Here is a 55,574-nt window from a genome sequence, read left to right on the forward strand (position 1 = left end):
AGCCAAGGAGTTTAAGCTAGGCGAAGCAACCATCTACCGTGTTTTGAACACATTTAAGCACGTTGATAACTCGTAGCTCTCACAAAGTTTACAGATCTGGGGGTTCTTCCACAAAACCCGAACCACTGACAGGCAAATTCATAAAGGGGACTGAGTTGCTTTACCCAGGTGGATTCTCTGACAATTTCGGTATAACTAAAGTCCCTTAGTGCCTTTTTTAGTTGGGTTATCCAGTGCAGACCCCCTGATTCTTCAGATAATAAATTTGTGAGTGCCTCTTCCACATCAGGATTAAGATCTGATTTTAATTGCTCACAGATACGCCTCCTCTCATCCGATAAACATCGTCCAATCAAATCCTGAAAAGTACTGTACACAGGGGGAATGATCTGATTTTTATTGAGGTGACTTAACAATGCCCGCAAGATAAACACAGGCTTAGCTGATCTTTTAACAACCCGTGCGGCCAGTTCAGCTAATTGTTCTGCCATGACACTGCCATAGCGTTGATAATTCAGATGCTGGCAAATAAGTCTTTGCAGTTGTATCCGGGTCGTCTTGCCTGGAACTTTTATATTGGCGGCAGAATGATCAGGGAAATGGCAAGCCAGAATATAAGAGATATCCGTGATGACATCTTCCAGCGTGTAGGTAAAGAATATTTTCCTGGATTTAAAATACCCAAGCATAAGAATAAAGTTCACCCTGGAGTTAACAGACCAACCTTGCGGTATTATCTGATGCTCCGTATCGGATAAGGTGAAATAGTATTCTCGTTCCTCCAAAGTAAATCGAGGCAGGCCAAAATAGTCCTGAATTTCAGGTTGAGTCAGTATAGTCAGGCGCTTTTTATTGGTATTCATTTTTTAATTCTTAATATGGCAGGGTGACATTGAGTATGTCACTTTATCTTTTCCTTACCACCTTTAATAGACATAGATTTATATACAGTTTATATTACATCTTTCCATCCGTATTTAGGCTAAAACAAGGCTGTCATTTAAACCTTCGTTTAACTGACACACCAAAAGCGAGAAAAAAGGTTTATGGCGCAAAAAATTGATGTTCGGGGTATAAAAGTCTCTGTCTTTTCCGACAAACAAGATGACTATATATCGCTATCTGACATCGCTAAGTACAAAGATGGCGACCGCGGTGATTACATTCTGCAAAACTGGATGAGAAACCGCAGTACCATTGAGTTTATCGGTTTGTGGGAACAGCTCCATAATCCCGATTTTAATTCCATCGAATTCGATGGATTTAAACATGAAGCGGGCGCAAACAGTTTCTCTCTCACGCCAAAACGCTGGATCACAACCACCAATGCAATCGGGATCATCTCGAAAGCGGGCAGATATGGCGGAACTTATGCGCATCGGGATATTGCTTTTGAGTTTGCTTCCTGGATCAGCGCGGAGTTTAAGCTCTATCTATTAAAAGAATTCCAACGGCTCAAACAAGCAGAAAATGAACAGAAAAATCTGGAATGGAATGTTTCGCGCACTCTGGCCAAGGTCAACTATCATATTCATACAGAGTCAATAAAAACGAACATTATTCCCGCCCTGGAGCTTAACCCAAAAGCAAGAAACTTTGCTTACGCTAATGAGGCCGATATATTGAATCTGGCTTTGTTTGGCAAGACAGCCAGCGACTGGCGTAAAGAGAACCCGGAACTAAAAGGCAATATACGGGACTATGCCACACTGGAACAGCTTGTCGTGTTATCTAATTTAGAAAGCTTTAATGCTGAACTTATCGAGCAAGGCCTCTCTGCAAACGACAGGTTTCAAAAGCTGAATCGCGTTGCGGTCAGTCAAATGAAGATCCTGATAGAAAACAAATCCATTGAAAAACTTAAACAATTAAAATAGGTCGTTCATGCGAATTGGGTATACCCGTGTCTCCAAATCTGATGGAAGTCAGGTGCAGGATCTTCAACTGGATGCTTTACTTGCTGCCGGTGTTAATAAAGAAAACATTTATCAGGATGAAATATCAGGGAAGTCAGACAAACGTCCTGGATTGGATGCCTGTTTGAAAGCCCTCAGGCCTGGCGATGTATTAATGGTATGGAAGCTTGACAGGCTTGGCCGAAGCTTAAAACACCTGGTGAATACTATCCATGATCTTGCGGATCGAAAAATCGGATTTAAGGTATTGACCGGGCAAGGTGCAGAAATTGATACGACGACAGCCAGTGGCAAATTGGTCTTTGGGATTTTTGCCGCGCTGGCCGAATTTGAACGGGAGTTGATCAGTGAACGAACAAAAGCAGGACTGGCAGCAGCCAGAGCAAGAGGACGTGAAGGCGGGCGTTCTTTTAAACTCACAAAATCTCAGGTTCGCCTGGCACAGGCTTCCATGAAGAGTAGAGATTGTAGCGTATCTGAATTATGTGAAGAGCTTGGGATTAGCAGACAGGCTCTCTATAAGTATGTAGGGCCAGATGGGGCACTCAGGGAACACGGCAAAAGAGTCTTAAAATCTGAGCGCTAACTGAGTACTTTTTTTCCTCATCAACTTTGAACCCTATCGGGGGATGGGCAAAAATAGCCATTTCACTGCAGGAGAAGCGAAAATAACGTCTTATCAGGCAATTAAACCGAGAGCGTAAAAAAATGTGGGGCATGGATTCAATGAAAGCTGGATAAAATAGTTTAACCACTCAGGTTACGGGGAATTGTAGCGATTGAGTGGTTCTCACCGCTATCTGATAAGCACGCTTAATTGCTTAATTTATAGTGAGTTAAAAAAGTGCCCCACATTTTTTTACGCTCTCTGTGGAAACGGGATTTATGGTCAGGACAGTAAGGCACCGCCAATCGAAAGAGGCGGCAACAGATATGCCTGACCTGCAAAATTACCGCGCCACATCTCGACTCTACCCGAATTCTGTAGTTGCCCGAACTCGACGATCACTACGCAGGGAGAGGATCGCCGAAAAATCAATAAGAAAACATCGATAAATCAGCATGTAGCATCGCTCAGGTCAATACCTTTGCAGTGCTAGTTTGTGATCGCTCTCTTACTTAGCCGCAATAGGAATTGATCTATATCAACCCTAAAAACGGACTAAAATATGTACACATCCCCCTCGAAAGAAGTAGAAACCACAATGAAGGCTTTCTCTGGTTCCTCCGCACCAAACGGTATGTCCCGCCAGTTATTCTATTTCTTTAACCAAAGTGAAGAGTCCTGGGCCATTAAGGATATCTCTTTCAAATTTTTATATGTAAATCAGCACTATATTGATTTTCTGCAAATCCCTCAGAAGATTGCGGAGAACATCACCGGGTTCAGTTACGAAGGCGTGCCTTCGCTGGCGTCTCTTAAAGATAAGTTAGTTATGCATGACCAAAAGGTCATGCAGTCCGGTCAGCGGGTTGAGGCCGTGGGCACCGTATTGATAGGAAATAACTTCCGCTCATTTATCTTTGAAAAATTCCCCTACTTTAATGATCAGGGAGACATTGTAGGGACAGTATCTCATCTTAAACCTTTCGAGCGCCTTTCTCTGGGGTACTTTCTGGAAATGCCGTTTTATGGTGAGGCTACTTTTACACCACCTACATCCATACTATCCAAGCGGGAATGGGAAGTTTTGTTTCTGTTATACCGCGGATTACACCGCGCGCACATTTCACACTGTTTAAATATTTCTGAGTATTCTGCAAGAAATATTATCTCTCGCCTGTTTTTAAAAACAGGGGTTAGTTCGAAAGAACAGCTCTTGGACCTTGGGCTCAAACAAGGCTGGCACTTGTATGTCCCGCCCCGGTTCGTCTCTATCGGGTACGATATTCTCTTTAAGGAGAACATTTAACTATAACTTATTAATTCACCTGAAAATAGGTGCAATCTGTACCTGTACATTTTGCACCTATTTTTGCCTTGATATATCCATAAAATTGATTCTGCGATGCTGGGTCGCAAGGATATTAAGCAAAACAAAGAATTACTGAGTGCGTTTTTACAGCGATAGAAGGAAGATAAAATGTTAAACCTAAGTGGGGTGTGGCGTTCTCGTCTTATGTTTCCGGAGTTATCTGACTCTGAGTTTCAGGCTTTGATGCACTACGCGCAAGGAACCAGTGTTCACTGCATTGCCGATATAATGAAATCTTCATTACCCGCGATTAAACAGTCACTACAGAGGACGAGAAGCAAACTGAACCTTGAGAAGCTGGAATCTGCTCGTGGCGTTTATAATGCACGAATCCAGGTCGCGATGTTAGCATTAGCAAGCGATGACTTCCCTGCTCATTACAACGAAACAATGCAGAAGCAATTAATAGAACTGGAAGTTAAAAACGTCTCGGGATGACTATTTTTTAACCTCATTTGTATCCCCCAGGTATCTAAACTTATTCGCAATAATATGAGATGATCTCTCACTCAATGAGCTTAGATACCTAATCTTATTTCCCCGCCAAGACATAAGATGAAGGTGTATCTGAACTATTAAGATGATTTGTTGATGAAGTCCAAGAGCCGCTCTACCATTCTCTTTGCCTCATCAAGAGAGGATTTATATTTTTTCGCTTCCTCCTGCGCATTGAAAAATGGATTAAGGACTTCGCTATTTTTAGTCCGGTGATACTGAAGGATCTTTTCCGCAAAACTATCATCAACGGTATAGAAATAACTTTCTGGATAGTCCAGAGCCTTTGCTATGCGAATAATAACATCGAAGGAAGGTGTAAAACGACCGACCTCATAATTAGAGAGACGCGAACGAGGATTGCTACCATCTACATCAATGAGCTCCGCCAGCTTTTTCTGTGATAGCCCTGCGGCTTTTCTTGCTGCTTTAAGTCGCTTAGGGACCATGTTCTTTCACCTCGTTTAGTTGAGGACATGATACAAATCGCATGGGCATCTGGAACTGATAACCATCCATCAAATCAAACATGCTTGACTTAATGTCCACATGTAAATAATATGCATGCCGTACATCGTTCTACCGCCAAGAGAACGGAGTGCAATCAAACAAGAATAGACTGAGCAATAACACTGTCAGAATTGCAGGGAGCTGAGAGACAGCCTCTGTTTCAGCGCTATCGCCCAGTGTATTCGGCTCCTCCGGATACAGAATGACCCTTACGGGGATCGGTTCGGGCGAGAGCATGATGGACATCGAAAAACTTGACGGACAAAACTGGTATCTGGCTCAGTACATTACCGGCGGTAAGAACCGCGAAAACCTTTTCTCATGGCTTTCAGATCTTGATGTAACTCCATGGACTCCATTGAAAGTTAACCTTGTCCGCCGTTCTGATAAGATTTGTAGTTATCGTCGGCGTATTGCCCCTCTCTTCCCAGGTTATTTTTTCCTTAAGGCCAATCTGGCCACGCAACCAGTGGACGTCATTCGACGCCATTCTGCGTTTTGCAGTTTTGTGATGAACGGTTCGCAAATAGCACCACTCCAGTCATCTGTGGTCACCGGGCTGATGAAACTTCACCCGGACCCCACGCTGAACCTGAACGCCAGTGAAGAACTCGAAGCCGCCTCTCAAACCCGGCTTTCTGACTCCCAATATCAATACCTGCTAAATCTGGAGCAAGAGACCCACCCGGTCTCACGTGTTGCGCTCCTGATGAATCTGGTTTTCGAGCCCGGACAGCAGGGGTTCTGACTCACCCCGCAGTCCAGTACCCTTCCCCGGCGTTTCGCCGGGGCTTTTTTTCCCAGAAACACTATCCCTGATACCCATCGCCGGGTCCCGGCAATGGTGCCTGAACCGGTCCCTTAATGGACCCCCTGTCCTCTTTACCGGTTTGCCAGTACTCATTGCCGGAATCAGGTAGTGCCACTTACTGAAGGACGACACCGTGTACCCCGTTGATAATTCTGTACCGCACCTGCTCTGGTGCATTCTGGTTGCACTACGAACTGCTGAAGAAGACTCGCCATTCCCCTCGGAAAAAGCCCGCCGGCGCTTCATTTCCGACTGGCTGGATATGGGCCGTGATAACCCCAATTTTCGTGGCATGACTTCAGAGTTCACGACCCTCCGCGAACTGCTTGAGAAGACGGACAAAGCCACCTGCGTGACAGACACGCTCACTACGCTGCTTGACCATGCTTATGCGGCAGAACAGTGCGACTTTTTTCGCTTCCGCTCCGCATTTAACACGCTACTTCAGCTTGGCTGGCAGCACACCGTCTGTCGCTTTCCTGAGAACATCACCGCCGAGCTGATGGGCAGACGAAAAGGCGATCGCAGACATCTGCTGCAGCTGACCCGCACAGAAAATGCCTTTCATCCCGTCGGGAATATGGTGCAGCCGATCACCTTCCAGCTCCTTTTTTCCAGAAAGGATGCGGAACAGCTGGATGCGGAAACGACATTCCATAACGAAGGCTTTCAGGTGGTCTACGCCAGAAGGGAACTCAATCTGACGAAAGACCGCATTATCCGCACCCTGCATATCGGTATCCCCTCACTCCCGGAGGCGGAATGGAATCCGCAACAGCGGGACATCTGGCAGCCAGACAACGGGTCGGCCAGCAAAGCCTACCATTGAGGACGAATACCATGACTTTAACCGTTACCGATCGGGACTTACGCGAACTGCATATTCGCCGCGCAGATGCAGTAGTGGCATTCAAACGCGCCTGCCGTGTTCGCGCAAAAGAACCGGAAAAAATGCCGCTCAGTAACCTGACGGCATTACGTTCCGAAATTGACGACGCAGAGGAGGACATTCAGGCATTCCGACAAGACCACCTGTGCTGATCTGATTTCCTCTTCAGCACACCACTTTCCACGGCACTTCACTGACGACATCGCCTATGAAAATCATTCACACCTCTGTGCTGCTTCCAGTATTACTGGGCGGCTGCAGTCTGTCTCACCAGAGGCAGCCTGACGTTGATGCCCGGCAATTCGTGGATGGACAGATAACCACCCAGCTGCAGCGCATTGCCCTAGCACAGAAAAATCTGCAGCTGGCCTCTCAAACGGCCCCGACAAAAGTTTCACCAATAGCCAAATCATTGCCACCGGTCACCACTCCTAAAGCACCACCATCACCGGATAGGCTCATGCAACCTGTACGCGGATTACCTGCTATCAAATCCCTGGGGTATCCTGAGCCTTACAGCTTCGTCAACGTTAATGCGCATAACCTGCGGTTAGAGGCGATGCTGCGAACCATCGTTCCTCCGGGATGGACGACCGTTATTTCTGCCGATCTCAAACGTAAGTTCACTTCACCACTGAGCCTCACAGCCAGTGACCAGTGGCCATATGTACTGGATCAGCTACTACAGAAGAACGGATGGGTGGCACTGATTGAATGGCCGAAGAAAACGGTATCGGTCGCATACCGGACTCCCGATTTCAATACTGCGCCACTGACTGTCAGCACGCCGGCAGCTCAGCCACCTTCGCAGCAGAGCAGCGTAAAAACACCGCCGACACCGGCGTCATCTTCCGCCGTTCCGCGCAACCCCTTCAGCAGTTCCCGTGGTAATGAAGCGAAGGCCGGGTCAGCGAAATCTGCCCCGATGTCTGCAGCACCGATGCCAGCCATTAAAGCAGCACCGGTTACTAAGCACTGGCGGGCAGAGCAGAGCTCCACGCTTGAAGACACCCTGAACCTGTGGGCGTCAGAAGAGAAATGCACCGGCGGTCAAAATGGCACCTGGAGCGTGATGTGGTTAACCAAGGTCAATTACCGCATCGATGCCCCACTCTCCTTCTCTGGTACCTGGAATGAGGCGCTGAACGGTATTTTCCGCCTGTATTCCACAGCATCCATTCCGCTGTACGCGGGTATAAGTACACCGCAGTGCCTCCTCAAGGTTGATGACAAGGAGGTGAAATAAAATCCGCTACCGTACGCAGTAGAGTCATTCACATCATTAGGAGGACTTATTATGGGCTACATCATTATGGCCTGCTTCTCTGTATATCTGTTGTTCGCGTCTGGCGTTATACAACGTGACAACGCGGCGGCCGCTATAGCAGCTGAGAGCAGCACACAGCAACAACAGGCTGCAGAAACCATCCTGTATCTCAATGCCATCAATGACTGGCTGTATGGTCACCCTCAAAGTGACGGCACAGTCAGCAATTCAGTACTGGACACTCAACCTCCGTCGGGAACAGCAAATTACCTTTCTCAGGGGAGGGTCTATGTCTATCAGCCAGAAAAAAAAGGACTGGCAGCTGCTTTGATGGATCAGTCTAACCAGTCAGCCCTGATTGGACGGGTGACCAACCGCAGGCTGACAGATATGCAGGGAAAGGGCATGCAAGTCACCGTTCCGGATGTCATTCCAAACGGCTATCTCGTTTACCTCAACTAAACCACCATTCCTCAGCAGGACATTCCCATGAAAATGCCTTTAACCAGAATGGCAATAGCCATCTCCCTGGCGCTTCTTGTCGGCTGCTCAACGGTCAGGAACGTCAATAAAACCATGGATAATACGGAGTCCGAGTACGGGCGCGCTCAGTCGCATTTCAACACCATGGCGCAGGGTAATCCGGTCCAGGAGATCAAGACTCAGTGGATCAATCCGGTCCCCCTCAGTGGAACGACCCAGGCGGCACCGCTTCCCGGTTGTTCCGTCATCTACACCAACCCGGGCTCAGTCAGTCTGAATGATTTAAGTGCATTCATTACCCGTACCTGCCGTATCCCCGTGGTCATTACGCCAGATGCTGTCAGCACCGTTGCAGGCAGTGGCATAACCGAAAAGATGAATGGCCCTCTGCCAGCTCCGGATGCAAACGGTATGGTTCCACTGAATCAAATGGGAGCCACGCAGGCCCCTGTCCGTTCAGTCACAACCAATACGCTAAGTGGTATTTGGTGGAAAGGGAGCCTGTCAGGCTTTCTGGACAACATCACGACCCGCCTGGGGTTGTCATGGCGCTATGAGTCCGGAAGAGTTCGCATTTTTATGACTGATACACGCAGTTTCCCGGTCACGTTCCTCGACTATCAGACGGCCTTCTCATCAAAAGTCGTCAGTGGAACAACCACATCATCAGGCTCAAGTAGCGGGAGTGGCGGTCTGTCCGGGGATTCTAATACATCCCAAAGTACGACAACCGATATGAAATCCAGTCTTTATAAAGATCTGGAAAGCACGATAAAAGCAATGCTGACACCGGGTACCGGCCGCATGTCGCTGTCTGCCGGCATGTTGACAGTCACGGACACCCCGGAGGTGCTGGACGCTGTTTCTGGCTACATTGATGGCCGTAACCAGGAACTTAACCGCCAGGTTGTTCTGAACGTGAAGGTCTATTCCATCAGCAAAAAACGGCAAAGCCAGCTGGGCATCGACTGGAACGCTGTGTTCACCTCAGGCAGTGTCGGTGCAACCCTGACAAACGCGTTCACTGATGCAACCAGCAACGCGGCAACGGGCGGCGTCTCCATCCTCGACGGAAAATTTGCCAACTCCAAAGCCTTCCTTCACGCCCTGGAAGAGCAGGCCAATGTCGCACTGGTGACTCAGCAGGCCAACACCACGACCAATATGTCCCCGGTATCCGTACAGGTGGGGACTCAACAGGACTATGCCGGTCAGGTTTCCGCAGAATCGACAGCGAACGTCGGCACGACGACCTCTATCGAGAAATCAACGATCACCACCGGTTTTAATATGACCATGCTGCCTTACATCATGCCGCGTGCATCCCAGATGGAACTGCAGTTCTCCATCAGCATGAGTGACGATCCGACAATGCGTTCCTTCACCAGTGGTGAAACAACCGTTGAGCTGGTTAAAACGAAACTGAAAACCTTTAACCAGAAGGTCATCCTGAAGTCCGGTCAGACGCTTGTTCTGAGTGGATTTCAGCAGGTCAACAACAGCGCAACGAAGCAGGGTGTGGGTTCCATTGGTTTCTTCGGTCTGGGCGGTGGCGCTAATGGTGAGAAAGACGACACCATGTTGGTCATGTTAATCACACCAACTCTGCTGGGAGGATGACATGTCAGGTATGCCTTTCGATGTGGTATTTCAGGGCAAAACACCGCTTATTGCCGGCCTTAACTGGCAGACCGTTGAAAGTATCTCCCGTCGCGAATGCCGGGCAAAAATCAAAGATGTAGACGCCAGTTCGTGGGTCATGGTCCCTGGCCTGCAGGACACCTTGGTCGGCCATGTTCAGCTCGGACTCTCAGAGCTGACTACCGCTCAGGCCCGACGAGCCTGCTCACTGGCTTTAGTCATTCTGCCTTTGCTGAACAGGGATGGATGGGGCGTTTTCCATCTGCATGACGATCGCTACTGGTTTGTTGCGGCCACCGATGGACGTCTCTCCCCGCTTTCTGACGTGACGGGGACAGCCGCTGAAATACACCAGGTCCTGGAGCGTTATCTCGACTACATTCCTGCAGCCGATAGCCGGACGATTTTCTGCCCCGAAGGGTTTTCGGCAAATGCCAGCGCTGAAAAAACACCGTTAACCAGTCTTCTTTCCGGGCAGCCAACAGGTAAATCTTGCCGCCTGCGTCCCATATCTAATCGCCTGCCAGTGATCATCTGGTCGCTTATCGCCATCGCTGCACTGGCCGGGTGGCTGGGAATGCAGTACTACGACTCGGTTCAGCAGCAGAAAAAGATTGAACTGGCGCGCAAGGCTCTCCTAGAAGCAAAGAAAAAAGCCAATAACAGTGCTTCACCCGTTATCAAGCCCTGGCTTCAGCAACCCAGACCGTCAGCTGTGGCTAAAGCCTGCGCCCAGGGCTGGAATGTCCCCATCAGTGTAGCCGGTTCGAAATTCAGTGAAGCGGAATGTGCCGATGGTAAGAGTCGGATTGCATGGCGAATACCGAAAGGCGGCAACGTGGCCGATTTTCGCGCCCGAGCTCAGCAGCTGTTTCCGGGATATACCCCGTACTTCAACATTCCCGGGGCCGCAGATATGGGAGGTATCAGTTTTCCCGTCACTGTTCCCCCTTCAGGATCCTCCGATGAATTACCGGATGCCGATGAAGTCACTCAACGCTTGACGAGCTATGGCCAGCGCCTGGGGTTTGTTCTCAATCTCGCTGAAAACAACACACCGACGGCTGACATCGATAACCACACCATACCGCTGCTTTGGAGGAGCTGGCGCTTTACGTTCCAGACCGACATACCGGTTGACCGGTTGTTTGGTACGGACATATCAGACACGGGAATACGCATAAACGGGATTAAGGCCTCAATGCGCGATGCCCGCCTTCATTACCAAGTTCAGGGAACTCTTTATGCAAAACCTTAAATGCACTCTCCTGGCCAGCGTCCTGCTGGCTCTGCCGCTGACCGGGCTGGCACAAACAGATGCCCCATCACATCCGGCACCCACCATTCATGGCAGTGCCACGATCGGTGAACTGGAGCGTATTCAGGCTGATACCGTACTGTATGAAGCACGCGCGGCGCGTAACAAAGCCATGCTCAACTGGCAGCAATCCGGGGGCGCCGGGGATGCAGTGCTTCCGGCCCCCATTGTGACGGGTGCGCCCTCGTCAATTCCGGGCCCGGTTGTGGCCTCAGCGCTTCCCCGGATTACTGAGATTTCCGGTTCTAACCGCCTCCTCCGCTGCCGTCTTCGGATGGCGGATGGTTCTCTGGTTGAAGCCTCTGCAGGCCAGAAGCTCCCGGGAACGGGCTATACCGTTGCAACAGTCACTGACTCCTCAGTATCGGTCACGTCTCCGGATGGCAAGATCCATAATCTTCTCTTCAGTGGAGACGCCCAGTGACAGACATCGCCCTTCCGTCCGTCCCCACGGACATTAATAACTGGGTATTTCTTCAGAAAGGTTCTGGTGGTGATGCGCAACTTTTCATAGCCGATAACTATCGTAATAACCTCCGGGTGCAGGGTTTTGTCCGGCAGGTCTACGAACTGGCACCCAAAATACGACCGTCATTTGTGGCGCTTGACGAGCTCAAGGCTCTGGGGCAGTCTGAACATACCGCTATCGATGGAGATTTTTCCGCGCCTCAACAACACGTCATACGCCTGTTTCGTCAGGCTGTAGAGCGCAAAGCCTCAGATATTCATATGGCGATTGGTGAAGGCGGAGTGACAAAAATCCGAATGCGTATTCATGGGGAGTTGTTTAAAACCGACACCATCTCTGTGGAAGACGGCAAGAATCTGGCCTCCACTATCGTCCTGTCTATGTGTGACGTTGCTGACGCACAATTTACGGCCAGCCGACCGCAGGACGGCAGGATAAAGGCACAGTTTCTCAAAGGAACCAGTCTGTTTGGGGCCCGCTATGCTCATACACCCACGGTGAATGGTCTGCATGTCGTTATGCGCCTTATCCCGGATGACAGTAAACGCCCGCCGACAACGGAGGAATTAGGTTTCCTGCCGGAACAGCGGCTGCTCCTGGAGCGCCTGCTGGCCACTCCCGAAGGGATGATCATTCTGAGTGGTCCAACGGGTTCTGGCAAAAGCACCACGCTGCGTACCAGCGCGTCAATGTATCTGGCCATGTATAACCAGACCCTGAATCTGGTGACATATGAAGATCCCCCTGAGGGCTCCATCGTTGGTGCTGTCCAGTGCCCTATCGTTGCGGATAAAAGTGACCCGGAAGCCATCCTCCGGGCCTGGCGTATGTACCTTTCGAATACTCTGCGAATTGACCCTGATGCCATTATGGTTGGTGAAATCCGCGATGCTTTCTCTGCCAGTGCCTGTATCACTGATGCAATGACCGGTCACCTTGTGTTAACCACACTGCACGCTAACGATCCTATAAACATTCTGGAGCGCCTGTTGACGCTTGATGTGCGCCCGGAACTGTTATCTGACCCTCAGCTGTTTGTCGGCCTCATTAGTCAGCGTCTGGTCCAGCTGCTCTGCCCTCACTGTAAGGTGCCATGGTGTAAAGGGTCACAGGACTTGCCCCAGCTTGTACATAGCGAAATCACGCAGAACTGTGAAACCGACAACGTTTTCATGCGACATGATGAAGGTTGCGAGCATTGCTTTGGCGGTATTGCCGGTCGAAGCGTGGTCGCAGAAATCATCTGCCCAGATGCGACGTTCATGTCGATTCTGAGGGAAAAGGGCAAGCTTGATGCCCGGACATACTGGGTGAATAAACTAGGCGGTATCACGCGTAATCATCATGTGCTGGCGCTGGTTAATCAGGGCCGCGTGGACCCACGTGCTGCGATGCGTATTTGCCCACTTGATGAAGATAAGCGACTAATCAGGAAGAACGATGAATATCAGTGACCTTCTGTCATCCATTGATGATTATCGTTATCAGGCTTCCCGCTGGTTGTATAGGCATACCTTTTCTACAAAGGACCGCCTTAAGCTTTACGAGGAACTGGCTTTCCTGCTGGAGAATAATCAGCGCCTGGGAGTGGCACTGGAGAGTATGCGAGACACCGCACTAAGTGGTGGGCGTCTGGCCTCCCGCGAGGCCATCTGGCTGAACGATTTTATCAAGGCTATCCAGAATGGTCTCTCGCTCGATCAGGCTCTGGCAGGCTGGGTTCCCCGACAGGAATGCGCCATTATCAGTGCCGGCGTACACGACAGCCAACTGGTGGCGGCACTGAAAAGAGCCGCTGACGTGGTCAGAGGGATTGATGAAATGAAAAGCACCGTCTACGGCCAGATGACCTATCCGGTTGTGCTTGTCGGCGTTATCGTGACCATCATGCTGATGATCCACCGCTACTTTCTTCCACCACTGACATATCTGTTCCCCCGTGAAAGCTGGGAAGGGTCCATATGGTGGCTGGGGAGCAGCTCAGAGCTGGTCGCTGAACAGGGCATCATACTGGGAATAGCTGCTTTCCTGCTGCTGAGCTGGATTGTCTGGTCATTACCCAATGTGACGGGCAAACCACGCCAGTGGATGGATCGTATGATGCCCTGGTCTCTGTATAAGGACTTTCAGGGGGTGGTATTCCTGCTGAACATTTCCGCCCTGCTCAATGCCGGCGTTCCCGTACTGGAAGCCCTTAATCGGATGGCCGAGCATGCATCCCCCTGGCTGAAAGAACGTCTTAATGCGATTCGACGACGGGTGAACGATGGCGATCATCTTGGCCTTGCGCTACGAAAAACCGGCTATCATTTCCCCTCACGTGATGCGGTTAACAAGCTGGCCTTGCTGACCTCTGAAGCGAACAGTGACAAGAGTCAGGTCGTCATGGAGCGCTATGCCTGGCACATGCTTAAAAACACCGTCAAGGTGATGAAGAACCGCATCAACACCCTTTCAGGACTTCTGTTCGCCGTCTGCGGCGGTTACATGGTCCTGATGCTGCTGGTTATCCAGCAACTCAACGATATGGCCGGTCAGATAGGCCAGTAGTCTCCTCTGTCTTCAATACCTCCTTCCTGTCCGCAGTGCTGCGGCCGGGATTCTTTTATTTACTGAAAAGGAAAATTCGATGATTCAAGCATCGACCCGTAAAAACACGGTTCACCGCGGCGTTCTCAGTATTGAAATGCTGGTTATTCTGGCGGTAATCGCAATCATGGCCATCACCATATTCCTCAATGCCGGCAGTTTGTTTGGCAAGAACGAAACATCCAACGAGCTGGCGAATGTCCAGGAAGTGATGACGAACACCCGCACGTTGCTTAAAACTCAGGGTGTTTATGACTTCAACGGTTCGTCCAACATGATGGGCGCGCTCATCCAGTTTGATGGCGTACCCAAGTCCATGACCGTGGTTGGTGAACCGACGTCCGGCTCGGCAACGCTTCTCAACACATGGGGTGGCAACGTTACGCTGGCCCCGGTCTCCAGCGGTAGTGGAAAAACCGGATTTACGCTGACCTATGAAAAAGTGCCGATGGCTGCCTGTGCAGCACTGGCGACCAAGGTATCTCAGGCCGTGGCTGAAACAGCCATCAATGGCAGCACCAATGTTGGTACCGTCAACGCCTCCACCGCCGGTAGCCAGTGTACGAAAGACAATGGCAGCACAGGCACTAACACGCTTGAGTTTAAGAGCCTCACCTGATGGAACGGGCGGGCAGTCAATGCCCGCCCAGGAGGATTCGCACAATGAAACTCTGGTTTTATGCGTTGTGCCTGGGCCTTTCTCTGGTGTCAGCCCTTCCAGCCCAGGCGTATTGCTTTGATGCAGCCGGCACCCGCTATCAAATAGACCCCCGACTACTGAGAGCGATTGCCGAGCAGGAAAGCGGTTTGAAACCTACGGCCATCAATGTGAATCGGGATAAGAACGGGAAAATCGTCAGTCATGACTACGGCATCATGCAGGTCAACTCAACGCACATTCCGGCACTGGTGCGCATGGGTGTGCTCAGGTCAAAGGATGATTTGCTCGATAATCCCTGTCTGAATATCCAGATTGGGGCATGGATACTGGCGAAGCATCTACAGGTATGTGGTGTTAGCTGGCGATGCCTGGGAACGTATAACGCAGGTTTTAAAGATACTGAAATCCAGGAGCAGCGCCGGATGAAATATGCCCGCCTGATATACAGCCGGTATCTGCGCATACTGGGAGGCCATGCATGATATGGCTCCTGCTGTCGCCACTCCTCCTGTTCATCGGGCTACGCCTGCAATCTCAGGCCAGAGAGTGGCTAACCGGGACTGTAGGTGGTCAGTCTCTGCGATGGTCGCTACCGCTACTGATTTTCTGGCTGTTGTTGTCCCACAGCATCATCTTGGCGGCCATGGCAGAGATTCTGACGCCACTGGAAGCGTTTCGCGGTTTGGTGCTGTCCAGTTGGTGTTTCATCCTGTTGTCGCTCGATGTCACAGGGTACTGGATGCCCTTTTCGTTCACCGCTCCCGCCGCCGTCAGCGGTTTGCTGTTCGCCTTATTCGTCTTACCGGAACGCTCTCTCCTTGTTATTTTGGTCGAAGCTATCTGCGTATTTCTGGGACTTGGCGTACTGCGTTGGCTCAGCGGGCAGCAGCGCGAAATGCTGGGAATGGGTGATGTTTGCCTGCTGACGGCCTTGACCCTGTGGTTCCCGTTGTATCAGGTTGCCTGCGCAACTGCGCTGGCCATCATCCCTGCGCTACTCGTCGCGGCATGTTGCCGGCAGCGGCAGTTCCCGTTCGGCCTCTACCTTTGCCCGACAGCTTCCCTGCTTCCATTTATCTCAGTCCTGACTCAGGGCTATTTCGAAGGACGTTACCTATGAAAATTCACCGTGGCGTGATCAGTATTGAGGTCATGGTTGTACTGTTCATTGTCCTGATGGCCATTGTTGTTGGCCTTCCCCGTTACAACCAATACATGCAGGAACTGGAGTGGAATACGGATGCTCGCCAGATAGCTGCTGTCAGTGCAGCCGCTAAAAGCTATATCCGCGATAACCGCGATACGTTAATTAGTCAGGTCAGTGGCGGAACACCGGTTCAGCTCTCTGGCACGCAGCTGCAGACGGCAGGTTATCTCCCTGAAGGTTTCGCGTTGAAAAACTCGGCCGCACAGACTTACAGTGTCGGCATAGCAAAAAATCCAAAAGCGTCACAAAAACTCGTTGCATTTGTGCTGACGCAAAACGGCACTGAAATCCCTTTCAAAGGTCTCCGACATATCTCTCAGTCCATTGATGGAGCCGGCGGATATATCCAGACCGCAGGCGTTGCCGAAGGTGCCTGGGGCTCATGGAAAATGACGTTGTCCACCTATGGTCTTACGGGTACTGCGGGCCGCCTCGCGGTCTACCTTTCTTCTGAAGTTCTGGGCACGGAGGCATCTGAAAGTGATCGTCTCTACCGATATGCGGTTAATGGCCGTCCAGACCTGAACCGTATGCATACCGCCATTGATATGAACGCTAACGATTTAAACAACGCAGGAGCTTTGAACGCACGGGATGGAAACTTCAGTAACGCAGTAAAAGGGGCTACCGGGACGTTCAGCGGGGATGTTAGTGGTGCAAACGGCAACTTTAACCAGAGACTCAATGCCAGCTCAGACATTACGTCTACCGGGGGATGGTTAGTTACCCGGGGAAGTCTCGGGTGGCAGAACAGCACCTGGGGCGGTGGCTTTTACATGTCAGACAGCGACTGGATACGGGCCGTAAATAATAAGGGGATTTACTCCGGTGGGCAGATCAGAGGGGGCACCATTCGCTCCGATGAACGGCTTTCTGCGGGTGAATATCTCCAGCTGGACGCCGTCGTCACCGCCGGAACGGCGTGTCCAACAAACGGCTTAATCAGTCGTGATGCAAGCGGCGCAGTCATGTCATGTAAGAACAGAGTCTGGACCGCCGGTGGTTCACTGCAGCAAAGCCAATGTACGAAGATGGGCAACTGGGGTGGACGTGATTTTAACGAGTATCGTTGTCCGGTTGGCTGGTATGCAGCTGGTCTGCAGTTTGTTGGCCATCAGCATAGTGAGTCAGCGTACGTCATTACCTGCTGCCATTAATTTCACTTTTTACCTCCAGAACGTCTCCAGTATCCCTGCTTTTCATTAAAGGAACACTCCGCATGAAGATCTCATTTATTGCCGGGCTAGCAGTCCTGCTGCTGTCCGGCTGTCAGCCGCAGCGTGCGCCAACAGCATCCGTAACCGTGCAGCAGGCATCCACTGATGCCTCACAGCTCCGCAATGCACAACAACAACTTTATCTGGACGGTGCGCTTAACCAGACTCCCGGCCGTCTCGCTGCCTCTTTCACTGCTAACAGCGATCGCTTGTCGCTTGACTGGGAGGGGGATGCCATCGAGCTGCTGGCTCAGCTGGCCAGTCAGCGCGGGCTGAACTTTGCCTACAGTGGCGTACGCCTGCCTCTGCCAGTCAGCGTTCATGTCAGTAATATCACTTTCGAAAACCTGCTCCGCCAGCTGGAAACTCAGATTGGCTGGCGTGCCACCCTGAAGCAGCAGCCGCTGGAGCTTCATCTCTATTTCACCTTGCCTGATAAGGGAGGTCGTCTTGCATGAAACGATCGTTACTTGCCGGTCTGCTGTTATTCAGCACTCTGCCGGCGCTTGCTGAAGATGCCCCACCCGGGAGTATTCAGGATTACCTGAACCCGGCTGCAAATGACTACAACGGTTTGAGTGATACCGTCTGGCAGATGCTCAATGATGCTGGCCAGACCGTCGGTTTTCAGGGAGGGAAGGCCCAGCGCGCCTGGGAACTCCGCCAGATACTGACGGAACGGGACAGCACCCTCAGCGCGATGTACGACTTCCGCCCACTCATCAGCCGGCAGGGCTACCTGCCGCCGGTGATCGCCACCTCTGCTGACCTGGCCCATGTCACTCCTGACCAGATCCGCACGGCATACCGGACGTATAACATTCTGGTGCCGGCCCGGTTCGTCAGTAATCCACCTGGCTGGCGTACCTGGCTTTTGCCGGGTCTGGCCAACAAGCGCATCGATACACCGGACGCCAGCGTACGTCCCAAAAACAGTAAGGAAAAAGCCGTCTGGGAAGCTGCGGTTCGCAAGGGATGGGAGGATGGGCGGCAAAGTGCAGACCGGACGCTTGAATCGAACTTTAACCGCCTGACCCGTGATTACACCGGCATGCTACGTTACTCCACACTCCTGCAGCAGGGCATTATCCAGGCGCCGGATGTGAAGGAAACTCAGCAGAGCGTCACCGGTACACGGGATGAGCTGATGATTGGCGATAAGGTCAAACGCATTCAGGATCCGGCAGGCTTTGTCGTGGATAAAAAACAGTGGAAACCTGTCATCCGCAAGGAGGCGCAATGATGTTACCGGCATTTGATTTCCATAAGCACGGTGGCATCACCGGCGATGCCTTACGGTCCTTTCTTGTTCACTGTTCCCGCAACAATGTTTCCGATATTTTCCTGCAGGGAGGCGGTCCGCTGGTTGTGGATTTGCACGGACGTAAAACTCGCGCCAGTGAGTTTCGCATCGAGCCGCCACAGTTAACCCGGTTGATGGATGACGTCTTTTCGGAGCAGATCAAAGGCGACCTGAAGGCCGGAAAAGGGGTGGACCGGGCACTGCAGCTGACCGGCGATATGTATAACCGCTATGGACTGGCGCGCGGGGAAAGCCTGCGCTTTCGTTGTAACTTTGTTCAGGCCACTATCGGTGATTACGACATGGTACCGGCACTGACGCTCAGGACCATCCCGACTGTCATCCCAGAGCTCGACGCACTGGGGCTAGAAGAGGACTTGCTCCCCTGCCTGCTGCCTCACAAGGGCCTCGGCCTGATCACCGGGGAAACCGGGTCCGGTAAATCCACCCTTCTGGCGTCGATTTATCAGTATACCGCCCTGAACGACCCCGACCGCAAGATAGTCACGGCAGAAGATCCTATCGAGTTCCTGCTGAACTTCCCCGATGCGATTCTGATGCCTGAACAGTCACAGATAGGCAGGGACGTGGCTTCATTCGCTGAACACCTTCGCCTGACGCTGCGTCGTGCCCCGGGCATAATTGGTGTGGGTGAGATTCGCGACCCGGAAACGCTCAGCGGCGCCATCATGAACGGTCAGTCCGGACACCTCTGTCTGTCCACAATGCACACCAATTCCCCCGGGGAAACCATCCCCCGCGCCCTGATGCTGGTTCCTGAGGATCAGCGTGAAGCGATGGCCTGGAACCTGCTCAGTAACCTGCAGTATGTCATTACCCAGCGTCTGCTCCGGACAACAGACGGGAAACGCCAGTCGGTCAGGGAATATCTGGTGTTTGATGACGAGGTGAAAGAGTCCCTTGGCCAGCTGAAACACACTCAGTGGCGTAACTGGATTGATAACCACCTCAGCGAACGCGGTGAGCGGATGAGTGATAAAGCCTGGCGGATGTATCAGGGCGGAAGAATCGACCACAAAGAGCTCCTGACGGTTATCAGCCCTCGTGAAATAACACGGAGGGAAGCGCTGTGAAAATCTGTGAATGGCGTGATGCAGGACGCCGGCTGGAAATTTTCGGCATCCCGGTTGTCCTGTTTGCGTTGTACTTTGCGTGGTTCCAATGGCCCGAGACCAGTACGTTCTGGGCCGTCACGATTCTGATTATCTTCTTTCGGATCCTCTCCTTCTTCGGCTTTACCATCACCGTACTGTGGCAACGACTGATTAGTCTCCTGCGTGGCAGGCAGCTGACCGGACGTCCCTGGTGGTACCGCCGGTTCTTTGAATAAAAGCAGGAACTGATTATGCAAAAACGTACCTACCTCACTATCACGCCGGATAATAAAAAGGCCGCACTTCGCGCGGCCGGACGCCTTGCTGATGGAAATTATGCCCTTGAGTATGATCGTTCAGAAAAACTCTGGTTCGCAAAACCAGACGCCGACCTTGAGAAGGTGAAGCACTGGCTTCCTGAAAACACCATCTCACAGCCGAACCAGACCACCACCAATAATCTGACGCCTGCTGAAGAATTTGCACAGGTGCTTCAGGATGCGGGTTTCATATTTCCCGCTGGCGATTTACCCGAAATGGATGGCAAGAAACATCGTGTATATGTTAAAGGTCAAAAAAATATCTCTCAGCATAAAAACAAGAATGGAGACTATCCCGGAGGTTCTGGTGTTTACCAGGGATTCATGGATGGCCGACCTGCTGGATGGTACGAGAATCACCGGGCAAGCGAAGGGAAGGTAAACTGGACCTCCACCGGCTCATATACCTATGACCCGGCAGAGGCCATCAAGCAGCGTGCGCTGGCTGCACAAAAGCGCTGGAATCGGGAAATACAGTCTCAGCTTGAGTTTACGCAGATGGGGAAAACGCTGGCGCGGCAATGGAGCAAAATGCCCCCGGCCCCGGAGACTCACGCGTACCTGGCCCGAAAAGGTGTGCCGGCAGTGGACGGGGTTCGTCTGGATAAATACGACAATCTGGTCATTCCACTGCGAAACAGCGACGGCGAGCTGCGGTCGCTGCAGTACATCAAACCGGACGGCACCAAAAACCTGAAGAAAGGTGCTGAGAAGACAGGAAATTTCTTTGTCGTTGGGGGGGAGCTGAATCCGCGTGTGCCTCTTCTTTACGCTGAAGGATACGCCACTGCGGCAAGCCTCCATCAGGCCACCGGTATGCCGGTAATAATGACGGTTGACGCCGGCAACATGGTGACAGTGTCACGCAAGCTTAGTGAATTGTATCCCGATTCTGCGCACATCATTTTAGGTGAAGATGACTTCACAAAAGATGATAACAAAGGCCTCAATAAAGCCCGCGAGGCCGCAGAAGCCATCGGTGGTATTTACCTCATCCCCCAGTTCACCGAAAGCGAACGTGCTCTTGCTTTTGCCGGCGCGGGTTCATTTAGTGACTTTAATGACATTCACACTTCCCGCGGTATCAACGCCGTTCGCGATCAACTTACGCCTGTGCTCGACCCGTTGCTTCCTGACTGGCGTCAGGCCTTTAGCGAGAATAATTCTATGTCAGACAATCAAATCTTACCGGAGCTACCACCAGAGCATGATGCTGGCCCAGCACCAGAAGAAATAGACCTTTCAGAATATGCAGACTTTATGAGTCAGGCGCCTGCCGGCCCAGTATCAGAAGACAGCATTCCTGGTAACCCCCATGCAGAATCTGATCTTGAACCAGCCCCGGCCGCGGATACAGAAACGGTACCGCCGGCAGCAGAAACCACGCCAGAATCAACAATGCAACTCTCTGAGCATAACGGGCAAGTGCCTGTTCCTGATGGCGAACAGGTTAAACCAGAATTCGATCCGATTAATAAGCCGGTGCAAACTGAAGATGTTGTTGAAACACTTCAGCCTGTCGCTCCTGAGCCTGCACCAGAAAAGCCTGAACAGGTGCCCACACCAGGTTTGGTTGAAGCTTCAGAAACAGAGTCAGTCGTTAAACCGATCGCACCGGTAACAGACGAGCCTGTTATTTCTGGTAATTCTGATACCGCTGAACCTGAGATTATGGCGCCCGCCGGCGACAGTGAACCAGCTGCAGCAGAAAATGGGTTTAACTTTACCTTTGGGCGCCAGGCGGGTGATATCAGCCCGGGCGATGATCCAAAACCTCTTATAAATCTTGATGAGCTGCTTCAGGGACTGACAAGCCGCCAGGAAGACAGAACCTGGATTTATTCTCTCGATGGACAGGATGCGTTCCGCGATTACGGCGACCGCATTGTGATGGCCACTCCCGAAGCCAGCGAGAATGATCGAATGATCCTGGCGGCGCTGCTTTCTGCCAAAGCGAATCAACGTGGTGCCGTAGAAATTACTGGCAGTGACGAGTTCATTCGGCGAACCATGGGGCTGATCGCTGATCACAACATCGATGTTCATTTCAAAAATCCTCAGCAGCGTGAACAATTTGAGGCGCTGCTGAAAGCCCGGGCAGAGAATACCGTTCCGCAAAATGGCCTGAATATCGGTCCTGAATCAAGTCCTGAAGCCTCGGCGCCTGTATCGCCGGCACCTGGTCCTAGTGTTGCGGAACCAGCAGTTTCTGATGGTACAGCTAGGCCGAAAGAAGCACCGGTTCAGCCAGTCACACCGGAATTAAGCGTCCTGGATAAAGAAACCTTGCGCACCGGCCTGACTGGCAAACTGCTCGATGCCGGAAAGGCACCGTACAAATTTGATAAATCAAACTCCGAAAGCTTTTACGTGCAGATGCGTACCAAAAGCGGCAACAAAACATACTGGGGCGTTGAGCTGGAACAGGCGTTAAAGGATAGCGGTAATCAGCCTGGCGATATGGTCAAACTGCAGTATCTCGGGAAGAAGGCTGTCACCGTAAACGTGCCGGTGAAGGATGCCGAGGGCAATGTTACAGGTTTTGAACGGCTTGATACGCATCGTAACCACTGGACAGTAACTCCTGCCATCGACAACCAGCTGCTTGTAGCGAACAAGCATGCAGTGGCACCGGCGGAACTGGCCGCTTACGACGGCAATGCGTTCTGGAAACTGCAGCAGCAGATTATTCAGAACAACAATCTGCCACTTTCCTCTCCCGCACCCAGCGGACACGGGTTGCTCTACACCAGTCCAGATGGAAAGGGTCAGATTGCGCCTGAGGTACCGCCAGTAAACGCCCCCGTTCCGAATCATTCTAAAGCTGCAGGTTCTGTAGTGATGGCGGCGCTTGATGATAAGGGTGAACTACTGGCGCATCTGGTGAAAGGGCACGGGGATTATCTGCAGGGGGTTATTCGTCATGAAGGAGAAATGAAAAATGTCCTTGCACGAATCTGCGCGACAGAGAAAGGCAATACATATCTTGCCCTAAACAGCGTACAGGACAACGGCGTACTCCAGCTCATTGGGCACGCTTCAGCTGTTAATACGCTCAAGAACGCGGAGGTGAACTACGACACCTTTGCATTTCAGATGAAGGGCAAGGACGCGCACAAATTTGCGGTTCCCCTGATTTCTCCCGAAAAGATCCCGCCGGCACTGCACAGCAAACTGGGTTTCTCGCAGGCATATGCGCCACCTAAATCCGAGGAGCCGGTTCAGACACCTCATGCACAGGCTAAGCCGGCTATTCAACCACAACCGATGTGAGGTCATCATGCACAACATACGTCGTACCCTTTTATCCACATTAATCTGTCTGGCGTGCATCCCTTTTGCTGATGCAGCTTCCTGCAGAGCGGGTACTGCTGCGCAGGCAGGAAGTCAGGCCGGTTACAACCGGGCTAAAGAAGCAGCCGAGGCATGGTCGCAGCGGCAAAATAATGTTTCCGCATCACTCGGAGATTGTCTGGGAAATATTTCAACGACTATTACCGCGCCAATATTTCCCAATCTGGCAAATGCCTTAAACCAGATCGGCCAGAAAATTTGCTCTGCAGCGCGCGATAAAATTAATGACTATGTTCCCTCAACAATCGACCCATGGGGTGATTTGCCTTCAACAGCAAGTTTATCGTCTTACAGCTCATACATTCCGGCCACTCAGTCCCGTTCTGCAGTTCAGCTGCAGGCAACACCGCAACCAGCTGCAGGTGATTCAGGGACAGGCTCATCATCCTTCATATCCCTGAACTGATGGAAGACACGCAGAAATGAAAAAGAAATCAGCCTCCCAAAAGGAGGCTTCTCCTGTGGTAGATGAAGCCCTGCGCAAATCTGACGATCCGATGATTCCATTTATGGATGCGCTGGAGTTACAGCAAAAAAACATGCTTAACGCAGGCTTCGCCCGGAAAGCGCTCCAGGTTGCGCTTATCGCCTGTACAGTAAGCGCTCTCCAGTTTCCTGTTAACGCCTGGCTGGTCTACAAGGTGGCTAACCCACCCACCAAATACTTTGCGACCAATAAAGGTAGTGTTCTGAAGCAGGTTCCCACTGATGAACCTGCCTACAAAGATGACGATGTAATCGACTTCGGCGATAAGCTTATACGTTCAGCTTTCCAGCTCGACTTTAAGAACTACCGGACGCAAATAAGCGATCAGCAACAAAAATTCTCTGAGGAAGGTTTCGCCAGCTACTACAACGCGCTGACGAATTCGAATCTTTTCTCCAAGGTGAAGACTGAAAAAATGCTGATGTCTGCAAACGTCACCCGCAAAGGGATGATTTACCGACGTGGCCAGGAAAGTCAAAACGGACCGTATATGTGGGATATTCAGTATCCGGTTACTCTCAGTCTTGACGGTCAAACCCGAAGCTTACCTTCGCAAAACTTTATCTTCATCGTTCGCATCCAGCGCACGGATGTCTCGCTCAAGCCAGAAGGTATTGAAGCAGTGTCAATTATCACCCGAGACGCTAGCTAACTTTATTCAGGTAAAAAAATGAAATATTTGATTATTCCGGCTGTAGCGATCGCGCTATCAGCTGCGCCTGCGCTTGCCGCTGACTGGGTTCCAGCCCAAACAGGAAACACCCCAACAACCGAATTACCAGCCGCACCAGCTCCAACAACGCCAACAGCCCAGACCAACAACCAGCCACCGCAAGAAACCGTTCAGACAGATATTACAGCACCTCTTCGACAGTCCGCGCCGCCAGCCCCCCCTACCTCAGCTCAAGCCTGGGCAATGAGTCAGGCTAATCCATTAGGGGATCAGCAGGGGATTGAAATGGTTGGTGAAGTCATGGATGGCGCTAGTCGTGGCCGCGCCTGGCAGGCTGCAGATATCGTCCCCCGGATATCAACACTAACCATTAACCTCTCACCCGGCGCTTCTTTACCTGTGTTAAGGACCACAACATTTCAGGCCAGTACAGTAATGTTCACTGACAACACCGGTGCGCCCTGGCCTCTGGCGGCCCCGCCTTACAACGGGAATCCAACTGGTTTTGCGGTCAATTTCATTCCAGAAAGTAGTGTGATGACTGTACAGGCCAGACGTTTATATGATCGTGGAAATGTAACGGTCTATTTGAAAGGTCTGGCGGTACCGATAATTATCGACCTGAACAGTGGTGAGGCCAGTAACCAAGCGAAATCACGCGTAATAGACAGTCGTCTGGATCTTCGAATTCCTCAGCGCGGGCCGCAGGCTAAAAAACTTCCTGCCGGGCAGACGAAAATTGGCCTGAATAATCCAACACTTCAGGCATTTCTCAACGGCGTACCACCGAAAGAAGCGCGCCGGTTAAAAACACAAGGTGAGTTACCTGACACCCAGGTATGGCAGATGGGTGACGATCTCTATATCCGCACACGTAGCGAAATTCGCGATGAATTTGAGCTGACACAGGCTTCCGGCGATGGAACCTGGCTCTATAAATTACCTCTCACGCCTGAGGTTGCCTTTTCCCGCGCCGGCAAAACTGTCTATTTATCAATTTCTTTGGAGTAATTATGGGAGCAGATAAAGACGTCGGCCGGGACGTCAAAAAAACCGGCATTATCTTCGTAACTGTCATTTTTGTAATACTTGCGGTTGGGTTCCTACTGGTTTCGTGGATGAGCGCACCGCAGTCGGTATCCAAAATCAACGTGGATAAAGCTGCCGGGGGTTCAGGAAAAGCAGCTCCGGAAACGCCGCAGTACCATAAAATACTACGCGAGAACAATGAGGCTGGGGCAAAACAGGCCCAGGCCGCAAACTCCAGCTTCATTGCGTCAATTGGTTCCGGCACTGTTCGTCAGGTTCCCCCAATAGATGCGACCCCAGCTCCGCCGCCTGTGCCTAAGCCAGCTCCAGAAGCTCAGTATGCTCCGCAGCAACATATGCCCCAGCAAAGTCTTGACCCGGATCGTAAAAAAGCACTTGAAGCCTTGTTGAAAGAACTCGTAGCACAGCGGGTTGCTCCCACAGGCGAACTGGCAAGTATCGCCGGCAATATGACCGTAACCGCAGGGGCACAGTCAGGAAATGCCGGAGAGAGAAGAACCGTTAACGCCTATTCAGGATGGACGGAAAGCCTGGCTCCAGTAACTTTGCAACCCGCGTCTTACAGCTCTGGCCAGAATGCTAATCGTGTCTTAATTCCAGCGGGAAGCCGCCCCGGAGCGGTGATCGATACTGAGATTGACTCCGACAATACAAATTCGGATGTGCTGGCTCATATCCCCGCCGGTCCTTATAAAGGGGCTCAGTTGATGGCCAGAGGAATTCAGCTTGCAGGAGACGGGGTTAAGATCCATTTCAACCAGATGACCTGGAATGGAGACACATGGCGCGTCGATATTTCGGCAGCTATGCCTGATACGCTCCGCTCTTCCGTTGCCTCGAGCGTGAATAATCGATACGGCAGCCGCGTTATATTGCCGGCAATCGCTCACGGCCTTGGGCTTGGTGGCCAGCTCTATGCCAGCGCCAACACTCAGATACTGAGTAATGGTTACAACCAAATCGAGGGCCGTGTTGGCATGCCAAATGGTGAAGCTGTCGCTGGTACGATTTTAGGCGGTGCAGCTCAACAGGCAGGCCAGGTGATTGCAAACGATGCTCAGAAGTTACCCGTGAAGCAAGTAATTGTCGATCGTGGCCAACCTGTAGCGCTTCTCTTCATGTCTGCTGTTACAGAAAACGACCGAGTCACCTACTCTACTCCAACCAGCACAAACACAGGTACCCGCCAGCCTGCAGCTCAACCCTAAGGGACCATCATGAAAGATAGTTTTTTTGATCCGGACCTGGAGCCGGAGGCTTCCGCATTACCTGAAGTTAATGCAATTCCCGCAAATGAGCTGGAGACCCAATCAGACACGGCGCCGGCAAAAGAAGCACCTGCAGCACCTAAATGGGGGCTGTGGGGTTATGACCTTAAAACGTTGTTGCTTGCTGGCGCTGCCGTGATTGCTCTTCTGGCGTATGCGTTTTGGCCTGATGAACCGCCCGCCCGGGCGCTTATTCCTGATTCACCCACACCTGCTCAGCAGGAGGTGAAAACAGGGAAAGACCTCAACTCACCCGGTAAACAGGACAGTGATCTGAATTCAGCCGCTCCTGATGAATTGACAGAGCCGATGCCATCCCAGTCACTGACTGAAGACACTGACCGGGAGCTTATTGGAGCGACAGGTTCCTTCGATAACAAGAAGGTCAGTGAGCTTCAGGAGTACGGCGAAGCCAACCGGCAGGCAATAACACTCCTGAATGACAGGGTAAGGGATAGCGAAAAACGCCTGGCTGATATCGAGGCAAAGTTAAATACCCTCAGTACAAAGCAGGCGTCAGCACCTCAGAAGGGCTCCACCACTACGACCGCTCACCGCGTGAAAAACGTATCAGCAGCCGGCAATAGCGGCCTGAAAGGCTGGCGCATTAACACCGTATATCCGGGTATGGCCTGGATAACCCACAACGGTAGTACATGGTCTGTCCAACCCGGGGATCAGGTAAATGGCCTGACAATCCGCAGCATTGATGCTGAGCGCCGAATCGTCGTAACCAGTAAAGGCGTAATTCGCCAGGGGGATTGATGGACGCTATCCAAATCCTAGTCCACGTAGCTGACAACCTAAAGACCAGCGGCATACGTCTCATTCTGGCGCTGGGGTTATTTTTTGGCGCTTTGGGCTGTCTGGCCACCTTGATATCGGTCGTCAAGCGATCCCGCAGTGGAAAGCCGGCAAACGGCATGAAAGCCCTGGCGTCATTTTGTCTGGGCGGCGCTCTCATCGCCATGCAGCAAATGATGAACAAAGCGGCTCACACGCTGAGTTTCGGAGATGTGTCATTCGATGCCATAGCCTATGCCCCCGAATCTATGGGGCAAGCGAAACTGGCCATCGATGCCGTCTTAACGCTTCTGCGTGTAGTCGGGGTTTTATTTTTTTATATGGGGATTAGACGAGCCAGAAGGTCCTTAGTTGATGGCCATACCGGCTTGTCAGCCCGTGAAGATGTTTCCACCGGAATAGTTATGGGAGTAGTTGGCATCCTGCTGGCGTGTAATCCCGAACTACTTAATGCACTGCAAAAAACACTGGGTTTAACCTGGAATTAATTCAACAACAAAGAGGTAGTAATAATGCGTAATTTCACACTGTTCGTTTCCGTTCGCATCCTGATGGCGCTGTCTTCACTGCGCGCACGATTAGGAGCGGTCCTTACTTTATTGCTTGGGCCGCTAACTTTACCCGCGTATGCAGACGATGATCTTTTCGGCATGTTTGACGGGGTTGCGGAAAGCGCAGATGGCTCAGGAAAAAGTATCCTCAAACTTTCCAAGTTCGGTGGGATTGGGTGCGTGGCAATTGGGGTTTGTCTCTGGGTTGCTAAAAAGAAAAACCCTCAGATTGGTTGGGGATGGGTACTGACCTTCATGGGTGCAGGCTTCGTCATGATTGCCCTCGACCAGTTCATCAAAAAAGGTCAAACGACTATCAAACTGAATCCAGTAGACGTCGGCTAAATCCTGAAATTATCGCTCCGGCCGTGCGCCGGAGCTTCACTCACTAATCCGGAGGAATACCCTTACCCATGAACATCGAAATTTATTATTCAGAAGCCCATGACCGTATTTACGCAGCCGAAAAAGGAACAAAACAAGAGACAGACGTAACAGAGCAAGTAGTCAGAGCCGTCATGGGGCAAATTGGCGGTGTAGGTTATAAAATCCCGGTTCAGAGTCAGGGGAAAATCGTAGCTGAAATAGGGATGTTCCTGCCGGAGCAGCCTGAATGCTAAAACTTCCTGAAAGGTTATACACGATATGCCCCATCGAAATTGAGGCATGTTTAGATGATGAAACAGATAATAAGCCGGATTCCCTGCTTATTAAGCCGCCTGAGAATGTGGCGTTTTGTTCAATCGTCGAACCCATTAGTGAGGGATTTCACTTCTGCGGGATCACGCGCGATGCATACGGTAACGACAACGAAATTTATCTTCTGCCAATAAATCGCCTCTCCGAACAGCTGATGAAGCTACGTTCTTCAACAGCTGATAACGAGCTTATAGAGCTTTTACTTAAGCGCTGCCGGCGATGGCTTCGAATGGATCTGGAATATCTGCGTTTAGCGTTCCCGGTAAAACAGGAAACGTTCAATGTTGGTCAACAAATCTGGGGCCATGATATCGCCGCGCCCTCACCTGTTTTAACGCAACGCGCCCACCAACTATCAGGCGGGAAATGTGCCATCTGCGAGTATTACAGCAGACATCACACTCTCTTTTTCAGAGATGGCAATCCGGATAATCACGATGATGCAAATCTTGGCGTGGTTTGCCCTGTTTGTGCGTGCAGTCGCCGTCTTAACAGTTTGGGGGCAAATGATGGTGTGATGGTTTATCTCCCTGAACTAAAACCTGAAGACCTCAGCCTCTTGTTAAGAACGGTAATCACTGCGCGGAGACATGGAGATTCCCGCCAGAAAAAGGGGGCCGCAGCAGTTCTTCACTGGCTAATCGAACATCGAAAAGAAGCTGAGGCTTTCTGGAGTACGAGCCATCCTGGGGAGTTTGGGCAAGCGCTTATACAGGTCCCCGAGGAGAAAAGAGAAGAGCTACAACAGCGATTAAGACACATCGCTCTTATTCCAAACCCAGACATCTTTAACGATCACATCGAACAACCTGCAGTTCAGCCAACAGCCTGGCAATCTCTGCTAAATGAGTATCGCAGTCATCCCTGACCGCCCACCTGAGAGTAATACCATGAAAAATCCTTTAGTCTCTGCGCTTCAATGCGTTGAAGAGGCGTTGGCCTACGCCTCTCGATATGCACTGGGACATGATTTCACCCGCTACTGTGACTTACGCACGACAATAGGACTGACCGACGATGACAAAAAACGTCGGCCGGAGATGGATGCCCCGTATATCTTCCTAACTGACCAAGGCCATTACGCCAGTGTCTTTGAGGTTGAGGGGACCTACTGCCAGTTTAATGAACAAGAGGCTTTAACAGAGGAAGAAAAGAGAGATACCTCCCTGTTCAGTAATTATATCGACCGCCTCCAGAACCTCCTGAACAGTGAATTCAAGAATGTTGGCCATAAGCTTAGCTTTGTCTTTGAAAAGGACCCTGATAAAGCCGAAGAAGAGTTGCGTAAATTACTGGCTCACCAGTATCGCTCACTCAAACGTATGGGGCTTGATTTAACTGACATACTGGACGAGCGAATTGAAAAAATGGTGCCATTTTTGGCCCGGGAGCGCGCATTTATGGTGGTTTATACCGCACGTGAGGCATTAGCTCCGACTGAAATAAAAGATGAGGAAAAACGCAGAGAAACAATACTTAAAAACACGCCAGGTGCCCGTTATGGTCAAAACCCGGCTTTTCAGGAGCTTGAAGGTTTAAAAATCCGCCACGATACGTTCGTCAGCACTCTGGAAAACCAGTTTGGTAAGGGGGATTTCGGGACGCGTATTCGATTAATGAATGCCCGTGAGCTTGGCTTTCATCTGCGTGAACAAGCAGAGAGAGAAAGTACCTCCTCGACCTGGCGACCTTTTCTGCCCGGAGACATTAAATGGCCTCACGGCTTGCCGAAAGGAGATGATCATTCTTCCCTGCTTGCCCCTCATCTCAATTACCAGCTGTTTAACAGCAAGCCTGAAGTTGAAGGTGATTTCATTCGTCTCGACGGTTTATGGCACTCAACATTAGCCGTATCGCTCGGGCCGCAGCAGCCTGAAACTTTCAGCCAGCTTTTCAGCAAAATGAGTCGTACCCTTCCCTGGCGTATACGAATGGATTTGATGCCTAATGGTCTCAACGTTCTGGGCGGGAAAAAATTGGTGCTTAGCATGGCTGCGCTCCTGCCGCCTATTCGCCCTATCTACAACTCAGTTCAATGGCTTGAAAACGCCGGCAAATCAGAGCCGATATGTGTAATGACTATCTGCGCATCAACCTGGGGGCGCACAAAAGAGATAGCTAAACGAAACAGAACTCTTCTGAAGAAGGGGCTTCAGTCATGGGGTATTTGTGAGGTTACAGATACCTTTGGCGATCCTGTTCGCGCCTGGGTATCAACGATGGTCGGTGCCAATGCGCTGAGTATTCCATCATTAATGTTTCCTCCCCTTTCAGCAGCTCTGGCGCTTCTGCCATTGCAGCGTCCGGCAACACCCTGGGCTGACGATGCAAGCATTATTTTTGGCACTCCTGACGGCAAACCTTTCCCGGTCAAACTTGCGAGTAACCTTCAGACCAAATTTACTGAGATCGTGGCCGGGGAACCGGGAACGGGTAAATCCGTCGCGCTGGGTTCGTTAAGTGAGGCAATACTGTTTTCAGGTCAAAATAGCCTGCCGTTTTTATCTTACATAGATAAAGGGTTCTCGGCGCAAGGGCTGGTCAGGCTGATTCGTGATGCACTTCCATCTCACCGGAAACATGAAGTCGTTGGTCTGATACTGGAAAACAGCCGTGAATATTGCAAAAACCCTTTTGATGTCCAGCTGGGAATGAAATACCCACTGACTCCTGAGAAGGAATATCTGGTCAATATTTGCGAAACACTCTGTGTCAATCCGGAGACAGGTATCCCTCCTAATGCTCAGGATTGTCGCCAGATTCTCAGCAAGGTCATTGATAAAGCCTATGAATTTAATGCTGATAAACAACCGGTATTTTATGCACAGACACTCGAACCGGAAGTAGACGCAGCTCTGGATAAAACGGGGATACGCCACGAGTACGATGAGACGTGGTGGAGTAAAGCCACATGGTACGAAGTTCGCGATTTGCTTTTTAATAAAGGAGAGATTAAAGCTGCGACAAGAGCACATTACCAGGCAATGCCTGAACTGAGCGACCTGCAGCTTTATCTCAATGACGAAGACGTCAAATCCCAGTATGGAGAGATCACGCGTGAAGGTAGTGGTGAAAAACTTCTCTCTTACATTGGTCGCTGCCTGGGTGACGCATTAAGTTCCTACAAAATGCTTGCCGGTCGGACGGTGTTTGAACTTAATCCGGATACCCGTGTTATCGCAATCGACCTTAACAACGTCGTAGGCGGTAAAACTCGAGCCGGGCAAGTTAAAACAGGTCTCATGTATCTCTATGCTGGCCAGCTGGCTGCCGGGCACTTTGAGCTGCCCCAGTACCGCAACGAGCTCATGAGTCATTTGCCTGAGGCATACCGTCCTTTCCATCACGAACGCCTGATACAGCTGGCGCAGGAGGTAAAAACCAAAATCTACGACGAGCTGCATAATGCGAAGGATATCCCCTTCATTATGAACAAGCTGGTTACTCAGGATCTTGAAAACCGAAAATTCTTTATCCGCACCGTTTTAAGCTCTCAATACCTGAACCACTTCCCGCACGAAATTCTGAAGTCTGCGAACAGCCTGTACCTGATGCAGGTCAGTCATGAAGATTTACCTCTCCTGACTGAGCATTTTGGTGTCCCGGCGCATACGGCTCAGGCTTTCCGGTATATCGGCTCTGGTGCATCTCCTGACGGCAGCGGAACCCATTTCCTCGCAGTATTCCGGCTGAAAACAGGGCGTGTGGTACAGATACTCAAAAACACCCTTGGCCCTAAAGAACTTTGGGCGCTGAACTCCACGCCGAAAGATGCCGCGCTACGTGATCAGCTGTACGAAATGCTTGATGGCCGCACCGCTCGCTCAATTCTTGCCGACGCCTTCCCTACGGGTAGCGCGGTTAAATTGATCGAATTACGCCAGAAAGAAGCGAAAGAGACAGATCACGGCAACGTGATTAACAGACTGGCCTGCGAGCTGATCGCCGCCCGCAGCCTGCAAATCTGATTCAGGAAATTCTATGAAGATAAAACTTTTAGCGGCCGTAACAGGCAGCCTGATGTTATCCAGCTTCACGGCATCCGCTTATACGGTCAACGTTAACAGCAGCATACCAATCACGACACAGGTTGTGCCTCAACTCTCAACGGCTAACGCGACGTTGGGCACTATTCTCACCACCAACCAACAAATAGGAGGGGCGATAAGCTCAGGTAATGACAAGATTGCCGCAATGATTCAGCAATCGACCGAGAACATGCAACAGTACGCGACGTATGCCCAACAGATTAAGAATCTGGAGGACGCCAGGCGCAGTTACACCGTTCCTGACTCGATCTGCAGCGAATCATCGTCGGGCCAGGCAACACAAATTTCTCGTCAGGCCGGGGCTAAACAGGCGAGCCTGTCTCGCGGGGGGGGCGTTAACAGTTCCTCAGTCAAAAAAGCCCTTTCATCAAAACCTGATGCGCCAGAAAAGGACCTGTTTGCCACCGCTGACATCCATCGCAACTACTGCACCAAAGAGGACGCTGATGCCTGGGGTGACCTCTGTAACGGCGTATCCGATCTGCCCGGAGGCGATAAACAAATCCGCTCATTACTGGCTGGCGCCGGCCCGGAGGATAAAGCTCCGGAGCTCACATTTAGTCAGGAGCAGACCGACGCTGCCATGATGTACCTGAAAAACTCATCGCGCCGTAGTGTGGGACGAGCGCTGAAAAAAGGTGAAGTCAAAACCGACAGCGGTCGTCAGTACATAGGAATGATGACAGAACACGATTCGATCCAAAGCGCTGCTGAACAGCCTCAGCTGGCCATGGTTGCTGCCAGCCAGCCCAACGAAGCAACTAAAGATGTACTGGCAGAAACCCTGCAAACGCCATCCAGCAAAGCATGGTATGACGCGAACGCCTCTGAAGAGGCAAAGCGCACCGGCATGATGTCTCTGCGTGAATTTGAGTCTTTCGAAGTTAACCGCCGCTATGCCAATACCGATTACCAAACCGACCTGCAGGGAATGGATGGTGATAATCTGGTACGCGAATCCATCCGTGTCCAGAGCCTTCAGAACGCTCTTCTTCTGGGAATTAAACAGCAACTGCATGAGAACGCGATCCTGATCGGGCAACAGCTCAGTTTACAGGGTGCTCAATACTACGAACCACGTCTAGCACAGAAACTGCAACAGGCCGCTGCGGGGGCAACTCGTCAATGAAGAAAATTGGAAAAAAAGCATGGTTCACCGCCAACCTCGTCCTCCCGCTCTGGGAGGCAGGTCGCATGGTTCACGCTGCCCGATACGCAGCAGAGAAAAATGCGGAACGATTTCGCCGCCTAAAACCTGAATCAACCAAAAAAGAAACCGAGACGCTCAGTTTTGATGAGGCCGTAGCCGCCAGCGGCCAGAGCCGTGAGTCGTTGATACGGCGATATCTGCTGGCTAAACGGATCTGGTTAATGATGTTCTTCATGACGGCCGGGGTTTTGATGCTACTCCCGATCGTGACCCTGGCATCTGGGCTCCCTGTGTATGGGGTATTCCTGTTTCGGTTGCTGAGCATGATGTTCATGCTGGCCGCTTTTGCCGGCATGCTGTTCGTAAACGCGATGAAAAATCAGTTTCGAATATGGCAACTGCTTAACAAGGAGTTAGGTCCATTTACCCAGTGGCGAACCTCGCAAGCATGGATTAAAGACGTATTCACCTGGCGTTCCCCTGCCTGATTTCATCTATGCCGTCCTACGGACGCGCATTCTGCTCGTTTTGGAAAAACTCTATGAAAAGACTGCTTCTGTTACTGGCCGCTCTCGTAGCGGTCAGTTTGTCGTTGCCAGCTTTTGCAGACAGTATCAATTACGACACTATTACCGGCGCCGCGACACGCAACTCTGACTTGTCTCGTCAGTTGCTTATCATGGTGTTTGGCGATGTTGTAAATAATCCTCTGCAACCGCAAAACGTCAGCTTTATAGGCCTGTTATATGGCGTCTTTAACGCCATTATCGCTGGCCTGGCATTTATCTGGTTTATAGCGATCACACTGCGTGCCACCGTACTGACCGGCAATCGCGGGAGAGTATTTGGACAGGGGAATACAATGATGGCGCCGGTGTCCTCACTGGCTGGCTTCATGGCCCTGGTACCAACGCCTTCCGGATGGTCCATATCCAATCTGGCATTTTTGTGGATGGCTTCGATTATGGGTGTTGGCAGCGCCAACCTCCTTACTGACAAGGCTGCTGATGCAATCATGGATGGTCAGTCCCTTATAATGCAACCCGTCGCCGGTAATACCATCACTGCTGCCCGCGGAATATTTGATATGTATCTGTGCAAAGCAGCGCTAAACACTGAACAGGCTGAAATGCACCAGGTTGGGAGCAGTAGTACGCCCGCAATGTCTGAGCAGCGCTCCTCCGATGGCCGCGAGATTCGTATTACGAACGGCAGCGCAATATGTGGGAGCGCAGAACTTCCACAAACTAAAGACAGTAACTCATGGTTCTCTTTTAGCGTACCGATAAATTCTGGGCCACTTGAAAATGCACAGATGAGCGCATTTTCGGAGATCAATAACACTCTCTCCAGTAGTGCCGAAAACTTTGTTAGTGCGTGGAAAAGCTACCAGGAGGGCGGTCAATCCAGACTCCCTGATGTGGAAGCGGAAATCCAACAAGCTGCACGTCGCTATGAAGACACCATAACTGCGGCAGCATCGAGCGTGAATAATGAAGGAACGATTCGCAATGAACTTGCAAACTACCTCAAGCAAAGCGGTTGGATCGCTCTCGGTGCCTGGTACCAGTCTTTTGCAACAGCAAATCAGAAAGTAAATTCTATTGCCCACAAAAGTCCTGTAGTAACCGGTCAGTCAAATTTAGGTGAGGTTGGAGTAGGAAAGCTTCATCAAGAAATACGTACTGCCCTGGCCGCACAAAGGAAAAATTCTAGTTACACTCCTCCGCTTGGTTCCGTTAATGCCGCAGGGAATGACAATTTTGAGGATGTACAAACGGCTAATGATGCAATCCTAAAAATAATGCCTAGCTCTCAAAAGTTAACCAGCTGGATTATTAACTCAGTTATGACTGATAAAAACAGTGATAACTCTGAGCAAATTAACCCTATGCTAAAAATGAAAGCAATAGGCGATTACACATTAGTATCTGCCCAACTCACCTTCACCGCCTTTACTGCAGCGAAAGCTGCCGTTGATTGGGCCTCCGCTGATGGGAACGGAATTGCGAAGATAATTAACACTGTTTCTGGTGTTGGTTATATAGCTAAAAGCATAATGAGCTCTGTTTCCCCGGTGGTGTACTTCATTCTCTTCATACTACTAAGCGTCGGGTTTTCTCTTTCGATATTCCTGCCATTCATACCGTTGATATATTGGATCACAGCCTGCACTTCCTGGCTTGGTAGCGTGTTAATCGGTACAACAGCGGGGTCTTTGTGGGCCGCAACCCATATTGGGACGGAAGAGGATAAAGGTAGCCGCGCTAATTATGGCTATATATTCCTCATAGATGCGGCTATTCGTCCATCCCTTATGGTGTTCGGGTTCTTCTTTGCAAGTCTCGTAGTTGTTGCCATAGGTACGCTTCTGAACATGCTAATAACCCCAGCCCTCGCAAACGTACAGGCTGATTCAGTAACCGGTCTGGCAAGTATCATCGGGATTTTGATGATTTATGCTCGCCTGTGTACCACGTTGGTTTCGTCGGCATTTAGCCTTCAGGTTTATTTACCAGATTACGTGATAGCCTGGCTTGGAGGACGGGAAGCAGCTCAAATGATGAAAGGTGCCGTTGAATCAACCCGCAGTATGTTTGCAGGATTTGGCGGTAAAGCTGGACAAGCGCCTGGTCTGAAAAAAATCGACTCGGTTAAACCAGGGGATGATGCTAACGGGTTTAAATAATGCGATTCCCGCCGCAAAAAAGACCTATATTTAGGTCTTTTTTGTGCTACATTTAGATCAGCACCTTCATCTGATACCTGAGGTAAGCATGCCAAACACTATTCATAGCGACACAACCGCAAGTGTCAGCGAACTGAAGAAAAATCCCATGGCCACGGTCAAAGCCGGCGCGGGTTATCCGGTGGCAATAATGAACCACAACCAGCCTGCTTTCTACTGTGTACCTGCTGAACTTTATGAAAAGATGCTGGAATATATCGACGATCAGGAACTCGCTGCGCTGGTTGAAAAGCGGAGCAATCAAACCCTGCATGACGTTGAGCTGGATCAGTATCTATGACCTATAAGATTAAGTTCAGGACTGACGCACTCAAAGAGTGGAATCATCTTGATAAATCTATTCAGCAACAATTTGCTAAAAAGCTAAAGGCATGTGCGGAAAACCCGCATATACCTTCGGCAAAACTGAGAGGAATGCCTGACTGCTACAAAATAAAATTGCGTGCTTCAGGCTTCCGGCTTGTTTATCAGGTTATTAACGATGAATTAATCATTGCTGTCGTTGCAGTTGGAAAACGGGAGCATAGTCAAGTTTACAATCTGGCCAGCAAACGGCTCAGATAGATATCAGGAAGATAAATATGTCTGTGAAACATTATGATACTTACAGCAAAAATTGGCCCGTAGCTGTGGCTGGAGTTTTATCAATTGGCTATCTGCTTGTTGTTTTACCCTTCCATTTCGCTTATGGCTTCTGGCTGTTTTCAATGCTTGGCAACCCGAAATATGGCTTACGCCCACAAGATTATTCGCAGGCAGTATTTATTTGGATTTCATTAGCAATTGCCATTTGCCTGACGTGTTACTGCATATATAAGCAAAGAAAAAATCTCAAAGCTTTCTCCAAGTTCTTCCGCGAATCAGGATTGAATAACCCTTCGCCACAAAATATTGCCATGAATCGTACTGGCTGGGGTTACCTGGGGCTTGATACGCAAAAAGGGACCATTCTCTACATCAGCCACCCGGAGACGTCCATTCTGAACTTCTTTTTCCCACGCGACGTTCGTGTAATGGGGTTTGGAATGTATGACTGGAAATCAGTCGAACTTGAGGGCAACAAGCTGACAATTTATACCGGTAATCCAGAACTTCCAACGGTCTCCATTACTTCCGGTAAAGCAGCAATGCTCTACGAGAAAATCAATGCCATGCGCCATCAACAGTGGAAATACGAGTATGCCGTGCCGGGATGCGTTGAGCATCAGGCTGAGAAAATTGCAGAAGCAAATGGCCTGAACCTGGTACTACCGCCACAGTAACACTCTTCCGCAGCAACATCCTCCGCGCATATCTACTTCGGGGCACCCTATTCAGGGTGCCTCTTCTTTATATCTGAATACTGCAGGGTCCTCTCATGGCACAACCTGTCCGTAAGGACGTCCAGTCCAATAATGACTGGACGATGGCCGCTGTCGGCCTGTTAATCACACTAATGGTAATGGCTTTATTTTTTCGGCAGTTAACCATTGAATGCACCACTACCCTTCTCTACTGGCTCTGGAGCCTGGCTGACTTTCCGCAGTTTCATAGTGCAGCTGCGTGGCGAATCAACCTGCTGGCCACTACGCATAACAATGCCGAGAACGTTTCATGGAGTGAGTTTTTCACTGTCATGGATGCCACGGCAGGTATTTTGCTTATAGCTCTGGTACCACTGGTGATCACCGGCATTGTTGCCGTTCGTCGGCATCAGGCGAGCCGAACCAGCCGTGATATATCCATTAATACGCTGCCACGAATCATGGCGCAGTTCTCCCCTGCCATTCTGCCGGCACTGAGCTATGGGGACAGGAAAACGCAGCTATTAAATGTAGATCCGGCTGAACATCGCAGCGCGATGACGCCAGATGAATTTGTCATCGAGCACAAGCTTGTTGTTAACAACCGGCTGAAGAAAGACCAGGCAGAAAAACTCTTCATCGAGCAACTGGGTACACCGCTGCAGCACGATATAAAAGACTTTGACCTCTTCAACGATCATGAACGCGCAATGTTCGCGATTTTTGGGTTGCAGCACTTCCTTGATAAACGTGGTGAAGCGGAGCAGCTGTTAGATGCACTGAACCGTTCCACTCTTAAGTCAGACCGCAAATACCGCAACAAAATTGGATATCCCAACCTGTCGCTGGCCACTTCAGCATATCGCAAAGTCACTGCGACGCCGGCAGCGCAAAAATGGATTAAGCAATACAACTATGTGCGAACCGCCATCGCCGCACTGCACGACAACGATCTGCATCTACCTATCAGAAGATACCGCTGGCTGAAGGGCCTTGACCGTACGCTCTGGTATGCCCTTGCTTCCACAGGCCGGCCCTGGCCATTCGTCGAAGGTGCTGGCGTGGTCAGCCAGGCGCACTGGGAGAAGCTGGCGTCACGGTATCGGGTCCGATTAACCAAACCGATCATGTCACTGGCCATCGAGGGACTTGAAACAGATTTGAGAAATATAGGCGCTGTCGTAGAAGAACCCGCCCCGACAAAACCGTCTCCTGCCGATGTTGATGACGAAGACGACGATGAAGACGAAGCAGGAAATAACCAGTTAATGAATTCCGCTGCCGACGAACAGCATGTCCATCGGCACGTACATACCTTCCGCCCAAAAATGAGATAACCCCATGTCAGAACAAATCGTAAACCAAACAACTACCGAAATTCATGGACAACACCTCCAGATTCGCCTTAATGGCCATAGCCTGTTTAATCTCTACCGGCCGCTGAATGATCGTTACCAGCTGACACTTGAGCTGGATAATGGACTGCACACTATCTGGCTGCGTCACGCTTACAACGGCGTTGCCAAACTGTTTTCTTCGGAAGATCAAAAGCTCGCTGAAAGTATTATGGACGCTACGGCCAATGCTCTGCAGAGCATGGCCATTAATGCTCCTGATGCTAAAGAACAACGCAAAACTGGCTATCGCTGGTTGATTCCGGTTGCTATGGCGGCGTTTCTCGTTGGCTCATGGACCTCCTGGGTCTGGCATTCATCTTCTTCAGTACAACCACCAGTGCCGGTAATGGCATCCCTACCTCCGGCATTACCCCTTGAATCAACCCCCATCGGATCACCGGCGCCTGTGCTCGTAAAACCGGCACCTGCAGTATCTGTTGGTTCCACTGTGCCAGCTGTATCAACTCCACCGGCAGAGCCTGGTTCGCTTTCAGCTGAGGAGGCAGCTGAAGCCCGTAATCTCCTGGCTACACGTCTGAAGAACGGTGCGGCAAAGCAGGAATTTACTATTCAGCTCTCTTCTGGCCACCCACGAACGCTATACATTTTTTCCGATCCGGAATGCCCAAATTGCAAGATTTTTGAGCCGACCGTGCAGGCTTTCTCCTCGCAGTACAACATTGAAATTTTCCCGGTAACGCTGATAGGTAAAGCCCGGACAGCAGAACAGGTTGTTCCAATGCTGTGCGCGCCTGCAGATAAACGGGCGGATATGTGGCGCGGCCTTTTCGATATTGGCGCCGGCATGCTGAACCCGAATGCGAAAGCTGATACGCCAGCCTCCAGTTGTGAAGCAGGGCAAAACGCCCTGGCCCGTAACGATATGGCTTTTGAACTCTACAAATTGCCTGGCACGCCGACCGTCATAACCGATGACGGGCGTCTGGTTCCATTACAGGCCATGACAAGCGATGCAGCGATGCAGGCTTTCATGAATAACGCGCAATGAGGGATTTAAGATGGATCTAAAAAGTCGCCATGGGCCGTTAGAAAACAGGCTCGTTAGCCGGCAAGTACAGGGGCGTCTGGCAGAACGAATAATGCTTGCACCGTTCTCTGTACAGCTTTTCCTGGCGTGCTCGCTTATTTTTGGTGTAGTATGGCCAGCCACACTTCTGCTGTCCCTGCCATTTAACATCATCCTGCTGGTCGCATTCAGCGATCAGCGTTTTAGATTACCCCTCCGGATACCGATGGATGTAGGTGGCTTCGACATCTCCACTGAAAGAGAAGAAAGCTGGAATATCCCTTTTCTGAAACTCAATCTGCCTAAGATAATCGTGGGGAAAGCGAAAGGAGTCCTCTGTCTTGGTATAGGACGTGGCCGTGACCGCGGCAAAGAGTTGTGGCTTGAAAGCTCTGATGCTCTGAGGCACATGCAGATCATGGCCACAACCGGCGGCGGTAAAACTGAAATTCTCTATTCGCTGTACTTAAATGCGCTTTGCTGGGCGCGGGGATGCTGCATTTCAGACGGTAAGGCACAGATAGATCTCGCCGTGGCAACATGGTCAATGGCCAGACGTTTCGGGCAAGAGGACGACTGGCACGTTCTTAACTTCATCACCGGCAATGACGACCGCTTCAAAAAACTGATGATCGGGGATAAATCCCGCCCTCAGTCCAATAGTACCAACCCGTTCGCCTATGGCAGCCCGACCTTCATTATCCAGCTGATGGAGTCACTGTTGCCTGCAGGAAACGGCAGCGATGAAGGATGGAAGGATAAAGCCCGAGCCATGATGAATGCCCTGATCTACGCTCTGTGTTATAAGCGCGCGCGCGATAACATTATGCTGACTCAGGCCGTCATTCAGTCCTATCTGCCGCTTATAAAATTCGTCGGGCTGTATCGTGAAGCTCTTGAAGAGGGATGGCACGAAGAGGGCTATAAGCCCATGGAAAATTATCTGGCCAACCTGGCCGGCTTTGATATGAAACTCATCAACCGCCCCGGGGAATGGTCCCAGGGCGCGCTTGACCAGCATGGTTATCTCATCCAGCAGTTTACCCGCATGCTCAGCATGTTTAACGATACCTATGGCCACGTCTTTCCCAAGAACGGTGGTGATATCGATATGCAGGATATCCTGCATAACGATCGCACCCTGGTAGTGCTTATTCCGGCGCTGGAGCTTTCTGATAACGAAGCAGCCACCCTGGGTAAGCTTTATATCTCCGACATCAGGATGAATATCGCAAAGGACCTAGGTAACAAAATTGAAGGTTCCCCGGAACACACACTTACGGTGAAGAAATTCGCCAGTAAATTCCCGTTTATGCTTATCTGCGATGAGGTAGGTTACTATTTCGCACCAGGGCTGGAAAAACTTGCGGCCCAGATGCGAAGCCTCAAATACATGCTGGTTATTCTGGCGCAGGACCTGCAGGCGATGATGCGCCACGGGAAAGAGGTTCATTCAGTTAATGCCAACCTCGGTACCAAACAGTTTATGAAAACTGAGGATACCGAAGATACGCTGAAGATGATCCGGGCTGTTGGCGGGACCGGGCAGTACGCTGAGCAGCGCACCATGAGCCGAACCGGCATGGGAGGCTACGAGGACGTGGATCGCGTTGAGTTCAGAGACAGGGATAACATCCAGCTGGATGAGCTCAAGGCACTCAAGGAAGGACAGGGCATCATTGTCTTCGAAGATCGCCAGGTACGTAGCAGTTCTATCTACATTCCTGACAACGAAAAGATTTCAAAGCTGAACGTCAAAATTAACCGTTATGTTCCCTTACGGCGTCCTGACTTCAGTGATTTATGCAATGAAGTACCTGCAGCTGCGCGCCGGCGACCAGTCTCACAGGATCGAGTTTCTAATATTATCGATATCTGTCGCTCGACTTTACCAGGAGCATGGAATGGCCGCCTGAATGCTCGCTTAGCCGATAAGACGCTGATGGCCATAACCAGTGTGGCCACCGACCTCGATAACCGTGACGACCTGAATTTCACGCCAGAACAACGTGGCATTCTCTTATTCGAAACGGCTATTGAAGCCCTAGAGCAAACCGGTGGACGCTATTACTGGCTGAAAGAGCAGGAATCCATCCGTATTTCCAAAAAGCGAATCGAAGAGGCGCACAGGAACAGTGCCGGCATTACGCTTCCTTCCACTTCACAAAGAGAGCCGGTACCGGACCAACCACCTCCGGTCGGCCAACATTTATCCCAACCAATTTCAGAGAGCAACCGCGGTTATGACGACTGGTATCAGAACATTACTCAGCACGATTATAGTGACGATTTTACTAGTACCTCTGACGACATCAGGTACTGAATTACGCATCACCTCGGGGTTCTCTCCCGGGAAGAGTGCGATTAATAACATCCTGACCGCCATTGACAGCGCTCATGAGACCATAGACGTCGCTGCCTACAGTTTTACGAGTAAAGAGATCGCATTAGCGCTTGAGCGTGCCCGGGAGCGCGGTGTCAGGGTGCGAGTCATGGCTGATGCCAAAGATAATGGAGGGCGATACTCTGCCGTGACCTGGTTACAGCACAAAGGGATTTCGGTAAAACTAAACGGCCAGTACTCCATACAGCATAATAAATTCATGGTGGTCGATAGCATCACAACCCAAACAGGTTCATTCAACTACACCTCAAGCGCAGTTAAGCGAAACGCAGAGAACACGATCGTAATCTGGAATGAGCCATCGACAGCTCGCGCTTATCAGCGGGAGTTCGAACGCCTCTGGGAAGAATCCAATTAGCCATAGTCAAAAAAGCCGGAAGGGTGCCCCCCTCCGGCTTTTTTTTCGTCCTGGCAATGCCACAGCTATTTTTGACGATATTTTTGCTTGATACGGAACGCCGGGATAAATAACGAAGTAACCACGCCAGCCATGAAAGTGGTTGTTCCCAGGGCGATCTGGGACAGGATTCCCTCATCCAGTATCTCGTAGATGAACAGCGCCCCTATGCTCAAAAACATTGCGATCAGAGTAAAGCGAACCAGTCCGGCCAGGGGCAGTTCAAGCACACTGGTTTTGACATACCTCTCCCCGTTCTCTCTGCTGGTCTTATCACGGTCCAGCACATCCCTGACAGCTTGCATATCGATCACGGGTTTATGAAAGGTTGAGTCATCCGTGCAACACAGCTGGTTAGCTAGGAGTTCCGATATCGATGGCCATCCTGCTGGCCACTTACCAGGGAACGCTACCCCATAAGCGCGCAAAAGTGGGAGCGCAAAGGCATAGTGAGTGACCTTCTGAGCATAGCGATTATCAAGAACGGCCCATACATCCAGCCCTCCTGCAGTATCCTGAACGTACACAGAGATTCGTTTTGCTTCAGGGTAATCATGAGGATAAACCCGTGCCGGGATGTATTCGATTCCGTGATGGCGGCAGAAATTAACACGATTTTTACCTTCACCCGGGCAGAACAATCCCAGCTGAGGAATGAAGGTAAAAATCGTACTTTTCAGCCCGTAATCAGAAAAAATGTGGCGCCGTATATCGTGCTCATCTTTGTCGCTACAATAGCGATCAGGCCACCAACGCCAGCTGCAGCCGAAGGTATGTAATGTAGGAACCAGCATTTCAGTTGCAGAGCAGGTTTCAAAATCACGCGGAAAAAAAGGAATGATGCTGCAGAAAAATTCCTGCCCGAAATGCGGTCCCCATTCTCCTCCTGTCATGGTGCCATGCAGGTCAAGTGGTATGCCTGACGTACCGCCTCTTGCTGCCATATCGATACGAAACTTCAGGCCAACAAGCTCCCTGGCGGCTTCCCTCACCTGTTCTGGCAAAGACGATAAATCCGCATGTTTTAGCTTCTCATCCATTCAGACACTACCTCCCTGGCATGGCGTTAGTTCTTAATATTGGGCTTGGGCGGTACATGTGGCCGCATATTTCCGCCTGCTGAAGGTGCATCATGCTGCGCCTCAGGTGAGACATAATAACCGGCAAGCTGACGCTGAACCGGATGCGTAAGCGGAACTGTTTTACCTGACGATGCGTTGAAATGCGGGATGTATTGAATGGTCCCGTTAACGAAGGATTTATCCCCTCTGATCTCCACTTTCTCACCACTCTTCTCACCACAGATGTGCAGCGCCATAGCGATGTTTTTACCCTTCTCTGCCGGTGCATCGGCAACCTCAATAAGCAAACCACGATCAAGCAATACAGGGTTGCCACCTGAGCTATATACAACGGCACCGTCGCGGTTAACTTGTGTTTCATAACCACGAATTTGAGCAGGACGGATATCATCAGCAACAGAATTGAGGATGATGTTGCCAGAGATGGCTGCCGTGCGATTGTTGCGCTTCTCCCGATATGCCCAGCCACGAAGTTGCGAGATAGCAGCAGCATCATGTTTGGTGGCCTGCACCTCTACCCATGCTCGATACGACAACGGTCGGGAACCTGGCATCTCTTTAAGCGCTTTACGCTCTTCACGGACTTGCAAACGCAAAGCGGCCATATCTTTCATTTTTTCGACTTCCAGCGCGCGGAACATCAGCTTACGAAGCAGAGGATCACGCTGTGAAACTCGAACATTATTTTTCCGGATACGATAGCTTGCGGACAATTCCCGGAACCGTGTTCTCACGGTGTCGGCGGAAATTCCAGGGCGAACAAAAGCAGTTTTATACGCTTTATAGCGCGCAATTAAATCCTGACGAGCTGCGGCGCGCTGAACACGGCGTTCGGCACGGGCGCCTTTATCACGACGATGAAGACGATCGTTGTACTGGGATTGAATATCTACCGTACTCAGCAAACGTTCTCTGCCCACGTTATCAGTTTCACGATGAATCGTGGCAGGAATGAATTTACCGATTAATTCCTGCTGACTGTCCAGGGTGAGTTCTGGATGGAGATCGCTGGCCTTGATAGGTGCCTGGGTATCGCTCCCCAAATCATAAATAGCCAGGCCCTGACCTTTCGGACGTAGCTCGAGTCCAGCTGAAACTAATACGTTATGAACGTCATCCCAGGTGTAGTCAGGTTGGAGAAACACTTCATCAATTTTTCCGCGGCAATTATCTACAGCATAAGAAAACAGGCTTTCTTTATCACCAAAGTACTCCAGCTGGCGCGCAGCTGAAGGTGCTGATTTATAGAAGCTGCGGTTACGAACGATCGCGCCGTCTTCGTTAACTTTGTATGGACCATTGTCATGTTTCCATCCGTTCTTCAGCTCGAGCTCACGGCAGCAGCGGTCCAGGGTGAAGTGATCGTTATACAGTGATGCAGCTTTATAGCTCACTGGATTGACGCGGTTCACCGTCAGATGGCAATGCAAATTATCAGTATCATCATGAATGGCGAAGACATACTGATGCCCTTCCATGCCCATACGTTTCAGGCAATGGCGAGCCGAATCAAAAATCTGATCTGGAGTAGGTCGTTCGGATTCCGGCCAGGACAGAATGACATGATATACAGGGTCGTTACAGCGGGTGTTTTGCATGGCAACCATATCCATTTCCGTGGATGCCGTGGCCAGAGAGAAGCAGTTGGTTTCACAGATGACTTTATCGCAACGCACCTGCTGGCGTCCGTCCGGGAACGTTGCGATAACATCCTGTGAATCAGGTAGTGCATTACGCGTTGCATACCCTACCAGGTCGTTGAAAATTTTATCCTCAGAACGGGATTTTCGGACGAAGGGTTTTTCAGGCGATAGTGTTTCGCTCATTTCAACATCATCACGCAGGATGGTATATGAGACGAGTTGAACAAAGCTTGATTTACCATCACGACGGCGCTCAGCCACTACCGCAAGCATCTTAGTCCTCTGTATTGTTCAGGCTGTCAGCCCTGAATTTCATTAACGTCTTCTGCAACTGAGCCAGTGTCTCGGCAAACTGCTTACTCAGCTCTGGAGTCATCATTCCCTGCTTTTGCATCTCTGTATAAAGATGTTTTTGCAGGCCGCCCAGTTTCAGGATTTCATTCATCTGCCGGGTGTCACCTTTCGCGACAATACGTCTTCCGAGAGCAGCTCGCCGCAAAAACTCACCTGTCGAGATGCCGGCAGCTTTAGCACTTTCCTGTATCTGTGCTTTCTCTTCAGGGTAACAACGAACGCTACCCAGCAGCGCTGATCGCTGGCGTCTTTCACTCTTACTCATTCTCAATCCCTGCACAGCCTGACAGGCGGGCACGATTAATAGGGTGTCGGGACGGAGTCCTGACCAGGGCGTTTTGTGGGACCGTCTGCGTGCAGGCGGTGCTACAAAAAATACCCTGTCCCATGTTTGACACTGTTTTTGTGTTCCTGAGCTGAAGTATATTTGATTTCGGCTGCGCCGTCACTGTTTACGCCAGGAAAAACATGGGTTTGCCACTCTGACAGGCGAAAAGGTATACTTCTGGCTGAATAAATTCGTTGTGTAGGAAGGAAACGTTGAATGTCTGATAAAAAATGGTATAGCGAAGAAGATATTGTCCTGGCTAAAGATGCCCTTAGTGAGCTCCCGGATCTCTCAAAAAAACGGCTTACTAAAACTGATGTTCTTGAGCAGCTGCGTGACCAGATTATCGAGCTGTCAGAAAAAAAAGGTTATAGCATCGAAGATATACGTGATGCGCTTTCAACAGCAGGTATCCCAACAAGCGTGAAAGCAATTCGGGAAATACTGAATAGCAGAAAGAAACCTGCAACCCGTGCTAGCAGAACCAAAAAAAATACTTCACCTGAAAGCACACCAGATTCGATGAATAAAACTGCCTGATCTAAACAGGGGAGCCCCTGGGGGCGGACGGGTGAAAGGTAAACGCTACGAACGTGGCGATTACCTTTCGGCGGGCGGGGAATTCTCCCCACCATGACAAGATTAAGATTTAAGTTCCTTCATTTTTTCAGCCATTTCCCACAGTGCGCGGTTGAGCTTTACGTCTCCATCAATTCCATTAACGGGGCGGGTACGCTGGAATTTTCCTTTGGCAGTTTTTCCCCACACGCCGCCTTTCGTCATGTTCTCCTGAACGCGCTGGTATGTTGTCCAAAGGTCATCGTTTTTGTCTTCATTGCGGCGCGCCTGAAGGATATCATCAGGCATTAGCGGGATATGTTTGCCAATACCTTTATCATCATATTTCCAGTTAAGGGCAATCTCCGCAAAGATACGCTGTTCATCCTTACTCAGGCTGATTTCTTTCATCTCGCTGCGTGAATCTTTTACGCCGTCGAAAATATCCAGAACCTCATACGCACCCTCGATTACCTGCCCAACTACGTCTCCTTTATGTGGTACACGAATCTCACCGAAGGTCTTTCCGCAAACCATTCCGTTCATGCAAACGAAGCGGAACATGCCGGGGATCATCTGGTAGCTGCTGCTGCCGTCGTGGCTATTGAGAAGAATAATTTCTGGCACTTCTTCACCTGCAATTTCGCCCTCACGACGCAGGCGCAGCATATGCTTGGTATGTTCGCGCTTGCCAATATCACGAGTTCTCGTCTGGCAGGCAAAAAACGGCTGGAAACCTTCATTCCTCAGATTGTCCAGCAAAGTGATGGTTGGGATGTACGTATAGCGCTCACTGCGTGATTCATGTTTTTCCTCTGAAAATACGCTTGGAACGTAGCGCATCAGCTCATCATTGGTCAGCGCACGCTCTTTACGGATAACGTTAGCGGTACGAAAAGATGAAGATAAACGGGCCATGATGATTCTCCTCTGGATTTAAAAGTGACTTTCTTCTGGCGTGATCTTTTTGATGGTGATTCACCATCACGGAGCGCCGTTGCCGTGATGAAATGACCGGTCCGGACCATAAGTGGCTAATACAAGGGGGCAACCGCAGGCCGCAGCGCAAGCGAGCGACCATGGGGAGTGAGTGCGAACGGGTGAGGATTGCAGGCTTCAGCCTTTCCCCTTGTATTCGTCACGGGCCGGGCCAGTGTCTTTCACGGCAAAGGGGATTCGGGATGAGTCCATGAACTAAAAGAGAAACGCCAGAAAGAAGTGGCGGGCTATGCCCGTTTCCTTTCGGGAGCCGTCTTGCGGCGACCGTGGGGGCGGCGCAGGCAAAGCCTGCTGCAAGCCCCTGCGCCGATGGTGGGATATACGCCCGGCATATAGCCGGGCAGAGAGTTACCAGTCAAAGGTCGGCGCACCTTCTATTTCATCACCTACAGAAGAGAAATGGATTATGCTTATATCGGCCTGACGTCTGGCTCGCGCTATTAATGCCCGTGTCGTTCTGGAGATTCCAAGGCGCCTCAACCTGATAAGCGGGTCGTAGACAGCATCAAGGCGTAATAAATGCCCCACTCCTGAATTTAAGATCCACCCGCCATCCTCATGGCTTGAACCCAGACTCTCGAACAATGTGTTGTCAGCTTCTGTGATATGAGATGTGCTGCATTCCAGTACAGGGCGTAACATCATTCGAGGTAGTTGTACTCGCGCGCCCCAGTTCAGTGCGTCGATAACGTCGTTCCATGCCCATTCCTCATCATCCGGAACGGGCAGCGTCAGTAGGCGGAACGGCACTCCCATACTTCTGGCAAGAATTTCGCCTAATCCGATTACCGGATCGTCACGCTCCCCCAGATCACAACAGGCAATAAACTCACCATCAAGATAGATGGCTTCATCACCGTTTTCGAGCTGAATAGCGGTTACACCACGCGGTGCATTCTGGAGATAATATTTAGGCATTTCTGAATTCTCGGATATGAAGTTTAAAAGCCGCCCCGTTGCGGGGCGGCGTCTATCATGGAGAATGTAATGAACGCATCCCAACCACTTAGCCTTTGGCATTGTGCTGGAATTGAGAGATGAGATGTGGATCCTCACAGATTTCCGGCCTTATAGTGCCTAAAAGCGGGAGACTATTGCTCCCTGATGACTGGAGGATCCACCCATGAAATTTACTCCTTTTGGCGTCGATATTGCAAAACATTTGATGCAAATTCATTTTGTCGATGAATACACCGGTGAACTTATTGATAAGCAACTGAGGAGGCCGGATTTTTTAACGTTCTTCAGTAACCGCGAACCTTGTCTGATTGGCATGGAAGCCTGTGGCGGTGCGCATTATTGGGCTCGGGAGCTGAGGAAGCTGGGGCATGACGTGCGTTTGCTTCAGGCTAAATTTGTTAAAGCGTTCCGGATGGGAAATAAAAACGATGTTCAGGATGCCCGGGCCATTTGGCTGGCGGTTCAGCAACCCGGCAAATCGATCGCGATTAAAAATGAAGAGCAACAGGCCATTCTGTCATTACACCGAATGCGCCAACAATTAGTCAAATTCAGAACCGCACAAATCAATGCGCTGCATGGTTTGCTACTGGAATTTGGTGAAACCGTGCATAAAGGCAGGGCTTCTCTGGATAAGGCCATGCCTGAGGTACTTGAGCGACTCAGAAAAAAACTGGCTCCGTTCCTGCTTGCTCTGCTTGAAGAGCAATATCATCGTTTGACCGAAATCGACGAACAAATTGAACAAATGGAAAACCAACTAACGGCGTGGGCAAAGCAGAATGCCGATTGTCAGCGGATGATGAAAATTCCCGGTGTCGGTGTCCTGATTGCGACCGCCGCCATCGCGACGATGGGCGATCCCAGCGCATTTCGGTCGGGCAGGGAATTTTCGGCCTATTTGGGCCTGGTACCGAAACAAACGGGAACGGGAGGCCGGGTCAAATTACTGGGCATCAGTAAACGGGGAGATACCTACCTGAGAACCCTGTTTATTCACGGTGCAAGAGTGGCCACCTTACTGACGAAAACCCCGCTGCCGTGGGTGACGGCGCTAAAAAAACGCCGTCCGGTCTGTGTGGCGATTGTGGGGATGGCCAATAAGCTGGCTCGCACCGTTTGGGCATTGGTCGCCCATCAGCAGGAATACCAAAAAGATTACGTCAGTGTCAGACCTTACTGAGGTGTTTCACTGATCAACTTTCACTTTTAATGACAAGGATGAATGCAGAAAGATTGCTAAGGCAATGATAATGATGACAAAGACAGGTAAGACCGTGACTTGCTAAACCTGATTTATGCTCTGAGCTTAAAGCTCGTTAGGAGAGTGAGGAGCCAGTCAGCGGATTACATCGAGGCCCGCAGCTCTGGCTGCAATAAGGCCGGATATAGAGCTGCAACCTACCGTCGATGCCAGAGTAATTTTTGTCTTGCAAACGGGATGCGTTCATTACATTCTCCCTATGATGTATCTGATTATGAGATAACGATAGTTTATAAGAAGGTGATTTATGAGTGTGATATTAAATGCAAAACAAATTAAAGACATTGCTGAATATGCAGGATTTTCTATCGAAGAGAAGAATATTGATTGGGAGAAAAAATATGAAATCTGTTATGATACAATTTCTGAATGTCAGCCATCAGATACAGTAGAATACAACGGATTGGTTATACGCAATGCTGAACCTCCCCACTGTGTTTATCCGCTCGTTGAATATGATGTAATATGCACTGAGTGTTTCGAAAAAATGTATCCGTTGGATATATTTCAAGATATTTGTCATAGTTGCAGGACTGCTAACGATCAATAGCTGTAGCCGCTTGAATTCGAACCGTCATGCAATCATCCATTGCCCTTTTTTGCTCACATCATTAAGTGCCAATGAAAAGGGCATTATGCTATTTTGTTTTCTTCATATAAGGTTCGGCCATCTTATATACTTCTTCTGCCTGGTCCTTCGGTAACCAGACATCAACATGGTGCAGTCCCTCGATTTCTTGCTTGTCGAGAATACTAGTTACACGCTTCACAGCAGCGTAAACGTTTTGTCGAGTAATGTTGCGTTCTTTTGACACATCAGCAGGCTTCTTTCCTTCAACCAGTACTGCTTCCGCAATTTCAAGTGTTGTTATAGCAAAACCCTTTAGTGCCGGATAAGCACGGTTCCAATCTGTTTGAGAAATCCGTGAAATACTTTTCTTCACTATTTACCTCTAAATACGCTGACATACGAATTCAAAGTATATTGATTGAAAACCCGCAATTTGTCAACTTCGTGTAAACTATTAGTTTACTAATAATCACTCTGTTGATATATATTTTAAGAACTTCTAGATGATAGATTAGATGTGAAACCCGACACGCGGCAACGTGCGGGTTTCTGGGTTTTGTTTGAGATAAAACTCATTTACAAAGGGATAAGAATACCCGTTGTTAATATAAATCAGATCCCTCTTCTTTAATACACAAACATTCACTTGTTCTACATGCTCTATCAAAAATGACAAAAAACTTGTAAATAATTAGTTTACACAAAGTTGACAAAGTGCGGATTTTCAATATACTTTAATTATCAGTTAGCACAGCTAGCCGATACATATCTCAAGCAACGGCGGCAACCGTCTTGATAAATAAAATTTACAAAGGGAAAAATAATGATCAGACAAAACAAAGAGTTGTTCACCAGTTTATATGAACTTGCAAAAACAGTTAATCTTGATGACGATACAATTAACACTGCCCTATATAAAGCTGTTGATTGCATTGAATCACTGCAAGAGCAATTCACTACGTACAAATCTAAATATTATGCTGCGATCGGATCATGTGAAGCAGCCGGGTATTTCTCATATAGCACGGAGATTGGACTTAAGATATATGCATCATATGACGAAGCAATAACAGCAGCAAACAATGAGATAAACATTTATAGGAGTTGTAATGATAATGGTTGGAATGAGGATATTAATCATGTTTGTTGTGGTGTTGTTACTCAAAAAGCAACATTGAATAATCAAGATTATATACTTCAAGGTATTAATCCGAATTCAATCATCAAGAAAATTCAGTCTGATGCAGAAAATGCGTTAGTTGAAAAAATTGGGGACATGTACGATGCAGCAACAAGTATTAATGAAAAAAATGCAATCGGACAAACATACTGTTTATTGCGATACGGGATTTTGCAATCACGCGACAAAACGAAACAAGATGTTATGAGTAAATATCATCAAAGCGTAGTTGCTAGATTAGCCTATATTGCTGAAAAAACTGATAACAAATCAATTGTTAGAGAAATCTTAGAAATAACGGGCATCAGTAAAAAAAGTTTATCTTGTGCTCAAGAATATGATGTTGCAAAAATTAGAAGGCATTGCAGAGATTACTGGAATGCACCATTAGGTTTAGGCGCTGACTACGCTGGATTACATATCGAAACAGTAGGTGAAGAAATTTTCATTAAAGATTCGCAAGGCCGTTTTTACATAGAAATACCAAGTCATATAGATATAACCAAAGCTGAACAGTTATTAAATAAGTGGATTTCACAAATGAAACGGGGTTAATTATGACTCAATCTGCGCTTATCGCATTCAGTAAACATTTAAGAAAACGTCACGCTAAACGCCAGTCTGTACGAATCCCGGCAATGTCCGGCAATCAATTAGAGATATTCTTACGCACGTTAGAACGCGTGCGCGGCTACTCTGTATAACAACTATATTTCCCTGCCGATTAATTAATTCGGCAGGGTCTTAGAGAACTTATATTATGGCTCAACGAAAACATCTGACACAATTCGAAGTAGAACGAATGTTAGAAATGGCGAAAAAAAGCCCAAACCCGGAGCGCGATTACTGTTTGGTATACATGAGTTTTGTTCATGGTTTACGTGTTAGTGAAGCCAGGTATCTACGGTTATCTGATCTCGATTTAGGAGGAAAAACTCTTTATGTACAACGTCTAAAATGTGGATTTAGCACTAACCATCCTCTATTAGGCTATGAAATTCATGCAATCAAAGCATGGCTGAAAGTACGCAAAACACTCAAAGGCTCGGCAGAAAGCAACTGGTTATTTCTATCACGATATGGAAAGCCACTTTCACGCCAGCGTATTTATCAAATTATTAGTAAGCTAGGGCAATTAGCTAATATTTCTGTTCATTCGCATCCCCACATGCTACGCCATGCCTGTGGTTTTGCCCTTGCAGATCGGGGAGCAGATACTCGCCTGATACAAGATTATCTTGGCCACAGTAACATCAGACACACAGTACGCTATACAGCCAGTAACGCTAAACGTTTCCAAGGTGTTTGGAATAGCCGTCGAAATAGAAACCCCGTTGCGCACTTTGGACAAAAAAAACACCCATTTTTTAGTGACAATTCTGACTAACAAAGCAATGCTTTAAAGTGTCTTGGGGACTTGATACAAGTAGTACCACTTCAAATTGAAATAGTTTTGTCGTTCAACAACAGGGGTAAGTTTAATGATTTCTTGATCAGAATACCCCTGTTTTTTTAACTGAGTTCTATTAAGCAACGCTTCATCCTGTGCAAGTGTTGGTACGGCACAACGCAATGGATACAGATCACGAATACGTTCATTTTCGGAAATATTGTATAATTTCCATCCGTATTTTTTACCAACATAGGCAGCAGAAGGAATTAATTGTTGCAATATGACACCAATTTGTTCCTGATAACAGGCTGAAATCCGCTATAATTAGTCTACTGGCAGACAATAAGTTAAGTAGAAAAAATGAAAAAGGTTTATGCTAAAGCTTTCTCCGAACAACTGGCGCGAGAATTCTTAAATTTACGGTTAGCAATGGAAAAAAAGGATAAGGACAGCGCTTACCTGCATTATGCCATGACAATGGGAATGATTAGCGGTGCCACACTCAGTGGCAGTATGAGCCGCAATGCAGGCTTAGACTTTATCAATACACTTGAGGAGATCCGGCACGCATTTAGGGAAACATTTCATGAATCTCTGGATCTACCCGCTGACAATTAATTGTCAGCAAGGTAACCATTTGTAGCTTGATACTTGTCTCAATAGTCTTTTTTTGCGGCTAAGATCCAATGGAAGATCGTTGACGATCCTTTAAAAACCTTTTCTCTGGCGTAAAACCTGCGGGATTGCAGCGATGATGTTCGCTCAGAGGCGCATTTAATATCTTGTAAATGCGCCGATTGATGCGTGTAATTGCCTCTCCACAAACCCGCTCAATAACAGTCAGTGCTGGCAAAATGACCCGTCGAGGGAGACAATGACGTGGCCGTGTATATCCACGCCTTCATTCCACTGCACGGCTATGACATAAGGGAACAGTTTTTTGTCGTGATCCCTCAGGTACTGCACCAGTGCCTGGCTGGCCAGCTCACAGCAGCCGTGCGGAAATGACTTCAGCCAGTCACGCCAGAGGGAAGGTACCGGCTCACCGGACCGTTCTCCGGCGGCGAGCTCCAGCGCCCGGCGGAAGGCCTTCACGCGTGCCCGGGTTTCCGCATTCATTTCTTCGCCTTTCCGTCATGGCGTGCCAGGGCCAGCAGTTCGGCCTGCAGCGCACGGCCATCCTCCCGGGTTTCCTTCAGCTCAGCTTTCGTGTCCTGCAGCTGTGCGGCCAGGTGTTCGCCGGTGGCGGTCAGGCGGGCCACCTGCTCGCGCAGCGGCTGCGCCTCCGCACGCAGCACCCGGACCTCTTCCAGCAGGCGGTTACGCTCCGCCTCCACCTCGCGCAGCACCGCAAGCTCGCTTTCCAGCGTGGCCACTTTCGCCAGCGCCTCATCCCGCTCCTGGTCTGCCCGGGCAATGTCGTCGTCTGCCTGCTCGCGTGCCGCCAGGGTGTCAGCATCGGCCTGTCTGACGGCTGCCTGCCACAGCAGGGCCAGCTGGCCGGTCAGCAACTGCGCCAGCTCCGGCGGCAGCGCCGGGATCTGTTCGCTTGCCAGGGCGCGCTGACGGGCACGAAACTCCCGCATCACCGGGGAGATGTGGGACAGGGAGCCGCCGCCGAGGTGCTGGCGGACCTGCTCGTTGGTCGGGTTCGGGTTGCCGGCGGCGATCAGGGCGACGGCGGCGTCTTCAATGCGGCGGACGGTGTCCGGG

General features: G+C 50.0%; 62 protein-coding genes (1 of these 62 running past the window's edge). 50 read left to right on the plus strand and 12 right to left on the minus strand.

All coding sequences use genetic code 11. The features are described 5' to 3' along the window. Positions 1-53: 53 nt before the first annotated feature. The gene (locus SLS51_RS15595) at positions 54-863 is read right to left on the minus strand and encodes a DUF4158 domain-containing protein (protein WP_323839595.1); all 810 of its coding nucleotides are present in this window, start codon (positions 861-863) and stop codon (positions 54-56) included. 183 nt (positions 864-1,046) lie between these two features. Between SLS51_RS15595 and SLS51_RS15600 the strand changes: the two genes are divergently transcribed. The 4 genes from SLS51_RS15600 to SLS51_RS15615 all read left to right on the plus strand — a co-directional run bounded on the left by SLS51_RS15600 (position 1,047) and on the right by SLS51_RS15615 (position 4,330). Next, on the plus strand, positions 1,047-1,877 hold the full coding sequence (locus SLS51_RS15600; RefSeq protein WP_023043658.1) for a KilA-N domain-containing protein: 831 nt from the start codon (positions 1,047-1,049) through the stop codon (positions 1,875-1,877). 7 nt (positions 1,878-1,884) lie between these two features. After that, on the plus strand, positions 1,885-2,502 hold the full coding sequence (locus tag SLS51_RS15605) for a recombinase family protein (protein WP_323839596.1): 618 nt from the start codon (positions 1,885-1,887) through the stop codon (positions 2,500-2,502). 583 nt (positions 2,503-3,085) lie between these two features. Beyond that, complete coding sequence (locus SLS51_RS15610) at positions 3,086-3,829, plus strand: LuxR C-terminal-related transcriptional regulator (protein WP_323839597.1); 744 nt, start codon at positions 3,086-3,088, stop codon at positions 3,827-3,829. 171 nt (positions 3,830-4,000) lie between these two features. Beyond that, positions 4,001-4,330, plus strand: coding sequence for a helix-turn-helix domain-containing protein (locus SLS51_RS15615; protein WP_323839598.1), 330 nt, complete (start codon positions 4,001-4,003; stop codon positions 4,328-4,330). 137 nt (positions 4,331-4,467) lie between these two features. On the opposite strand, the gene SLS51_RS15620 is transcribed toward SLS51_RS15615, so the two are convergent. Further along, the gene (locus tag SLS51_RS15620; RefSeq protein ID WP_323839599.1) at positions 4,468-4,836 is read right to left on the minus strand and encodes a helix-turn-helix domain-containing protein; all 369 of its coding nucleotides are present in this window, start codon (positions 4,834-4,836) and stop codon (positions 4,468-4,470) included. A gap of 299 nt (positions 4,837-5,135) precedes the next feature. Here SLS51_RS15620 and SLS51_RS15625 point away from each other — a divergent pair, with 299 nt between their 5' ends. The 39 genes from SLS51_RS15625 (at position 5,136) to SLS51_RS15815 (ending at position 43,490) form a co-directional block, all read left to right on the plus strand. After that, positions 5,136-5,645, plus strand: a complete 510-nt coding sequence (locus tag SLS51_RS15625; RefSeq protein WP_323839669.1) for a transcription termination/antitermination NusG family protein — start codon at positions 5,136-5,138, stop codon at positions 5,643-5,645. Between the two features lie 196 nt (positions 5,646-5,841). Then, positions 5,842-6,537, plus strand: coding sequence for a hypothetical protein (locus SLS51_RS15630; RefSeq protein WP_323839600.1), 696 nt, complete (start codon positions 5,842-5,844; stop codon positions 6,535-6,537). Beyond that, the gene (locus SLS51_RS15635) at positions 6,471-6,749 is read left to right on the plus strand and encodes a hypothetical protein (RefSeq protein WP_323839601.1); all 279 of its coding nucleotides are present in this window, start codon (positions 6,471-6,473) and stop codon (positions 6,747-6,749) included. Before SLS51_RS15630 ends, SLS51_RS15635 begins: the two co-directional genes overlap by 67 nt. 308 nt (positions 6,750-7,057) lie before the next feature. Next, positions 7,058-7,843, plus strand: coding sequence for a TcpQ domain-containing protein (locus tag SLS51_RS15640; protein ID WP_323839602.1), 786 nt, complete (start codon positions 7,058-7,060; stop codon positions 7,841-7,843). 51 nt (positions 7,844-7,894) lie between these two features. Continuing rightward, entirely contained in the window at positions 7,895-8,326 is a 432-nt protein-coding gene (pilM, locus tag SLS51_RS15645; RefSeq protein WP_323839603.1) for a type IV pilus biogenesis protein PilM, read from the plus strand. A 27-nt stretch (positions 8,327-8,353) separates the two neighbouring features. Continuing rightward, positions 8,354-9,967 (plus strand): PilN family type IVB pilus formation outer membrane protein, encoded by a 1,614-nt coding sequence (pilN, locus tag SLS51_RS15650; protein ID WP_323839604.1) that lies wholly within the window; start codon positions 8,354-8,356, stop codon positions 9,965-9,967. A 1-nt stretch (position 9,968) separates the two neighbouring features. Beyond that, positions 9,969-11,246: a type 4b pilus protein PilO2 gene (gene pilO2 / locus SLS51_RS15655; RefSeq protein ID WP_323839605.1), complete on the plus strand. Its 1,278-nt coding sequence runs from the start codon at positions 9,969-9,971 to the stop codon at positions 11,244-11,246. Then, positions 11,233-11,730, plus strand: a complete 498-nt coding sequence (gene pilP / locus SLS51_RS15660; protein WP_323839606.1) for a type IV pilus biogenesis protein PilP — start codon at positions 11,233-11,235, stop codon at positions 11,728-11,730. The genes pilO2 and pilP overlap by 14 nt, the downstream gene beginning before the upstream one ends. Continuing rightward, positions 11,727-13,229 (plus strand): GspE/PulE family protein, encoded by a 1,503-nt coding sequence (locus tag SLS51_RS15665; RefSeq protein WP_323839607.1) that lies wholly within the window; start codon positions 11,727-11,729, stop codon positions 13,227-13,229. Before pilP ends, SLS51_RS15665 begins: the two co-directional genes overlap by 4 nt. After that, a complete protein-coding gene (locus SLS51_RS15670; RefSeq protein WP_323839608.1) occupies positions 13,216-14,325 on the plus strand; it encodes a type II secretion system F family protein in 1,110 nt (369 codons plus the stop codon). Before SLS51_RS15665 ends, SLS51_RS15670 begins: the two co-directional genes overlap by 14 nt. 79 nt (positions 14,326-14,404) lie before the next feature. Then, the gene (locus SLS51_RS15675; protein ID WP_323839609.1) at positions 14,405-14,983 is read left to right on the plus strand and encodes a type 4 pilus major pilin; all 579 of its coding nucleotides are present in this window, start codon (positions 14,405-14,407) and stop codon (positions 14,981-14,983) included. 44 nt (positions 14,984-15,027) lie between these two features. After that, entirely contained in the window at positions 15,028-15,507 is a 480-nt protein-coding gene (locus SLS51_RS15680) for a lytic transglycosylase domain-containing protein (RefSeq protein WP_323839610.1), read from the plus strand. A gap of 257 nt (positions 15,508-15,764) precedes the next feature. Further along, on the plus strand, positions 15,765-16,145 hold the full coding sequence (locus SLS51_RS24150) for a prepilin peptidase (RefSeq protein ID WP_369293944.1): 381 nt from the start codon (positions 15,765-15,767) through the stop codon (positions 16,143-16,145). After that, entirely contained in the window at positions 16,073-17,389 is a 1,317-nt protein-coding gene (pilV, locus tag SLS51_RS15690; protein ID WP_323839612.1) for a shufflon system plasmid conjugative transfer pilus tip adhesin PilV, read from the plus strand. Before SLS51_RS24150 ends, pilV begins: the two co-directional genes overlap by 73 nt. Before the next feature lie 62 nt (positions 17,390-17,451). After that, positions 17,452-17,907, plus strand: coding sequence for a DotD/TraH family lipoprotein (locus tag SLS51_RS15695; RefSeq protein ID WP_323839613.1), 456 nt, complete (start codon positions 17,452-17,454; stop codon positions 17,905-17,907). After that, a complete protein-coding gene (locus SLS51_RS15700; RefSeq protein WP_323839614.1) occupies positions 17,904-18,692 on the plus strand; it encodes a type IV secretory system conjugative DNA transfer family protein in 789 nt (262 codons plus the stop codon). Before SLS51_RS15695 ends, SLS51_RS15700 begins: the two co-directional genes overlap by 4 nt. Beyond that, positions 18,692-19,846 (plus strand): plasmid transfer ATPase TraJ, encoded by a 1,155-nt coding sequence (gene traJ / locus SLS51_RS15705; RefSeq protein ID WP_323839670.1) that lies wholly within the window; start codon positions 18,692-18,694, stop codon positions 19,844-19,846. Before SLS51_RS15700 ends, traJ begins: the two co-directional genes overlap by 1 nt. Then, positions 19,843-20,103 (plus strand): IcmT/TraK family protein, encoded by a 261-nt coding sequence (icmT, locus tag SLS51_RS15710; RefSeq protein ID WP_323839615.1) that lies wholly within the window; start codon positions 19,843-19,845, stop codon positions 20,101-20,103. Before traJ ends, icmT begins: the two co-directional genes overlap by 4 nt. A gap of 15 nt (positions 20,104-20,118) precedes the next feature. Beyond that, positions 20,119-23,460 (plus strand): LPD7 domain-containing protein, encoded by a 3,342-nt coding sequence (locus tag SLS51_RS15715; RefSeq protein ID WP_323839616.1) that lies wholly within the window; start codon positions 20,119-20,121, stop codon positions 23,458-23,460. A gap of 7 nt (positions 23,461-23,467) precedes the next feature. Then, positions 23,468-23,947: a hypothetical protein gene (locus tag SLS51_RS15720; RefSeq protein ID WP_323839617.1), complete on the plus strand. Its 480-nt coding sequence runs from the start codon at positions 23,468-23,470 to the stop codon at positions 23,945-23,947. Positions 23,948-23,963: 16 nt separating this feature from the next. After that, positions 23,964-24,680: a DotI/IcmL/TraM family protein gene (locus SLS51_RS15725; RefSeq protein ID WP_323839618.1), complete on the plus strand. Its 717-nt coding sequence runs from the start codon at positions 23,964-23,966 to the stop codon at positions 24,678-24,680. Between the two features lie 18 nt (positions 24,681-24,698). Beyond that, complete coding sequence (locus SLS51_RS15730) at positions 24,699-25,712, plus strand: DotH/IcmK family type IV secretion protein (RefSeq protein ID WP_323839619.1); 1,014 nt, start codon at positions 24,699-24,701, stop codon at positions 25,710-25,712. 2 nt (positions 25,713-25,714) lie between these two features. Continuing rightward, complete coding sequence (traO, locus tag SLS51_RS15735; RefSeq protein ID WP_323839620.1) at positions 25,715-26,959, plus strand: conjugal transfer protein TraO; 1,245 nt, start codon at positions 25,715-25,717, stop codon at positions 26,957-26,959. 195 nt (positions 26,960-27,154) lie between these two features. After that, positions 27,155-27,784 (plus strand): hypothetical protein, encoded by a 630-nt coding sequence (locus tag SLS51_RS15740; RefSeq protein WP_323839621.1) that lies wholly within the window; start codon positions 27,155-27,157, stop codon positions 27,782-27,784. Further along, positions 27,784-28,311: a conjugal transfer protein TraQ gene (traQ, locus tag SLS51_RS15745; protein WP_323839622.1), complete on the plus strand. Its 528-nt coding sequence runs from the start codon at positions 27,784-27,786 to the stop codon at positions 28,309-28,311. The genes SLS51_RS15740 and traQ overlap by 1 nt, the downstream gene beginning before the upstream one ends. Before the next feature lie 24 nt (positions 28,312-28,335). After that, the gene (locus SLS51_RS15750) at positions 28,336-28,719 is read left to right on the plus strand and encodes a DUF6750 family protein (RefSeq protein ID WP_043139501.1); all 384 of its coding nucleotides are present in this window, start codon (positions 28,336-28,338) and stop codon (positions 28,717-28,719) included. A gap of 68 nt (positions 28,720-28,787) precedes the next feature. Further along, positions 28,788-28,994, plus strand: a complete 207-nt coding sequence (locus SLS51_RS15755) for a hypothetical protein (RefSeq protein ID WP_323839623.1) — start codon at positions 28,788-28,790, stop codon at positions 28,992-28,994. Next, on the plus strand, positions 28,988-29,941 hold the full coding sequence (locus SLS51_RS15760; protein WP_323839624.1) for a hypothetical protein: 954 nt from the start codon (positions 28,988-28,990) through the stop codon (positions 29,939-29,941). Before SLS51_RS15755 ends, SLS51_RS15760 begins: the two co-directional genes overlap by 7 nt. 22 nt (positions 29,942-29,963) lie before the next feature. Beyond that, positions 29,964-33,041, plus strand: a complete 3,078-nt coding sequence (locus tag SLS51_RS15765) for a putative type IV secretion/conjugal transfer ATPase (protein ID WP_323839625.1) — start codon at positions 29,964-29,966, stop codon at positions 33,039-33,041. A gap of 13 nt (positions 33,042-33,054) precedes the next feature. Next, positions 33,055-34,251: a conjugal transfer protein TraW gene (traW, locus tag SLS51_RS15770; RefSeq protein ID WP_323839626.1), complete on the plus strand. Its 1,197-nt coding sequence runs from the start codon at positions 33,055-33,057 to the stop codon at positions 34,249-34,251. Beyond that, positions 34,248-34,760, plus strand: a complete 513-nt coding sequence (gene traX / locus SLS51_RS15775) for a conjugal transfer protein TraX (RefSeq protein WP_323839627.1) — start codon at positions 34,248-34,250, stop codon at positions 34,758-34,760. The genes traW and traX overlap by 4 nt, the downstream gene beginning before the upstream one ends. A 53-nt stretch (positions 34,761-34,813) precedes the next feature. Then, complete coding sequence (locus tag SLS51_RS15780; protein ID WP_323839628.1) at positions 34,814-36,961, plus strand: DotA/TraY family protein; 2,148 nt, start codon at positions 34,814-34,816, stop codon at positions 36,959-36,961. Between the two features lie 88 nt (positions 36,962-37,049). Next, positions 37,050-37,301 carry a type II toxin-antitoxin system Phd/YefM family antitoxin gene (locus SLS51_RS15785; RefSeq protein WP_323839629.1) on the plus strand — a complete coding sequence of 84 codons (252 nt, stop codon included), beginning with the start codon at positions 37,050-37,052 and terminating at the stop codon, positions 37,299-37,301. After that, a complete protein-coding gene (locus tag SLS51_RS15790) occupies positions 37,298-37,585 on the plus strand; it encodes a type II toxin-antitoxin system RelE family toxin (protein ID WP_043139530.1) in 288 nt (95 codons plus the stop codon). The genes SLS51_RS15785 and SLS51_RS15790 overlap by 4 nt, the downstream gene beginning before the upstream one ends. 17 nt (positions 37,586-37,602) lie before the next feature. Next, on the plus strand, positions 37,603-38,283 hold the full coding sequence (excA, locus tag SLS51_RS15795) for a plasmid IncI1-type surface exclusion protein ExcA (RefSeq protein WP_323839630.1): 681 nt from the start codon (positions 37,603-37,605) through the stop codon (positions 38,281-38,283). Between the two features lie 95 nt (positions 38,284-38,378). Then, entirely contained in the window at positions 38,379-39,641 is a 1,263-nt protein-coding gene (locus tag SLS51_RS15800; protein ID WP_323839631.1) for a secretion/conjugation apparatus DotM-related subunit, read from the plus strand. A gap of 4 nt (positions 39,642-39,645) precedes the next feature. Then, positions 39,646-40,710 carry a DsbC family protein gene (locus SLS51_RS15805; RefSeq protein ID WP_323839632.1) on the plus strand — a complete coding sequence of 355 codons (1,065 nt, stop codon included), beginning with the start codon at positions 39,646-39,648 and terminating at the stop codon, positions 40,708-40,710. 10 nt (positions 40,711-40,720) lie between these two features. After that, positions 40,721-43,051, plus strand: a complete 2,331-nt coding sequence (gene trbC / locus SLS51_RS15810) for an F-type conjugative transfer protein TrbC (protein WP_323839633.1) — start codon at positions 40,721-40,723, stop codon at positions 43,049-43,051. Continuing rightward, positions 42,972-43,490: a phospholipase D family nuclease gene (locus SLS51_RS15815; protein ID WP_323839634.1), complete on the plus strand. Its 519-nt coding sequence runs from the start codon at positions 42,972-42,974 to the stop codon at positions 43,488-43,490. The genes trbC and SLS51_RS15815 overlap by 80 nt, the downstream gene beginning before the upstream one ends. A 65-nt stretch (positions 43,491-43,555) precedes the next feature. On the opposite strand, the gene SLS51_RS15820 is transcribed toward SLS51_RS15815, so the two are convergent. From SLS51_RS15820 to mobA, 3 genes are read right to left on the minus strand one after another with little or no spacing between them, the layout of a single operon-like run. After that, on the minus strand, positions 43,556-44,569 hold the full coding sequence (locus SLS51_RS15820; RefSeq protein ID WP_323839635.1) for a hypothetical protein: 1,014 nt from the start codon (positions 44,567-44,569) through the stop codon (positions 43,556-43,558). 26 nt (positions 44,570-44,595) lie between these two features. Further along, a complete protein-coding gene (gene traI / locus SLS51_RS15825; protein ID WP_323839636.1) occupies positions 44,596-46,527 on the minus strand; it encodes a TraI/MobA(P) family conjugative relaxase in 1,932 nt (643 codons plus the stop codon). Between the two features lies 1 nt (position 46,528). Beyond that, entirely contained in the window at positions 46,529-46,873 is a 345-nt protein-coding gene (gene mobA, locus SLS51_RS15830; protein WP_043139551.1) for a plasmid mobilization protein MobA, read from the minus strand. 279 nt (positions 46,874-47,152) lie between these two features. Between mobA and SLS51_RS15835 the strand changes: the two genes are divergently transcribed. After that, positions 47,153-47,476, plus strand: a complete 324-nt coding sequence (locus SLS51_RS15835) for a molybdopterin-guanine dinucleotide biosynthesis protein MobC (protein ID WP_323839637.1) — start codon at positions 47,153-47,155, stop codon at positions 47,474-47,476. A gap of 102 nt (positions 47,477-47,578) precedes the next feature. On the opposite strand, the gene SLS51_RS15840 is transcribed toward SLS51_RS15835, so the two are convergent. Together SLS51_RS15840 and SLS51_RS15845 are read right to left on the minus strand one after the other, a co-directional pair. Beyond that, entirely contained in the window at positions 47,579-48,412 is an 834-nt protein-coding gene (locus SLS51_RS15840; protein ID WP_323839638.1) for a DUF932 domain-containing protein, read from the minus strand. A gap of 429 nt (positions 48,413-48,841) precedes the next feature. Further along, positions 48,842-49,411 (minus strand): DUF5983 family protein, encoded by a 570-nt coding sequence (locus tag SLS51_RS15845; protein WP_323839639.1) that lies wholly within the window; start codon positions 49,409-49,411, stop codon positions 48,842-48,844. A gap of 205 nt (positions 49,412-49,616) precedes the next feature. Here SLS51_RS15845 and SLS51_RS15850 point away from each other — a divergent pair, with 205 nt between their 5' ends. Beyond that, the gene (locus SLS51_RS15850; RefSeq protein ID WP_323839640.1) at positions 49,617-50,636 is read left to right on the plus strand and encodes an IS110 family RNA-guided transposase; all 1,020 of its coding nucleotides are present in this window, start codon (positions 49,617-49,619) and stop codon (positions 50,634-50,636) included. A 136-nt stretch (positions 50,637-50,772) separates the two neighbouring features. On the opposite strand, the gene SLS51_RS15855 is transcribed toward SLS51_RS15850, so the two are convergent. Continuing rightward, positions 50,773-50,904, minus strand: a complete 132-nt coding sequence (locus SLS51_RS15855; protein WP_323839641.1) for a hypothetical protein — start codon at positions 50,902-50,904, stop codon at positions 50,773-50,775. 60 nt (positions 50,905-50,964) lie between these two features. On the opposite strand from SLS51_RS15855, the gene SLS51_RS15860 reads away from it, so the two are divergent. Beyond that, positions 50,965-51,267, plus strand: coding sequence for a hypothetical protein (locus SLS51_RS15860; protein ID WP_323839642.1), 303 nt, complete (start codon positions 50,965-50,967; stop codon positions 51,265-51,267). 88 nt (positions 51,268-51,355) lie between these two features. Here SLS51_RS15860 and SLS51_RS15865 read toward each other — a convergent pair whose 3' ends face one another. Next, complete coding sequence (locus SLS51_RS15865) at positions 51,356-51,661, minus strand: TrfB-related DNA-binding protein (protein WP_323839643.1); 306 nt, start codon at positions 51,659-51,661, stop codon at positions 51,356-51,358. A gap of 450 nt (positions 51,662-52,111) precedes the next feature. Between SLS51_RS15865 and SLS51_RS15870 the strand changes: the two genes are divergently transcribed. Genes SLS51_RS15870 through SLS51_RS15880 form a run of 3 tightly spaced genes read left to right on the plus strand, consistent with a single transcriptional unit; the run spans position 52,112 to position 53,855 of the window. Then, positions 52,112-53,023: a hypothetical protein gene (locus tag SLS51_RS15870; RefSeq protein ID WP_323839644.1), complete on the plus strand. Its 912-nt coding sequence runs from the start codon at positions 52,112-52,114 to the stop codon at positions 53,021-53,023. A gap of 2 nt (positions 53,024-53,025) precedes the next feature. Then, a complete protein-coding gene (locus SLS51_RS15875) occupies positions 53,026-53,172 on the plus strand; it encodes a hypothetical protein (RefSeq protein ID WP_323839645.1) in 147 nt (48 codons plus the stop codon). 56 nt (positions 53,173-53,228) lie between these two features. Continuing rightward, a complete protein-coding gene (locus SLS51_RS15880) occupies positions 53,229-53,855 on the plus strand; it encodes a tyrosine-type DNA invertase (RefSeq protein ID WP_323839646.1) in 627 nt (208 codons plus the stop codon). 12 nt (positions 53,856-53,867) lie between these two features. Here the strand turns inward: SLS51_RS15880 and SLS51_RS15885 are convergent, their stop codons facing one another. Continuing rightward, the gene (locus SLS51_RS15885) at positions 53,868-54,140 is read right to left on the minus strand and encodes a hypothetical protein (protein ID WP_323839647.1); all 273 of its coding nucleotides are present in this window, start codon (positions 54,138-54,140) and stop codon (positions 53,868-53,870) included. A gap of 81 nt (positions 54,141-54,221) precedes the next feature. Here SLS51_RS15885 and SLS51_RS15890 point away from each other — a divergent pair, with 81 nt between their 5' ends. Beyond that, positions 54,222-54,479 (plus strand): hypothetical protein, encoded by a 258-nt coding sequence (locus SLS51_RS15890; RefSeq protein WP_323839648.1) that lies wholly within the window; start codon positions 54,222-54,224, stop codon positions 54,477-54,479. 222 nt (positions 54,480-54,701) lie between these two features. Here the strand turns inward: SLS51_RS15890 and SLS51_RS15895 are convergent, their stop codons facing one another. Both SLS51_RS15895 and SLS51_RS15900 read right to left on the minus strand, forming a co-directional pair. Continuing rightward, the gene (locus SLS51_RS15895; protein WP_323839649.1) at positions 54,702-54,980 is read right to left on the minus strand and encodes a hypothetical protein; all 279 of its coding nucleotides are present in this window, start codon (positions 54,978-54,980) and stop codon (positions 54,702-54,704) included. Further along, a protein-coding gene (locus tag SLS51_RS15900) for a DNA-binding protein (protein WP_323839650.1) crosses the window boundary here: on the minus strand, positions 54,977-55,574 show its 3' portion. Its footprint extends 14 nt past the window's final position; the window shows 598 of its 612 coding nt (coding positions 15-612); the start codon falls outside the window, past its right edge; it ends in the stop codon at positions 54,977-54,979. Before SLS51_RS15900 ends, SLS51_RS15895 begins: the two co-directional genes overlap by 4 nt.

It is taken from the genome of Photorhabdus africana, from assembly GCF_035181445.1.
Taxonomy (GTDB): domain Bacteria; phylum Pseudomonadota; class Gammaproteobacteria; order Enterobacterales; family Enterobacteriaceae; genus Photorhabdus; species Photorhabdus laumondii.

Excerpts from the sequence above, each read along its gene's own strand:
- SLS51_RS15595 (WP_323839595.1), bottom strand. The coding sequence starts at position 863 with ATGAATACCAATAAAAAGCGCCTGACTATACTGACTCAACCTGAAATT.
- SLS51_RS15600 (WP_023043658.1), top strand. The coding sequence starts at position 1,047 with ATGGCGCAAAAAATTGATGTTCGGGGTATAAAAGTCTCTGTCTTTTCC.
- SLS51_RS15605 (WP_323839596.1), top strand. The coding sequence starts at position 1,885 with ATGCGAATTGGGTATACCCGTGTCTCCAAATCTGATGGAAGTCAGGTG.
- SLS51_RS15610 (WP_323839597.1), top strand. The coding sequence starts at position 3,086 with ATGTACACATCCCCCTCGAAAGAAGTAGAAACCACAATGAAGGCTTTC.
- SLS51_RS15615 (WP_323839598.1), top strand. The coding sequence starts at position 4,001 with ATGTTAAACCTAAGTGGGGTGTGGCGTTCTCGTCTTATGTTTCCGGAG.
- SLS51_RS15620 (WP_323839599.1), bottom strand. The coding sequence starts at position 4,836 with ATGGTCCCTAAGCGACTTAAAGCAGCAAGAAAAGCCGCAGGGCTATCA.
- SLS51_RS15625 (WP_323839669.1), top strand. The coding sequence starts at position 5,136 with ATGGACATCGAAAAACTTGACGGACAAAACTGGTATCTGGCTCAGTAC.
- SLS51_RS15635 (WP_323839601.1), top strand. The coding sequence starts at position 6,471 with ATGGAATCCGCAACAGCGGGACATCTGGCAGCCAGACAACGGGTCGGC.
- SLS51_RS15640 (WP_323839602.1), top strand. The coding sequence starts at position 7,058 with ATGCAACCTGTACGCGGATTACCTGCTATCAAATCCCTGGGGTATCCT.
- pilM (WP_323839603.1), top strand. The coding sequence starts at position 7,895 with ATGGGCTACATCATTATGGCCTGCTTCTCTGTATATCTGTTGTTCGCG.
- pilN (WP_323839604.1), top strand. The coding sequence starts at position 8,354 with ATGAAAATGCCTTTAACCAGAATGGCAATAGCCATCTCCCTGGCGCTT.
- pilO2 (WP_323839605.1), top strand. The coding sequence starts at position 9,969 with ATGTCAGGTATGCCTTTCGATGTGGTATTTCAGGGCAAAACACCGCTT.
- pilP (WP_323839606.1), top strand. The coding sequence starts at position 11,233 with ATGCAAAACCTTAAATGCACTCTCCTGGCCAGCGTCCTGCTGGCTCTG.
- SLS51_RS15670 (WP_323839608.1), top strand. The coding sequence starts at position 13,216 with ATGAATATCAGTGACCTTCTGTCATCCATTGATGATTATCGTTATCAG.
- SLS51_RS15675 (WP_323839609.1), top strand. The coding sequence starts at position 14,405 with ATGATTCAAGCATCGACCCGTAAAAACACGGTTCACCGCGGCGTTCTC.
- SLS51_RS15680 (WP_323839610.1), top strand. The coding sequence starts at position 15,028 with ATGAAACTCTGGTTTTATGCGTTGTGCCTGGGCCTTTCTCTGGTGTCA.
- SLS51_RS24150 (WP_369293944.1), top strand. The coding sequence starts at position 15,765 with ATGCCCTTTTCGTTCACCGCTCCCGCCGCCGTCAGCGGTTTGCTGTTC.
- SLS51_RS15695 (WP_323839613.1), top strand. The coding sequence starts at position 17,452 with ATGAAGATCTCATTTATTGCCGGGCTAGCAGTCCTGCTGCTGTCCGGC.
- SLS51_RS15700 (WP_323839614.1), top strand. The coding sequence starts at position 17,904 with ATGAAACGATCGTTACTTGCCGGTCTGCTGTTATTCAGCACTCTGCCG.
- traJ (WP_323839670.1), top strand. The coding sequence starts at position 18,692 with ATGTTACCGGCATTTGATTTCCATAAGCACGGTGGCATCACCGGCGAT.
- SLS51_RS15715 (WP_323839616.1), top strand. The coding sequence starts at position 20,119 with ATGCAAAAACGTACCTACCTCACTATCACGCCGGATAATAAAAAGGCC.
- SLS51_RS15720 (WP_323839617.1), top strand. The coding sequence starts at position 23,468 with ATGCACAACATACGTCGTACCCTTTTATCCACATTAATCTGTCTGGCG.
- SLS51_RS15725 (WP_323839618.1), top strand. The coding sequence starts at position 23,964 with ATGAAAAAGAAATCAGCCTCCCAAAAGGAGGCTTCTCCTGTGGTAGAT.
- SLS51_RS15730 (WP_323839619.1), top strand. The coding sequence starts at position 24,699 with ATGAAATATTTGATTATTCCGGCTGTAGCGATCGCGCTATCAGCTGCG.
- traO (WP_323839620.1), top strand. The coding sequence starts at position 25,715 with ATGGGAGCAGATAAAGACGTCGGCCGGGACGTCAAAAAAACCGGCATT.
- traQ (WP_323839622.1), top strand. The coding sequence starts at position 27,784 with ATGGACGCTATCCAAATCCTAGTCCACGTAGCTGACAACCTAAAGACC.
- SLS51_RS15750 (WP_043139501.1), top strand. The coding sequence starts at position 28,336 with ATGCGTAATTTCACACTGTTCGTTTCCGTTCGCATCCTGATGGCGCTG.
- SLS51_RS15755 (WP_323839623.1), top strand. The coding sequence starts at position 28,788 with ATGAACATCGAAATTTATTATTCAGAAGCCCATGACCGTATTTACGCA.
- SLS51_RS15760 (WP_323839624.1), top strand. The coding sequence starts at position 28,988 with ATGCTAAAACTTCCTGAAAGGTTATACACGATATGCCCCATCGAAATT.
- SLS51_RS15765 (WP_323839625.1), top strand. The coding sequence starts at position 29,964 with ATGAAAAATCCTTTAGTCTCTGCGCTTCAATGCGTTGAAGAGGCGTTG.
- traW (WP_323839626.1), top strand. The coding sequence starts at position 33,055 with ATGAAGATAAAACTTTTAGCGGCCGTAACAGGCAGCCTGATGTTATCC.
- traX (WP_323839627.1), top strand. The coding sequence starts at position 34,248 with ATGAAGAAAATTGGAAAAAAAGCATGGTTCACCGCCAACCTCGTCCTC.
- SLS51_RS15780 (WP_323839628.1), top strand. The coding sequence starts at position 34,814 with ATGAAAAGACTGCTTCTGTTACTGGCCGCTCTCGTAGCGGTCAGTTTG.
- SLS51_RS15785 (WP_323839629.1), top strand. The coding sequence starts at position 37,050 with ATGCCAAACACTATTCATAGCGACACAACCGCAAGTGTCAGCGAACTG.
- SLS51_RS15790 (WP_043139530.1), top strand. The coding sequence starts at position 37,298 with ATGACCTATAAGATTAAGTTCAGGACTGACGCACTCAAAGAGTGGAAT.
- excA (WP_323839630.1), top strand. The coding sequence starts at position 37,603 with ATGTCTGTGAAACATTATGATACTTACAGCAAAAATTGGCCCGTAGCT.
- SLS51_RS15800 (WP_323839631.1), top strand. The coding sequence starts at position 38,379 with ATGGCACAACCTGTCCGTAAGGACGTCCAGTCCAATAATGACTGGACG.
- SLS51_RS15805 (WP_323839632.1), top strand. The coding sequence starts at position 39,646 with ATGTCAGAACAAATCGTAAACCAAACAACTACCGAAATTCATGGACAA.
- trbC (WP_323839633.1), top strand. The coding sequence starts at position 40,721 with ATGGATCTAAAAAGTCGCCATGGGCCGTTAGAAAACAGGCTCGTTAGC.
- SLS51_RS15815 (WP_323839634.1), top strand. The coding sequence starts at position 42,972 with ATGACGACTGGTATCAGAACATTACTCAGCACGATTATAGTGACGATT.
- SLS51_RS15820 (WP_323839635.1), bottom strand. The coding sequence starts at position 44,569 with ATGGATGAGAAGCTAAAACATGCGGATTTATCGTCTTTGCCAGAACAG.
- traI (WP_323839636.1), bottom strand. The coding sequence starts at position 46,527 with ATGCTTGCGGTAGTGGCTGAGCGCCGTCGTGATGGTAAATCAAGCTTT.
- mobA (WP_043139551.1), bottom strand. The coding sequence starts at position 46,873 with ATGAGTAAGAGTGAAAGACGCCAGCGATCAGCGCTGCTGGGTAGCGTT.
- SLS51_RS15835 (WP_323839637.1), top strand. The coding sequence starts at position 47,153 with ATGTCTGATAAAAAATGGTATAGCGAAGAAGATATTGTCCTGGCTAAA.
- SLS51_RS15840 (WP_323839638.1), bottom strand. The coding sequence starts at position 48,412 with ATGGCCCGTTTATCTTCATCTTTTCGTACCGCTAACGTTATCCGTAAA.
- SLS51_RS15845 (WP_323839639.1), bottom strand. The coding sequence starts at position 49,411 with ATGCCTAAATATTATCTCCAGAATGCACCGCGTGGTGTAACCGCTATT.
- SLS51_RS15850 (WP_323839640.1), top strand. The coding sequence starts at position 49,617 with ATGAAATTTACTCCTTTTGGCGTCGATATTGCAAAACATTTGATGCAA.
- SLS51_RS15855 (WP_323839641.1), bottom strand. The coding sequence starts at position 50,904 with ATGAACGCATCCCGTTTGCAAGACAAAAATTACTCTGGCATCGACGGT.
- SLS51_RS15860 (WP_323839642.1), top strand. The coding sequence starts at position 50,965 with ATGAGTGTGATATTAAATGCAAAACAAATTAAAGACATTGCTGAATAT.
- SLS51_RS15870 (WP_323839644.1), top strand. The coding sequence starts at position 52,112 with ATGATCAGACAAAACAAAGAGTTGTTCACCAGTTTATATGAACTTGCA.
- SLS51_RS15875 (WP_323839645.1), top strand. The coding sequence starts at position 53,026 with ATGACTCAATCTGCGCTTATCGCATTCAGTAAACATTTAAGAAAACGT.
- SLS51_RS15880 (WP_323839646.1), top strand. The coding sequence starts at position 53,229 with ATGGCTCAACGAAAACATCTGACACAATTCGAAGTAGAACGAATGTTA.
- SLS51_RS15890 (WP_323839648.1), top strand. The coding sequence starts at position 54,222 with ATGAAAAAGGTTTATGCTAAAGCTTTCTCCGAACAACTGGCGCGAGAA.
- SLS51_RS15895 (WP_323839649.1), bottom strand. The coding sequence starts at position 54,980 with ATGAATGCGGAAACCCGGGCACGCGTGAAGGCCTTCCGCCGGGCGCTG.